We start from the raw sequence: 41,501 nt of genomic DNA on the forward strand, positions 1-41,501 counted from the left end.
AATCCTCCCCCGCCCAGGCCGCCCTTGCCTCGGACATCTCCCATCGACTGGTCACCGACGGCGGCGCGGCCCTGCTGATCGACTATGGCCGCGCCGAGCCGGAAGCCGGCGACACGCTGCAGGCGGTCCAGAACCACCAGAAGGTCGATCCGCTGAAGACGGCGGGCCTGGCCGACCTGACCGTCTGGGCCGACTTCCCGTCGGTGGTCGCCGCCGCGCGGGAAGCCGGCGCCAAGGCCGGACCAATCCTGACGCAGGGCCAGTTCCTGCTGGCCCTCGGCATCCTCGATCGCGCCGAGGCCCTGGCCGCCCGCCAGCCCGACAAGACCGACCAGATCGGAAGACAGCTTGATCGGCTGCTCGGCGAGGCGCAGATGGGGACGCTGTTCAAGGTCGCGTGCCTTTCCGCGCCCGACCTTTCGCCCCCCCTCTTCGAGGACGCGACATGACCCACGACCTGCCCACCGTCCAGTCGCCGCTGCTGGCCAGCCTGCCCGGCGTCAAGCACGCCTTCTTCACGCGCCAGGGCGGGGTCTCGAAAGGGATCTACGCCAGCCTGAACGTCGGGCGCGGCAGCCAGGACGAGCCGGCCGACGTCGAGGAGAATCGGGCCCGCATCGCCCGCTGGTTCGGCGGCGATCCGGGCGACCTGAACGTCTGCTACCAGATCCACTCGACCATCGCGATCACCGCCGACGGCTCTTGGGGCGACGCCCGGCCGCAGGGCGATGCGGTGGTCAGCAAGACGCCCGGCGTGATCTGCGGGGCCATGGCCGCCGACTGCGCGCCGGTGCTGCTGGTCGATCCCGACGCCCGGGTGGTGGCCGCCGCCCACGCCGGCTGGCGGGGGGCGCTGGACGGGGTTGTCCAGGCGGCCGTCGACCGCATGGTCGAGCTGGGCGCGAACCCGGCCAACATGACCGGCGTCGTCGGCCCCTGCATCGGGCCCAAGTCCTACGAGGTGGGGCTGGACTTCCTTCACAGGTTCGAGGCCGACTGCCCCGGCTCGGGCCAGTTCTTCAAGCCGGGCGTTTCGGACGACAAGCGCTTCTTCGACCTGCCGGCCTTCGTGCTGGACCGCCTGGCGACGGCCGGCGTCGAGCGCCGCGAATGGGTCGGCCGCGACACCCGGGCGGAGGAAGAGTGGTTCTTCTCCAACCGCCGCGCCTTCCTGAACAACGAGGGCGACTACGGCCGCCTGCTGTCGGCGATCATGCTGGAGGCGTGAGGCGCCTGGACCACGCCAGCGACCGTCCGCACACGGAATCGAAAAAGTCTGCCCGTTAACACTTGTTTCCAGAGCTTCGCCTGCCCCGTCGCTCGCCTGCGAGCGACGAAGCTATTGTAAAATTTGAGCGTGGCAGGCGCCGAAACCGGGTTCCACTTTCGGCTGCCACGCTCTAGAAGGCGCCGCATCGGCCGCCCCCCACCCCGAGATATCCCCATGAAGCTGCTGTCCGGCAACTCCAACCGCCCGCTGTCCCAGGCGATCGCGGAATATCTCGACATGCCGCTGACCCGCGCCCAGGTGCGCCGGTTCGCCGACCTCGAGGTGTTCGTCACCATCGACGAGAATGTGCGGGGCGAGGACGTCTTCGTCATCCAGTCGACCAGCTATCCGGCCAACGACAACCTGATGGAGCTGTTGATCTGCATCGACGCCCTGAAGCGCGCGTCGGGCAAGCGGATCACGGCCGTGCTGCCCTACTTCGGCTATGCCCGCCAGGACCGGAAGACCGGCGGCCGCACGCCGATCTCGGCCAAGCTGGTGGCCAACCTGATCACCCGCTCGGGCGCCGACCGGGTCCTGACCATGGACCTGCACGCCGGCCAGATCCAAGGCTTCTTCGACATCCCGACCGACAACCTGCTGCCCTCGCGCCTGCTGGCCGATGACGTCCGCAAGCACTACGCCATGGGCGATGACCTGATGGTCGTCTCGCCGGACGTCGGCGGCGTGGTGCGCGCCCGCGCCCTGGCCAAGCGCCTCGACGACGCCGATCTGGCCATCGTCGACAAGCGCCGCTCGGGTCCGGGCCAGTCGGAAGTCATGAACATCATCGGCGACGTCAAGGACCGCCGCTGCATCCTGTTCGACGACATCGCCGACTCGGCCGGCACCCTGTGCAACGCCGCCCAGGCCCTGATGAACCACGGCGCCAAGTCGGTCAGCGCCTACATCACCCACGGCGTGCTGTCGGGCGCGGCCGTGGACCGCGTCGCCAACTCGGTGCTGACGGAACTGGTGGTCACGGACTCGATCGAGGCCTCGGATCCGGCCAAGGCCTGCCCCAAGATCCGCTACGTCTCGTGCGCCCCGCTGATCGGCGAAGCCATCCGTCGCATCGCCAACGAAGAGTCTGTGTCGAAGCTGTTCGACTAGCGTCCGCGCCGTCGGCCCATAAAACTGCGTCATCCCGGAAGCCTCAAGGAGGCTATCCGGACCCAGGGGCTGCCCGCGCCCGCGTTCCCTCGCCGCCTGGGTCGCGGCTCTCCGCTGCGCTTCGGCCGGGATGACACGTTTTGGATCGGAGCGAGCGCCCTCGCGCGATCGTGGTTAACCGCCACACCCTTAATTCCTGGAAAACCAAGGCCACGCTTGTAAAAGCTTGGTTAACGGACCGACTGTCACAATGCCGCCGGCTCGGGCCGCCATGATTGCGCCCAAGCCTGCTCGCCTAGGAGCCCTTAGCCTGAAATCGGAATCGATTTCAGCGTTTAAAAGGCTCCAAACCAGATACTTAGAGCGTGAGGTCAGCCGAAACCGGTTCCCACTTTCGGCCTCACGCTCTAGCCTTGATGGGGAAGTTCTCGAATGCGTTCCTTTTCGCGTACGCGCGTCGTCGCCGCGACGACAGTGGTGGCGCTGACCGCGATCGTCGCCGCCTGCAGCTCCCCGCCCCCGCCGCCGCCGCCGCCCGTCGTCCAGGCCCCGCCGCCGACGCCGCCGATCACCCTGTCGGCCCAGGTCATCGAGCGCGCCAGCGCCTTCCGCGGCTACATGGCGCGCGCCGCCGCCGTCTCGCCGACCTTCCAGAACGGCGACCAGATCCAGGCCTCGCTCAAGGTAGGCGCGGCCTATGAGCCCAAGTCGTTCATGAACGGCGCCGTGGCCTACGCCGCCGTGCTGGCGCTGCAGGACCCCACCTTCGTCGCCTCGGTGCGCGAGGTCGCGGCCCATCCCGCCCAGCGCCAGGAGATGATCGCCAACATCTTCTCCAACCCGTCCTACGCGGCCGTGTTCAAGGGCGCCGACAGCGCCGCGGGCCTGATCATCGACCAGATCGGCGGCGACGGCCTGAAGGTCTACGCCGCCGGCAAGGCGGTGAAGCAGGCCGCCTACGACGTGCAGCGCTCCTCGTGGTCGAAGAGCGCCGTGACGGACCGCGACGGTCGCCTGGCCTCGGCCAAGACCCTGTCGACCACGCCGGCCCTGGCCGAGAGCGCCGACGTCGCGGTGCTGCAGCAGGCCTCGCTGGGCGGCCAAACCCTGGGGCTGACGCCGCGCGCCGCCCCCGCGCCCTACCAGCCGGTGGTGATCCGCGGCCTGGCCGTGGCGGCGCTGGCCGCGCTCGGCGCCGCCGGCGACAACAACCTGGCCTCGATCGACGCGCTCAGCGCCGACTGGGCCACGGGCAACTGCCTGAACATGGCCAAGCTGAACCTCTATCAATGCCTGGCGGTCTCGAAGCCGCACTACGAGGATATCTTCTGCCTGGGCCAGCACATCCTGATGGACACCGGGGCCTGCATCGCCAAGGGCGCCGGCGCGGACCTGCCGCCCGAACCGCCCCGCGTCCTGCCGGTCAAGGAGTCGATCGCGGTGAAGGGCGCGGGCAGCAACTCGCGCAAGGCCAAGGGCGGCGCCAAGAAGCCGGCCAGCAAGAAGAGCTGATTTTCCGCTCAATCGAACCCTAGGGGCCGGGCGTTGCGTCGCCCGGCCCTTTTGTGTATGTAGCGCGACCCCAAAACGACCGGGCGAGCGTGGCGATATGGCCATAGGCGCTGGGTCACAGACGAGAACATCCGGTTCTCGAGAAAGACAGCCTCATGGCCGAGATCATTCTGAACGTTGAAGTCCGCGACGGCGCCGGCACCGGCAACGCGCGCGCCACCCGCCGCGCTGGCAAGGTCCCCGGCGTCCTGTACGGCGGCGGCAAGGCTCCGGTGAACATCGCCGTGAAGGCCAACGAATTCCGCAAGTCGCTATACACCGGCAAGCTGCTCGGCCACCTGGTCACGCTGCAGCATGGCGACGAGAAGCAATCGGTCATCGCCAAGGCCGTCCAGTTCCACCCGGTCACCGACGAGCCGGTCCACTTCGACCTGTACCGCGTCGACGAACACCAGCTGATCAAGATCGAAGTGCCGGTTCACTTCAAGAACCAGGACACCTCGGTCGGCCTGAAGAAGGGCGGCACGCTGGAAATCATCCGTCACACCGTCGAACTGGCCTGCCCGGCCGACCAGATCCCCGAAGAGCTGGTCATCGACCTGGCTTCGCACGACCTGGGCGACGTCATCCGCATCTCGGAAGTCAAGCTGCCGGCCGGCGTGAAGCCCGCCATGGACCGCGACTTCGTGATCGCCAACCTGAAGGCCTCGTCGGCCGCCCAGTCGGACGCCGGCGACACCACCGTCGAAGGCTAATCCGCTCGGTCTTCCGATCGAACTGTTTTAGAGACGGGCGGGCCTTCGGGTCCGCCCGTTTTCGTTTGAGCTTCCCGAGAACTCCGCCATGCTGATCCTCGCCGGCCTGGGCAATCCCGAGGCCAAGTACGAGAAGAACCGCCACAACGTCGGCTTCATGGCCGTCGACGCCCTGGCGCGGAAGTGGGGGACCGCCCCGTGGCGCGCGCGCTTCCAGGGCCTGGCCTGCGAAGGGCAGGTCGGCACGCCCGACGGCCCGGTGAAGCTGCTGCTGCTCAAGCCCAAGACCTATTACAACGAGAGCGGCCGCGCCGTCGGCGAGGCCATGAAGTTCTTCAAGCTCAAGCCCGCCGACGTGATCGTCTTCCACGACGAGATCGACATGGCCCCGGGCCGCTTCCGGATGAAGGCCGGCGGCGGCGCGGCGGGCAACAACGGCATCCGCTCGGTGACCAGCCAGGTCGGCGACGCCTTCCGCCGCGGCCGCATCGGCGTGGGCCACCCCGGCCACAAGGACGCGGTCATGCACTACGTGCTGGGCGACTTCCACAAGGTCGAGCACCAGTGGCTGGACCCGATGCTGGACGCCATCGCCGACGCCCTGCCCTTCGCCGCCGTCGGCGACGACGAGCGCTACCAGGCCGAGGTCATGCGCCTGGCCCCCGCGCCCAAGGCCGATCCCCGCAAGAAATCCGACGATTGACGCGGTCGGCGCGGCGGGAGAAGACGCCAGGATGTTCTCCCTGCCCCTGCCGCTGCTCGGCCTGTCGCTTCTGATCGCCATCGCCCTGTGCGTCCACGTCGTCCGCACCGGCCAGCAGATGTACTGGCTGTGGATCATCCTGGCGTTCCAGCCGATCGGCGGTCTCGTCTATTTCGTGGCCATCATCGCGCCGGCCTGGTTCGGCGGCCGCACGGCCCAGAAGATGGGTCAGGCCGCCCGGCAGGCCCTGGACCCGCAGCGCGAGTACCGCGAGGCCGCCAAGGCCGCGGACGACGCGCCCACCGTCGCCAACCGCGTGCGCCTGGCCGTGGCCGCGACCGAGCTTGGCAAGCACGCCGAGGCCGAACGCCTGTACGCCGACAGCCTGGCGGGCCTCTACGCCGACGACCCGCAGCTGCTGCTGGGCCGCGCCAACGCCCTGATCGAGCTCGACCGGCCGGCCGAGGCCCTCCCGCTGCTTGAGAAGCTGGGCGAGACGCCCAACGCCGGCCGCACGCCCCACACCATGCTGGCCCTGGGCCGCGTCTATCAGGCGCTGGGTCGGAACGAGCAGGCCGACACCGCCCTGCGCTGGGCGGCCGACCACTATCCGGGATTCGAGGGCGTCGCCCGCTACACCGTTTTCCTGGCGCGCCAGGGCCGCCAGGACGAGGCCCGCGCGCAGCTGGCCGAGATCGACAAGCGCCTGGCCAAGACCCACAGCCACTTCCGCAAGGAAGCCAAGCGCTGGCGGGATTTCGCGGCGGCGGCGGTGGGCGGCTGACAGGCCACGCCTCGGCGTCGGTCGCCCGACCGCCCTTCCAGCCAAGCTCGACCGCTCTTGGTTGCATTGACATCCTGTGCGATCGCCCAAAAGGTGTGCGAAGCGCATGGTGGTTTTCGCTGAAAAGAGGTCGATCGCTTTGTCGCACGAGGTCGTCAGGCGGGATCACGCCTTCTCCGAACGCGAAGAGGCGATGCTGAAGGCGCACGCGTTCAAGGAGACCGGGGCCGGCGAGCCCCCGCTCGTCCTGCTGCATGGCTTTGGCACGGACCAGACGATCTGGAACCGCATGGCGCCGCAGCTTTCGGCCAGGCGGCGGGTGGTGCTGTACGACCACATGGGCTCGGGCGCGTCGGACTTCGCGCACTACGATCCCGAGCGCTATCGGGGGCTGGAGGGCTATGCCGACGATCTCGTCGAGATCCTCGACGCGCTGGACCTGCGCGACGCCAGCGTGGTGGGCCATTCCGTCTCGGGCATGATCTCCCTGCTGGCCAGCCTCCGCACCGACCGAATCGGCAGGCTGATCATGATCGGCGCCTCGGCCCGCTACCTCAACGACGGCGGCTATGAGGGCGGCTTCGATCCGAAGGACGTCGAGGACTTCCTGGGCCTGATGGAGCTGGACTTCCAGGGCTGGGCCCGGGCCCTGGCGCCACGGGTGATGGACCAGCCGGACAATCCCGCCCTGACCCAGGAGCTGGTCTTCAGCTTTAGCCGCGAGAACGCCGAGCTGACGCGGCGCTTCGCAGAAGCGACCTTCATGTCCGACCACCGCGCCCAGCTGGCCGAGTGCAAGATCCCGACCGCCGTGCTGCAGGCCAAGGCCGACGTGGTGGTGCCGCTTCCGGCCGCCCGTTTCCTGGCCGACCACATCCCCCGCGCCAGCTTCGAGATCATGGACGTCCGCGGCCACTATCCCCAGCTCAGCGCCCCGGCCGTCGTGATCGACGCCATAGAGCGTTTCCTGGCGGAGACGCCCTCTTGAACAACGGCGACGGCGGGGCGCTGGGGGAGACGGCTCCGGTCGGTCTGTTCGAGGCCGACGGCGACATGATCATCCGGGCGACGAACGCCCGAATGGCCAGGATGGCCGGCCTGCCTCGCGAGGATCTCGTCGGTCGTCCCTTGCGGACCCTGCTGACGCGCTCGTCACAGTTCATCTACGCGCTGAAGGTCGAGCACGCCCTGCTGACGGACGGCGCGGCCGAGGAGATCTTCCTCGAGCTCGACCATCCGGACGGCCGGCCGCGCGCGGTGCTGCTGACCGTCGCGCCCGACGAGGCTGACCCGGATCGGCGCCACGGCGCGCTGTTCTCGGCCCCCGAGCGGCGCGCCTACGAGCTGGAGCTGATCGCCGCCCGCCAGGCCGTGGTCGAGAAGATCAAGCAGGAGAACGCCGCCCGCGAAGCCTTGAGCCAGGCGAATGAAAAGCTCGAACAGCTGGTCGCCGACCGCACCGCCGCCCTGGAGCAACGGGACCTCCTGCTGCGCGAGGTCTATCACCGGGTGAAGAACAACCTGCAGGTGGTCGACGGCCTGCTGCTGATGCGCGCGCGGCAACTGGGCGATCCGACCGCCAAGGCCGCCATGGAAGAGCTGCGCAAGCGGATCTTCGCCCTGGGCCTGGTGCACCATCAGCTGATGGGCTCCAAGGACCTCAAGACCTTCGACGCCGGGGCGTTCCTGAAGGAGCTTGTCGCCCACCTGAGGCTGGACGCCCCCGAGAACGTCACTCTTGTGCTGGACGTCGCGCCGCTCGCTGTCGACCTGGATTTCGCCGTGCCGCTGGGACTGCTGATCACGGAGCTGGCGACCAACGCCCTGAAGCACGCCTTCCCCTCGGGATCGGGCGAGATCGACGTGACCCTTGGCGCGGCGGAGGCCGGAGAAGTGGTGCTGCGCGTGGCCGACAACGGCGTCGGAATGCCCTCGGATCTCCCGAAGCAGAGGCGATCGGGACTGTCGATCGTCGACGGCCTCGTGCGACAACTGGGCGGACGCATCGAGGCGATTCAGACTAAGGGCGTCTGCTGGGAAGCCCATCTTCCCTCGCCGAGGACCGGATGATGCTGCACCCCAATCGTGTCCTGATCGTCGACGACGAGTTCATCATCACCGAAACCCTGCGCATCTATGTCGAGGACATGGGGCTGGAGGTCTGCGGCACGGCGGCGACCGCCGACAGCGCGCTTGCGATGGCCCACGCGCACCAGCCCTATATCGTGCTGATGGACGTGCGCCTGCAGGGCGAGCGCGACGGCATCCAGGCCTCCGAGGACATCAGCGAGCAGGTCGGCTCGAAGGTGATCTTCATCACCGGCTCGCGCGAGCCGGCGACGCTGGAGCGTATCGAGAGCCACCACCCCGCCGCCGTGCTGTTCAAGCCCGTCTCGGAGGGGCAGCTGGGCTCGGTCGTCCAGCGGGTGCTGAAGGACGCCCCGCCGGCGCTGGCCTAGAAGCGCCCGCGCTGGAAGTCGTCGAACGCCTGGACGATCTCCTCGCGCGAGTTCATCACGAACGGGCCGTGCCAGAAGACCGGCTCGCTGATCGGACGACCGGCCAGCAGCAGGACGCGGGCGTCGGTGACGGCCTCGACGCGGACCGTGTCGCCGCGGCCGAGGAAGACGCCCGACAGCGCGTCCACCGTATCGTGGGCGACGCGGACCTTGCCTTCATAGACCGCCAGCATGGCGTTGCGGTCATCGCCGACCGGCTCTTCGAACACCGTCCCCGCCGGCAGCACGACGTCGAAATAGAGCGCGTCCACCGCGCCGCCACCGATGGGACCGGCCACGCCGCTGTCGGTCGCGCCGGAGATCACCTTGACCGTGACGCCGCCGTTGCGGGCCTCGACTGGGATGCTGTCGGCCTCGAACTCCTGATAACCCGGCGCGCTCATCTTCAGCTTGGCGGGCAGGTTCACCCACAGCTGGAAGCCGCGCATCCGCCCTTCGGACTGCTCGGGCATCTCGGAGTGGACGATGCCCTTGCCGGCCCGCATCCACTGGATCCCGCCCGGCCCGATCACGCCCTCGCGGCCGGTGTTGTCCTTGTGGCGCATCCGGCCTTCCAGCATGTAGGTCACGGTCTCGAAGCCGCGATGTGGATGGTCGGGGAAGCCGCCCATGTAGTCCGACGCCTGGTCGTTGTCGAAGCAGTCCAGCATCAGGAACGGGTCGAACATCTGGGCCTCGGGCGTGCCCAGCATCCGGGTCAGGCGGACGCCGTCGCCATCCGAGGCGGGCAGGCCCTTGACGATCTTCAGGACGGGACGAACGTTCATGACGGGCTCCTTGTTCGGCGATTGATATCAGATCTTGTTGCGGTTCGCGCAAGCCCCCTCCGCGGTTCGCCTTTCGCGGCCATCCGTGCTAAGCGCGCGCCAACGAAATTCACGAGAGTTCCATGGCCCTGAAAGTCGCCATCGTCGGCCTGCCCAACGTCGGCAAGTCCACCCTGTTCAACGCCCTGACCCAGACGGCGTCGGCCCAGGCCGCCAACTATCCGTTCTGCACGATCGAGCCCAACACCGGCGACGTCGCCGTGCCCGAGCCGCGCCTGGAAGCCCTGGCCAAGATCGCCGGCTCCAAGGAGATCATCCCGGCCCGGATCACCTTCGTCGACATCGCCGGCCTGGTGCGCGGCGCGTCGAAGGGCGAAGGCCTGGGCAACCAGTTCCTGGCCAATATCCGCGACTGCGACGCCGTGGCCTTCGTGGCCCGCTGCTTCGAGGACGACGACATCACCCACGTCGAAGGCCGCATCGATCCGCTCAGCGATCTCGAGATCATCGAGATGGAGCTGATGCTGGCCGACCTCGAGAGCCTGGAAAAGCGCCTGCCCGCCATCGAGAAGAAGGCCAAGTCGGGCGGCGACAAGGACGCGGCCAACACCCTGCGCCTGATCAACCTGGCTTTGGCCCAGCTGCGCGAAGGCCGTCCGGCCCGCGCCGCCAAGGTGGACAAGGAGGACGAGAAGGCTTGGCATATGCTGCAGCTGCTGACCTCGCTGCCGGCCCTCTATGTCTGCAACGTCGAGGAAGGCAGCGCCGACAAGGGCAACAAGTACAGCGATCTGGTGGCCGAGCGCGCCGCGCGCGACAACGCCAAGGCCGTGGTCATCTCGGCCCAGATCGAGAGCGAGATCGCCCTGCTGGACGCCGAGGAGCGCGCCGAGTTCCTGGAAACCCTGGGCCTGGAAGAGCCCGGCCTGAACCGCCTGATCCGCGAGGCCTACAACCTCCTGGGCCTGCAGACCTATTTCACGGTCGGCCCGAAGGAAGCGCGCGCCTGGACGATCCATGTCGGCGACACCGGCCCGCAGGCGGCCGGCGTCATCCACACCGACTTCGAGAAGGGCTACATCCGCGCCGAGACCATCGCCTTCGACGACTTCATCAAGCTGGGCGGCGAGGCCGGCGCCAAGGAAGCCGGCAAGATGCGGGCGGAAGGCAAGGACTACGTCGTCAAGGACGGCGACGTGATGCACTTCCGCTTCAACGTCTAGGCGTTCACAACACAGCGGCCGGGGCGGAAACGCCCCGGCCGTTCTCCTTGGGGAATAAGCGTATGGCCGAGATGATCACCCTGACCGCCGTCCACGACGGCTTTACCTTCAACGCCCTGCACGCTCAGTCCGAAGGTCCTCGCAAGGGCGGCGTGATCGTGATCCAGGAGATCTTCGGCCTCGACCAGTACGTCCACGCCGACGTCGCCCGCTGGGCGGCGCGGGGCTTCGAGGTGCTGGCCCCGTCGATGTTCGACCGCGGCGAGAAGGGCTTCACCGCCCTGCACGACGAGGCGGGCTTCGCGCGCGGCAAGGAACTGGCGATGGCCAACGGTCCCGACAACGCCCTGGGCGATATCCAGGCCTGCATCCACTTCCTGAAGGATCGCGGCCCGGTCTTCCTGGTCGGCTACTGCTATGGCGGGACCATGGCCTGGCTGGCCGCCGCCCGCGCCCAAGGGCTCGCGGCCGTCGCCAGCTACTACGGCGGCGGGGTCCTGGGCATGGCCAAGTTCGAGCTCAAGGCGCCGGTGATCGTGCACCTGGGCGCCACCGACCCGCACATCCCCGCCGAGGAGGTGAAGGCGGCGATCTGGACGGCCCATCCCGAGGTCCCGGTCCATGTCTACGAGGCCAGCGGCCACGGCTTCAACAACGACGGCCGCCCCGACAGCGACCTCGCCGACGCCGAACTGGCCCGCCAGCGCACCGTCGCGTTCTTCGCCGAGCACGGCGCGGCGTGATGGGACAGCGGATCGCCCTGGCCACCCGCGATGGCGCGCCGTTCGCCGCCTGGCATGAACCGGCGCGGGAGGCGCGGCGCGGCGGCGTCGTCATGCTGCACGCCATCTGGGGCGTTACGCCGCATCTTCGCGAGCTCTCCGGCCGCCTGGCCGAGCAGGGCTATGAGGTGATCGTCCCCAGCCTGATGGACGCGGCCGACGCCGACTTCCCCACCGTGGACACCGAGCCGGCGATCCTGGACGCGCGCATGGAGATGGGCCGGCTGACCGGCTGGGGCGTCACGACCCTGCCCCGGGTCCAGGCGACGATCGAGGCCCTGGACGGACCGGTGTTCGGCATGGGCTTCTGCTATGGCGGCACGACGGCCTGGCTGGCCGCCTGCCGCTGCGAGGGGCTGACGGCGGTGGCGGCGTTCTATGGCGGCGACATCGTGGCCTATCGCGACGAGACGCCCAAGGTCCCGACCATCCTGCATTTCGGCAAGACCGACCCGATGATCCCGCTGGCCGACGTCGAGGCGATCCGCGAGGCGCATCCCGACCTGCCGATCTATCTCTACGAAGCGGGGCACGCCTTCGTCGCCCCCAGCGGTCATCATCCCGACAGCGCTCATCTGGCGCTGCTGCGCACCTTCCAGCTGTTCCAGCGCTCGGGCGGCGGCAAGGGCGAGGCTTAAGGCGGCGAGAGCATCGCTTGGTCGCCAAGGCTGCGCTAGGCTCGGGTCATGCGCCCCCGCCTCGCTCTCCTGGCTCTGCTGCCGCCGCTGTCTCTCGCCTCCTTGTCATATGCGGGCGAAACGACCTGCTGGTTCGAGAACGGCGCGGTCGTGGCCCCGGCGGTGATCGGCGACATGGCCGGCGACTACGTGATCGACCTCTCGGCGCCGCGCACCCTGCTGCACGAGACCCGCGCCCAGATGGCGGGGCTGACGGAGCCTGAGTTCACCGCCCGGGTGGCGGTCGCGGGCGCCGCCGCTTCCGACGTCTCGGTCAAGATCGTCAACCTGGACGCCCGCGGGGCCGGCTTCGTCACACCGATCGTCGGGGTGATCGGCATGGATGTCCTGGCCGGCCACAGCGTCGAGATCGACTTCGCCCGCTGCCGGCTGCGCATCGACAGGCCCTGGCGCGCCAGGCGACAGGTGGTTTTCCCCGTCTCGGTGATCGAGGGCTTGCCGACGGTGACGGCGGGCGTCAGCGACGGCCCCAGGGCCTTCTACGGCGCCTTCGCCATCGATACCGCGTCGAAGGCCATGACCCGCCTGTCGACGCGTGACGCCAGCGCCACGGGCAAGCTCGACCCGAACGCCCGGCAGAAAGCCCCCGCTCGACTCCGCGCCCTGTCGATAGGCGGCGTGCTGGCCGAGAACGTGCCCGCGAGCCTGGCCGAGGGCTTGCCGGAGGGCGTCAGCGGAACCTTGGGCACGGGCCTCTGGGCCCGCCATCGCCTGCGGCTCGACGCCGAGGGCCGGACCCTGTCGGTGGCCCCCTGATCCCGGCAAAGGAAAAGGCCCGGTGTCGCCACCGGGCCTTCGCTGTCTTCTAGGCTTCCGCGTCGCGCTTAGTGCGACTCGTTGCGCCACACCGTCTTGTAGCTGGCGTACAGCAGGCCGCTCAGCAGGACGAGGTAGATCAGCACGGCGAAGCCGGTCTGCTTGCGCTCTTCCAGCTTGGGCTCGGCGGCCCACATCAGGAAGGCCGAGACGTCCTTGGCCTGCTGGTCGAGGGTCGACTTGGTGCCGTCGTCGAACGAGACCAGGCCGTCCTTCAGCGGCGGGGCCATGGCGATGAAGCCGCCCGGCGGGACGTGTTCGTGGCTGCCGTGCCAGGCCGAGGTCAGGTCGCCCGGAAAGTAGGGGTTGTAGTGGCCGCCGGTCGGGACCGCCAGGCCCTTGGGCGGAGTCACGTAGCCGGTCACGATCGAATAGATGTGCGCCGGGCCCTCTTCGCGAGCCTTGGCCAGCAGCGACATGTCCGGCGGCAGGGCGCCGCCGTTCGAGGCGCGGGCCGCGGCTTCGTTGGCGAAGGGCGACGGGAAGTGGTCGGCGCTGGTGGCCGGACGCTTGATGGCGTCACCGGTCTCACCGTCGATGTCGGCGACCTCGTAGTCCTTGGCGATCGCCTTGACCCACGGGTTGTCGTTCGAGTTCGGGTACTTCTCGTTATAGAAGGGCCCGCCCTTGTCGCCGAGGTTGCGGAACGCCACCAGCTTCAGCGAGTGGCAGGCCGAGCAGACCTCGCGATAGACCTTGAAGCCGCGTTGCAGCTGGGCCTGGTCGAACTTGCCGAACGGGCCTTCGAACGACCAGTGGACCTCTTTGGCGGGCAGGGCGCCGCCGTTGGCGAGGGCCGGGCCGGCGGCGCCGGCCAGCATCAGACCCGCCGCCGCCGCGATAACCGAGAGTTTGCGGAGCATCGGGATCAACCCTTGTGAGCGTCGGCCGAGAGGGCCGGCGAAGCGATCGAGTCCGGCACGGGCAGGGTCTTTTCGACCAGACCCAGGACCGGCAGCACGACCAGGAAGAAAGCGAAGTAGTAGAGGGCGGCGACGCGCGAGAGCCACACGAAGCTGTTCAGGTCGGAACCGCCCAGCTGGAACGTGGTCAGGTGCGGGATCACCGGATCGTCAGGCAGCTTGGCGCCGCAGAAGCCGAGGATGATGCAGGCCACCAGGAAGAACACGAAGTAGATCTTCGCGGTCGGGCGGTAACGCATCGAGCGCACCTTCGAAGTGTCCAGCCACGGCAGGGCGAACAGGCAGGCGATGGCGCCGAACATGGCCAGCACGCCCATCAGCTTGTCCGGCACGGCGCGCAGGATCGCGTAGAACGGCAGGAAGTACCATTCCGGAACGATGTGCGCCGGCGTCACCAGCGGGTTGGCTTCGATGTAGTTGTCGGCATGGCCCAGGGCGTTGGGCATGTAGAAGACGAAGAAGGCGAAGAGGATCAGGAAGACGCTCATCGCGAAACCGTCCTTCACCGTCGCGTACGGCGTGAAGGGCACGGTGTCGGCCTTCGACTTCGGCTCGACGCCGGTCGGGTTGTTCTGGCCCACCACGTGCAGCGCCCAGATGTGCAGGATCACGACGCCCGCGATCATGAAGGGCAGCAGGTAGTGCAGCGAGAAGAAGCGGTTCAGGGTCGGGTTGTCGACCGCGAAGCCGCCCCACAGCCAGGTGGTGATGCTCTCGCCGACCAGCGGCAGGGCGCCGAACAGGTTGGTGATCACGACGGCGCCGTGGAACGACATCTGACCCCAGGGCAGCACGTAGCCCATGAAGGCGGTCGCCATCATCAAGAGGTAGATCACGCAGCCCAGCAGCCACAGCACTTCGCGGGGCGCCTTGTAGGAGCCGTAGTACAGGCCGCGCAGCATGTGGATGTAGACGGCGATGAAGAACATCGACGCGCCGTTGGCGTGCATGTAGCGGATCAGCCAGCCGTAGTTCACGTCGCGCATGATGTGCTCGACGCTGGCGAAGGCGCCGGCGGCGCTCGGCGTGTAGTGCATCACCAGGATGATGCCGGTGATCAGCTGGGAAGCCAGGCACAGCGACAGGATGCCGCCGAAGGTCCACCAGTAGTTCAGGTTCCGCGGCGTGGGGTAGTCGACGAACGAGTCATAGCCCAGGCGCACGATCGGCAGACGGGCGTCGAGCCAGCGCTCGATACCGGTCTTCGGTTCATAGGTCGAATGTCCGCTCATGTCGCTTAACCGATCTTGACCTTGGTGTCGGACAGGAAGGCGTATTCCGGAACCACCAGGTTCAGGGGCGCGGGGCCCTTACGGATACGACCCGAGGTGTCGTAGACCGAGCCGTGGCACGGGCAGAACCAGCCGCCGTATTCGCCACCGCCGAAAGTCGGCACGCAGCCCAGGTGGGTGCAGTTGCCGCCGACGATCAGCCATTGGGACTTGCCCGGCTTGACGCGCGAGGCGTCGGTGGCGGGATCCTTCATCGGGGCGCTGTCGTCGGCGACCGCCTTGGCGATCTCGGCCTGGGTGCGATTGCGCACGAACAGAGGCTTGCCGCGCCACTTGATGACGACCTGCTGGCCCTCGGCGACCTTGGTCAGGTCGAACTCGGTCGAGGCCAGGGCCCGCGTGTCGGCGGACGGGTTCATCTGGTCGATGAACGGCCAGACCAGGGTCGCGGCGCCGCCGGCGGCGGCCGCGATCGCGGCGATGTGAATGAAGTCGCGCCGGGAGGGATCGCTCCCGTGTTCCGGCTCTGTCGTTGCGCCCACGGCGGTGTCGGCCACCTAGTCACCCCTTTTTTCCTCCCACCGCGGCGCGGCAGGCTTGGAGAAGCGTCATACGACGCCATATCTTACTCGACCCGCAAGCGGATCTTCGCCACAAGACTGCGGTCTTTTTGTCGTATCGGACGCGCGGACCTTGTCCGCAAGTCCCTTTCGATCGCGGCAAAGCCCCTGCTAGCCCTGTGGTTGGTTCGCTTATTATGCGTATCGCACTTTTTCAACCAGGCATTCCCCAAAACGTCGGCGCGGCCATCCGCCTCTCCGCCTGCTTCGGCGTCGGCCTCGACGTGATCGAGCCTTGCAGTTTTCCCTTGGATGACAAGAGCTTGAAGCGCGCCGCCCTGGATTACGGCCCCCTCGCCCACCTCAAGCGGCACGACAGCTGGGAGACATTCCTTAAGGCGCCGGAGCGCGTTGACGGTCGGCTACTGCTGTTCACCACCCGGGGGGCGACGCCCTTTCACAGATTTGAGTTTCAGTCCGGCGACACGCTGCTGTTCGGCAACGAGAGTCGCGGCGCGCCGGACGAGGTCCACGCCGCCGCCCAAGGCCGGATCGTCATTCCGATCCGGCCCGAGACCCGCTCGATGAACCTGGCGACCACCGCCGCCATGGCCTTGGGCGAGGCGCTGCGGCAGACGGGCGGCTTCCCGGAGCCCGCCTGAAGCCGCCCCCTGGCGCGACAGCCCGACTCTCTGAAAAATCAACCCATGATCGATTCTGAGCGCGCCGGTGTTGACGTAGCCTACCTGCGGTCGAAGCTGGACTGGATCCAGCTGGCGCCGTTCCAGATCACGGACGCGCTCGACCCGATCCAGGTCCAGTGCCTGATGCAGGCCGCGCGCGATTTCCGCTTCAAGCGCTATCGCCGCATGGCCATGATCGCCGACGTCGCGCGCCAGGGGTTCGGGACCGACACGGACTTCGGCGTCACCCTGTCCAACATCGGCCTGGCCAGCGCCATGCTGGGCGAGGTCTCCGCCGCCCTGGACGCGTTGAAGGAGGCCCGCGACCGGTGGCCGGTCATCCCCGCGCACCACTTCAATTGCGGCGTCATGGTCCTGCGGTTCAGCGACGATCTCAATGTCGCCGAGAGCTGCTTCGTAGGCGGACTGCTCAGCGACCCCAAGCACGGCCCGTCGTGGCTGGCCCTCGCCATTCTCCGGCTGGAGCGCGGCGACGACGAAGGCTGCATCGACGCGTGCCGCGAAGCCATCCTGCACGGCGCGTCGTCCGAGGGCGTCGCCGAACTCTGCCTGGCCGCCGCCCTGGAACGGCTGGGCCGCCCGGTCGAGTGGCCGGACTTCACCGCCGAGGCGGACCTGGCCTCGCCGGAAGCTTTCGAGATCGCCGCGGCGAACGCCGGCCCGACCGTGCTGAGCGTGGCGCTGGGCGACGGCGAGGCCAACGCCGCCCTGCGCCTGGCCGCCTCGCTGGACGCGGTCGCGCCGGACTGGAACGTCCACCTGCACCTGTGCAACGTCACGCCGCCGGTCGCCGACGCCGCCCAGGCCTGGGCGGCCGCGCACCCGGCGAGAAGCGTTTCGCTCGAGACCCTGCTGACCGACCGGATCGGCGGCCTGGACCAGCGCTTCGGCGTGATCCGCCTGCGGACGCTGGGCGCCTTCGCCCAAGCCAGCCCGGGGGACGTGGTGATGGCCCACCCCCGCACGGTGTTCCAGGCCGATCCCGGCCGGTTCCTGCCGACGCCCGAGCAAGGCGTGGCGCTCGTGGGCCGCGAAGGCCTGCTGTGGAACCAGATCGGCCAGGACCTGATCGCCGTGCGCCGCGGCGACGCGGCCGAGGCCTTCCTGGCCGACATCCGGCGCGCGGCCCTGCCCTCGCCCTGGCCGCACGCGCCGATGATCGCCGGCGTCGCCCTCTGGCGCGCCTGGGCCGCGTGTCCGCAGGCGCGGCTGCTGGACGCGGACGACCTGGCGCTGGCGCCGCTTCCGCCCGCGCCGCCGATCCCAGAAGCGCCGCCGCGCACGATGTTCAACGAAACCGCCACCTCGCGATTCGGCCCGATGCTGCTCAACAGCAACGACCTCTACATTTCCGCCGGGATCCGCGAGACCGGCGCCTGGGCCAGCGAGGAGACCGACCTGCTGTCGCGGCTGGTGGCGTCCGGCCAGACGGTCCTGGACGTCGGCGCCAACATGGGCTCGCACACCCTGGCCTTCTGCAACTTCGTCGGCCCCGGCGGCTGGGTGCACGCCTTTGAGCCGCAGCGGATCATGTACCAAGCCATGGTCGCCTCGGTGGCGATGAACAGCTGGACCAACGCCCATTGCCACATGAAGCTGGTCGGGGCCCAGGCGGGCAGCATGCGGCTGCCCAGCGTCAGCTACGAGGAGCCCAGCAACTTCGGCATGGTCAGCCTGGCGCCGGGCCGCGCACGCGCCGAGAGCCTGACCTATCTCGACGACCAGGAGGGCGAGGAGGTCGAGATGATCACCCTCGACAGCCTGAAGCTGCGCGCCTGCCACCTGATCAAGATCGACGTCGAGGGGATGGAGATCGACGTGCTGCGCGGCGCGACCGAGACCATCAAGGTCCACCGGCCGCTGATCTACATGGAGTCCCAGCACGACGCCGATGGGCGCGCCGCCCTGGCGCTGCTGAAGTCGCTGGGCTACGCCGCCTGGTGGCACGGCGATTTCGGCTCGCCCAACGTCCTGGCCTCGCCGCTCGAGCGGCCGCTGTCGATTATGGGGCTTCGGGTGGCGTAAGGCCTACTCGCCGAAATCCACGTCCCGGCGCGCGGCGACGATGGTGACGATGAAGCCGGCCAGCACGTCCAGCAGCACCATCAGCGCCAGCAGGAAGAAAGCCGAGGTCGCGAAGGCCGGCAGCAGCAGGAACTCGACCAGGCAGACGATGAACAACACCATCGACAGCGAGTGATTGACGATCGCCAGGCGCTTGCTGTTGGTCGACTTGAGCAGCTCGACGAACAGCACGACCAGCGACGCCGCCAGCAAGAGGTCGGTCAGGCTGACGGTCCAGCCCGCGCCCGACGTCATGCGGATGGTGAACAGGGGCTCGGCCAGGCGCAGGCTGGCGTCGGCGGCCTTGAAGCCGCCTGGCAGGATCAGGACGATCAGATTGTAGACCAGGACCGGCAAGGCCAGCAGCGGAACCGCGGCGAACATCGAACTTCCCCTTGCGACGACGCCCCCGTCATCGGGGTTAAGCCCTAACGGGATTTCCGAACGAGGTGAAGCCGGCGCGACCTTTGGACTCAGGCTTCGTCGACGGCCTGGGGAAGGCGCGCGCGCGACTGCAGCCACATCACGCCCAGCAGGTCCGACAGCGAGGCCTTCAGGCGCCCGAGGTTCGTGTACTTCGACACGCCGGTCTCGCGATGGCGGTGATTGACCGGCTGGAACGCGATCTCATAGCCCTCGCGCAGCATCAGGGCCGGGATGTAGCGGTGGATGTGATCGAAGTACGGCAGTCGCAGGAACGCCTCGCGGCGGAAGGCCTTCAGGCCGCAGCCGGTGTCGTTGGCGGTGTCCTTCAGCAGGCGCTTGCGCACGCCGTTGCCGAACTTCGAGGCGAAGCGCTTGGCGCTGCTGTCCTGGCGCTTGACCCGCTCGCCGCCGACCAGGGCCAGGGTCTCGGGCCCCGCCGCCAGGATCTTGGCCAGGCGCGGCGCGTCGGCCGGATCGTTCTGGCCGTCGCCGTCCAGGGTGATGACGATCGGCCCGCGCGCGGCCAGCACGCCGCTGCGCACCGCGCGGCTCTGGCCGGAGTTCTTGCGGTGGCCCAGCACGCGCAGCTGCGGGATCTCGGCCTTCAGCGCGATCAGCCGCGCCTTGGTGTCGTCGCGGCTGGCGTCGTCGACGAAGATCATCTCGTAGTTCTCGCCGGCGAAAGCCTCGGCGATCTCGCGCGCCAGCTTGGGCGCGGCCTCGCCTTCATCGAAGACGGGAACAACGACGGAAAATTCGGGCGTCGGCGCGACGGTGGCGTTCATCGCCTCCTCATACAGCAAAAGTCGTTTCGCGAAAGATCGTGCTAAACGACACGCCATGACGCTTGAATCTCGCCTGGATGACTGGAGCCGGGGATGGCGCGGCCCCTTGTTCGCCGCCCTGGTCGCCTTGATCGCCGGCCTGCCCGGCCTTCTGGCCATGCCGCCGCTGGATCGCGACGAGTCGCGGTTCGCCCAAGCCACCTCGCAGATGCTGGAGACGGGCGACTACGTCGTCATCAAGTTCCAGGACCAGCCGCGCTTCAAGAAGCCGGTGGGGATCCACTGGCTGCAGGCGGTCGCGGTCAAGACCTTCTCCGACGCCGAGGACCGCCAGATCTGGGCCTATCGGATCCCGTCCCTGCTGGGCGCGATGCTGGCGGCGGCGGCCTGCGCCTGGGGCGCGGCGGCGCTCACCGATCCGCGCACCGGCCTGATCGCCGGCTCGATCCTGGGCGCGACCTTCCTGCTGTCGTCCGAAGCCTTCATCGCCAAGACCGACGCGGCCCTTTGCGGGACCACGACCCTGGCCATGGGCGCCCTGGCGCGGATCTACGCGGCCCAGCTGAGAGGCGAGCGCGCGGGCAAGCTGACCAAGTTCGCCTTCTGGCTCGGCCTGTCGGTCGCCGCCCTGATCAAGGGGCCGGTCGGCCTGCTGACGGTGTTCCTCGCCCTGGCCGGCCTGGCGATCTGGGATCGCAAGGTCCGCTGGATGAAGGACCTGGGCTGGACCTGGGGCGCGATCCTGTTCGCCGCCGTCGTCCTGCCCTGGGCGATGATGATCACGGTGGCCACCGACGGCGCCTTCTGGGGCACGGCGATCGGCGGCGACCTGGCGCCGAAGATGGCGGGCGGGCAGGAAGGCCACGCCGGACCGTTCGGCTATCACGCCCTGCTCTCGCCGCTGCTGTCCTTCCCGGCCACGATCCTGCTGCCGGCCGGTCTCGCCGCCGCCTGGATCCAGCGCAAGGACCCCGGCGTCCGCTTCGCCGTCTGCTGGCTGGTTCCGACCTGGCTGATGTTCGAGCTCCTGCCGACCAAGCTGGTCCACTACGCCCTGCCCGCCTATGGCGCCCTGGCCATGCTGATGGCCGCGGCCGTGCGCGAGCCGCTGGGGCGGGTCGTCCGCTGGCTGGGCGGGGGCCTTTCGGTGCTGATGGGCGCGGCGCTGGCCGCCGTCGCCATCTACGGCCAGAAGCAGTTCGGCACGGTCCATGACCTGGGCTGGACGATCGCCGCGAGCGTCTTCGCCCTGGCCGCCGGCGTCGGCGGGGCGATCCTCATCGCGCGCCGCCACGCCGTGCGCGGGCTGTTCGTCGCCGGCGCCCTGGGGATCAGCGCCCACATCGCCCTGACCGCCGGCCTGATCCCGCGCCTGGAGCCCCTGTTCCTGTCGCGCGACCTCGCCCAGGCCCTGGACCAGGCTCGCCTGTCGCCCCGCTCGGGCGCGCCTGGCCCGGTGGCGGTGACCGGCTACGCCGAGCCCAGCCTGATCTTCCAGCTGGGTACGACCACCCAGCTGACGGACGGCGAAGGCGCCGCCGACGCCATCGCCGAGGGCCGCCCCGCGATCGTCGAGGGCCGCGAGGAAAAGCCGTTCCGCGCCGCCATGGCGCAGCTGGGTCTCGCCCCGCGCCCGGTCACGCGCATCGAGGGCCTGAACTACTCGGACGGCGATCGCGAGCGGCTCACCGTCTACCGCGGCGAGCCCCTGGCGGCCGACGCCGTCGAGCCCAACGCCCCCGCCACGGAGCCGCAGCCATGAGCCGCTTCATCGAAATCGTCGAGGTCGGGCCGCGCGACGGCCTGCAGAACGAGAAGGTCTCGCTGTCGGTCGCCGAGAAGCTGGACCTGATCGGCAAGCTGGAGGCCGCCGGCGCGCGCCGGACCGAGGTCGTCTCGTTCGTCAATCCCGCGCGCGTGCCGCAGATGGCCGGGGCCGAGGACATCATGGCCGCCCTCCCGGCCGACCCTGCCCGCTCGCGCATCGGCCTCGTGCTGAACCTGCGCGGCTGGGAGCGCTGCATCTCGACCGGCTGCGACGAGGCCAATGTCGTGGTCTGCGCCTCGGACGGCTTCGGCGTCCGCAACCAGGGCGCCACCGTGTCCCAGCAGTTGGACACCCTGGCCGCCATCGCCGAGCGGCAGGCGATCGACGGCGGACCGCCGATCACGGCGACGATCTCGGTCGCCTTCGGCTGCCCGTTCGACGGCGAGGTCAGCCAGGACCAGGTGGTGGCCATCGCCCGCGAGGCCGCCGCCCTCGGCGTCCCCGAGATCGCCATCGCCGACACCATCGGGGTCGCCGATCCCTGGATGGTCCGCAAGCGCATCGAGGCCGTCCGCGCCGCCGCGCCGGACGCGCGCCTGCGCATGCATTTCCACGACACCCGCAACACGGGCCTGGCCAACGCCTTCGCCAGCGTCGAGGCCGGCGTCGACGTTCTGGACGCCTCGGTCGGGGGCCTCGGCGGCTGTCCGTTCGCACCCGCCGCGACGGGCAATATCGGGACCGAGGACCTCGTCTACATGCTGGAACGGGCGGGCTTCGAGACCGGTTATGACCTGGCGGCCCTGATCGCCATCGGCCGCGAGATCAGCGACCGCCTGGGCAAGGCCCCCGCCTCGTCCCTGGCCCGCGCCGGAGGCTTCCCCGCCTGATGCTGCGCCTCGCCGCCCTTCTCCCGATCCTGGCCCTCGCCGCCTGCGCGGCCGCGCCTGCTCCCGCCGCGCGCTGCGACGTGACCATCAAGTTCGGCAGCTACGGCATGGGCATTGATCGGCCGCTGGCGGACAAGGTGGCGGCGGCGGTGAAGGCCGACCGCGACATCGCGCGCTCCGAACGCAAGTCTTGGGGCCGCGAGGGGGAGTACGACCTCTGCATTACGGCAAAGCCAGGCCGGGACGCGAAGGCCCTGTACGAGCGCTACCGGGCGATGCTGCCGGCGCGAAATCTCCAGGCGCCGACGTCGATCGAGGGCCCGGAGGGACTGAGGTTCGAAACGATCGGGCCGATGTGAAGCAGCCGTTCCTAACTACAGATCTGGGTGGTGAGCCGCGCCCAAGAATCCCTCTCTCTGGAGAGAGGGGTTTGGCGCAGGGTCCGCAACGGGTCGATCCCAGTCCCGGGCCTTACTCCAGAAACCCGACCTTCCCGGCGACACGTCAGTGCGACGAAGCCAATGCCGGGACCCAGATCGAACCCACAGGCGCGCGGCCACTTTAGTCCGAAGCGATGTCTCGCCCCCAATCGCTCCGGATGAATCTGGGCCCCGGCGTTCGCCGGGGAGGTCGGTTGAGTAGGGGGTGTCGAACTACACCGGCGAACCGGCCCACCGCCTAGATCGGCCGGCCGGTCATCTTCCACAGCAGCGGCCGGAACACGCTCATCAGCATGATGGCCGGGGCCAGCAGGACGGCGGCGGCGAACAGCTGCAGGCTGTCGGCGCGCTTGATGAAGTAGCGGGTCAGGCCCACGCCCTTGTGGAACTCCACCTTCACGGGGTGTTCGAGGCTGGTGTGGCCCAGATGGACGACCTGGGCCTTGGGCTGGAACAGCACCTGGCCGCCGGCGCGGCGGGCGCGCCAGCACAGGTCGATATCCTCGACGTGCAGGAAATAGGCTTCGTCGAAGCCGTTCAGCGCCTCGAAGTCGCGCCGGCGCATGGCGAAACAGGCGCCGGAGATGGTCGGCATCGGCACGGGCGCGCGCGGCAGCGGCTCGTGCTCACGATGGATCTCGAACGCCGCCAGCTTGCGGTAGCGGCGGGTCAGCTGGCCGAAGCTCAGCACGGTCGAGATCGGCGTGACCTCGCCGCGTCGGCCGCCGCGCTGCTCGGTGCCGTCGACGTTCAGCACCCGCGCGCCGACGATCGTCGGGGTGGGCTGGTTCTTGAAGGCGGTGACCAGGGCGCCGACGCATCCGGGCTGCAGGTTGGCGTCGGGATTGAGGAAGACGATGTGCTCGCCGGCCGAGGTCTGGGCGCCCAGGTTGGCGCCCCGCGCGAAGCCGATATTGCCGTGGCCCTGCTTGAGGATCACGCGCGGCTCGGTCAAGGCCAGGGAGCGCAGCAGGTCCTGCTCGCGCGCGCACGAGCCGTTGTCGACGATGACGAACTCGTCGACCAGCGGCTCGGCCAGCACATGCTTGATGCTCTCGGCCAGAGCGTCTCCCGTCCGGTACACGACCATGACCACCGACACGTTCGGTCGGGCCGGACGAGCGCCGGCGGTCAGGGTCGAGACGGACGGGAGGATGCTGTTCATCAGGCGATCGCCGCCTCCAAAGCCGACTTGGCGGCGCGGGCGCGGACGACGTCGGGCGGAGTCGCGTCGAGGCTGAGCACGCGGAGGGCTTCCTCGAACGCCAGGACGCTCTGCCCCTCGCCGCCCAGGCGACGCAGGGCCAGCTGCCTCGTCTCCGCTTCCTTACGTCCGACCACCGCGATCACTGGCACCTTGGCGAGGCTATGCTCGCGAATCTTATAGTTGATCTTCTCATTTCGCAGGTCCAGTTCCGCGCGCATACCTAGTTTCGTCAACGCCTCGACCACCTCGCGAGCATAGTCGTCGGCGTCCGAGGTGATCGTGGCGACGACGACCTGGGTCGGCGCCAGCCACACAGGCAGGGCGCCCGCGAAGTTCTCCAGCAGAATGCCGATGAATCGTTCGAACGACCCCAGAATCGCACGGTGAAGCATCACGGGACGCTTCTTCGAACCGTCCTCGGTAACGTACTCGGCGTCCAAACGTTCCGGCAAAACGAAATCAAGTTGCAGCGTGCCGCATTGCCAGACGCGGCCGATGGCGTCCTTCAGCGAGAACTCCAGCTTGGGGCCGTAGAAGGCGCCCTCGCCCGGCTGCAGGGTCAGGGTCTCGCCCGCCGCCTCGGCCGCGGCCGCCAGGGCCGCCTCGGCCTTGTCCCAGACCTCGTCCGTGCCGGCCCGCAGGTCCGGACGCGTCGAGAACTTGGTGTCCGCGAGCGTCATGCCCAGGTCGTTATAGACGCTGCGCAACAGCTCGATGAACCGGGCGCTCTCCTCGGTGACCTGCTCTTCGCGGCAGAAGATGTGGGCGTCGTCCTGGGTGAAGGCCCGCACCCGCATGATGCCGTGCATCGCGCCCGAGGGCTCGTAGCGGTGGCAGGCGCCGAACTCGGCCATGCGCAGCGGCAGCTCGCGATAGCTCTTCTGGCCGACGTTGAAGATCTGGATATGGCCGGGGCAGTTCATCGGCTTGACGGCCAGGACCTCGCCCTCGGCGCTCTCGCACATGAACATGGCGTGGCCGAACTTCTCGGCGTGGCCCGACTTCTCCCACAGGCTTCGGTCGAGGATCTGCGGGGTCTTCACTTCCTTATAGCCGGCCGCGTCCAGGCGACGGCGCATGTAGTCCTCGAGCACGCGATAGAGCGCCCAGCCCTTCGGGTGCCAGAACACCATGCCCTTGCCCTCTTCCTGGATGTGGAAGAGGTCCATGGTCTTGCCAAGCTTGCGGTGATCGCGCTTCTCGGCTTCCTCGATGCGCTTCAGATAGGCGTCGAGATCGGCTTCCGAGGCCCAGGCCGTGCCGTAGATGCGCTGCAGCTGGGCGTTGTTCTGGTCGCCGCGCCAGTAGGCGCCGGCCAGCTTGGTCAGCTTGAAGGCCTTGCCGACATGCTTGGTCGACGGCAGGTGCGGGCCGCGGCACAGGTCCTTCCAGGCGCCCTGGCGATAGACCGTGATGGTGTCCGTCGGCGGCAGGTCGCGGATGATCTGGGCCTTGTACTGCTCGCCGATCCCGTCGAAGTGGGCGATGGCTTCCTCGCGGTCCCAGACCTCGCGCGTGATCTTCTCGTCGCGGTCGACGATCTCCTTCATGCGCTTTTCGATCTTTTCCAGATCGTCCAGGCTGAACGGCTCGTCGCGGGCGAAGTCGTAGTAGAAGCCGTCCTCGACGTTCGGGCCGATCGTCACCTGGGTGCCGGGGAACAGCTCCTGCACCGCCTCGGCCAGCACGTGGGCGGTGTCGTGGCGGATGGTGTCGAGCGCTTCGGGCGCGTCACGCGTCAGGATCTCGAACTTGCGCTCGCCGGCCAGCAGGTCGGGGGTCAGCGGCCGGTCCAGGTCCAGCAGCTGGCCGTCCAGCTTGATCAGCAGCGCCTTCTTTTCCAGCGACTTGGAGATGGCCGCGGCGACGTCGCGGCCCGTGGAGCCGTCCGGATACTGTCGCGAGGAGCCGTCGGGGAAAACCAGATCGATCATTCTTCACATTTCCACTTGCGTGGCTGGTGTCGCGGCGGCGGCGGGTCATAGCCCGATCCGCCAAACGGATTGCAGCGGCAAATCCGTCGCAACCCCAGCCAGGAGCCCTTCAGCGGGCCATGTTCCTTGAGGGCGGCGGCCGTGTACTCCGAACAGCTCGGCGTAAAGCGGCACTGACGCCCGATGAGAGGCGAGAGCGTCAACTTGTAGGCCCGTAGGCTCAAATCGACGGTGCGGTCGTAGAGGGTCATGCCGGCGCGCGTACTGCTTCTGAGCGGTTACACACCCCCGGAAGGGGTGCAATCAAGCCGCGCCGGCGGTGCTAGTTCGCGTTTCGGCGGCGCCTGTGGCCTGACGGACAGCCTCGACCGTCGCCTCGAACGCCAGCAGCGTCGAGGCGTGACGAGCGGGATAGTCCTTGACCGGCTCCAGCACGGCGAGCTCCGAAAACCGGCCCGCGGGAGGCGAACCGTTCGCCTTCAGCATAGCCGCAAGCGAGTCTCGCGCCAACTCGATGTCCGAAAGTTCCGCGCCGATCACGTTCTGGCCCAGGATCGCGGCGGCCGCCTGGCCGAGGGCGCAGGCGCTGACGTCCTGGGCGAAGTCGACGACCTTGCCGTCCTCGACGACCACGTCGACCGTGATCTTGCTGCCGCACAGCTTGGCCACCTTCTCGCTGCTGGCGTCGGGCGCGGGCAGGCGTCCGGCGCGCGGCATGTTGGCCACGAGCCCCAGGATCTTGGCGCTGTAGAGGTCGTCGATCATCGCGCGCCTTAGATGGGAGCCCCGCCGCGCGCGGACCAGAGGGCCTCGGCGCGATCGCGCACCGCCTCGCCCATGGTCGCGAAGGCGGCCTTCAGCTTGCGGCGTTCCTCGCGGCTGACCCAGCGCACCAGCATGCCCATGAACAGCTCGCCGTTCGAGAAGGTCGAGTTGGCCGGGCCCATGTTCTCGATCTCGAGATAGCGGATCGCCGTGACCAGGCCGCCGACGCGGGTCGAGCGCCAGTGCAACTGCTCGTAGGGCACCCAGTCCTGGACGATCGGCTGGATGACGCGCGGGGCTTCGCCAGGCAGATGCTGCTCCAGCACCAGGGCGGTCCCGATCTTCATCTGCCCTTCGGCGCGGCGGTAGAGCGGGTTCCAGTGGGTCCAGGTCTCGAACTCGGAGACGACCTCCCAGACGATCTCGGCGGGGGCCTGGACCCCGATGCGGTGTTCGACGGCGCGTTTCATGCGGGCTACTTAATCCCTGACCAGGCCGCCATCCACCACCAGGTTCTGGCCGGTGACGGCGCGGCTCCACGGGGAGGCGAAGAACAGGACCGCGTCGGCGAACTCGGCCGGCGTGGTGACGCGGCGCAGCGGGGTGCTCTGGGCGATCAGGTCGAAGATCGCCTCGGGCGTGGCGGCGCTGGCGTCGGTGACGCGCAGCAGGCCGCCCGAGACCATGTTGACGGTCACGCCGCTGGGGCCGAGATCGCCGGCGGCCGTGCGGGTCAGCGACAGCAGGGCGGCCTTGGCGGCGGTGTAGTCGTGATAGGGCACCACCGGGTTCTGGAAGAGATTGGTGCCGACATTGACGATCCGCCCCCAGCCCGCCGCCTCCATCGCTGGCGCGGCGGCCTGGATCAGGTTCAGCGAACCACGCAGGGCGACATCCAACTGGCCCAGGAAGTCGTCCCAGCCGATGGTCTGGATTTTCTCGCGAGCGTCGCCGTTGAAGCTGAAATCGCCCAGGGCGTTGTTGACCACTGTGGTGACGTGGTGGCCGAAGGCCTCGGCCGCGTCGTTGACCAGCCGCCGAGCCTCAAGCGGATCGGAGACGTCGGCCTGGATGGCCACCGCACGCTGGCCGAGCGCCTCGACCAGCGCCTTGGCCTGGGCTTCGCTGCGGCGGTAGTTGACCACCACCTGCGCGCCATTTTCCACGAAGGCCCGCGCGATGGCCGCGCCCAGCCCCCGGCCCGCGCCGGAGACCAGGACGACCTGCTTTTCGAAGGTCATCAGCGTCAGTCCTTCATCCGCCAGGTCGCGCCCGACGGACCGTCCATGACCACCACGCCCAGGGCGTCCAGCTCGGCGCGGATCGCGTCGGCGGCGGGCCAGTCCTTGGCGGTCCGGGCGGCCACGCGCTTGGCCAGCAGGTCCTCGACCTTGGCCTTCAGCTCGTCGGAGGCGTCGCCCTCGAACCAGCTGTCCGGATCGGCCTGCAGGAAGCCCAGCAGGGCGCCGGCCTCCAGGAGGCGGGCCTTGTTGGCGGCGATGGCGACGGTGTCGCCGGCGGTCACGGCCTTCTCGATCAGGCTCGACACCTCGAAGAAGGCCGAGGTCGCCAGCGGGGTGTTCAGGTCGTCCATCAGGGCGGCCATCACCTCGGCCGGCGCTTCCATGGCCTGATCCGGCGCCACGTCCTTGGCGCGACGCAGGGCGCCGTACAGGCGGTCAAGCGACTTCTTGGACTGCTCCAGGAGCTCCGGCGTCCAGTCCAGCGGCTGGCGGTAGTGGGCCGACAGCAGCGCCCAGCGGATCACCTCGCCCGGAACCGTCTTCAGCAGTTCGTGCGGGATGATCACATTGCCCAGGCTCTTGGACATCTTCTCCCCGCCCATGTCGAGGAATCCGTTGTGCATCCAGTAGTTGGCGAGCACCGCCGTCTTGTGGGCGCAGCGGCTCTGGGCCACCTCGTTCTCATGGTGCGGGAAGGTCAGGTCGATGCCGCCGGCGTGGATGTCGATGGTCTTGCCCAGGGCCTTGTCGATCATGGCCGAGCACTCAATGTGCCAGCCCGGACGGCCCGCGCCCCAGGGGCTTTCCCACTCGGGCTCGTTCTCCTTGGAGGGCTTCCAGAGCACGAAGTCGGCGGGATGGCGCTTGTAGGGGGCGACCTCGACGCGGACGCCGGCGATCATCTCGTCGAGGGGGCGACCGGAGAGCTGGCCGTAGTCGGCGAAGCTCTGGGTGTCGAACAGCACGTGACCCTCGGCGGCGTAGGCGCTGCCGTTCTCGACCAGCTGGCCGATCATCTCGAGGATGGCGTCGATGTGCTCGGTGGCCTTGGGCTCGAGGTTGGGCCGCAGCGCGCCCAGCGCGTCGGCGTCCTGGTGATAGGCCGCCAGATAGCGATCGGTGATCACCGAGATCGGCACGCCCTCGTCGGCGGCCTTCTTGTTGATCTTGTCGTCAACGTCCGTGACGTTGCGCGCATAGACCACCGCGTCCTCGCCGTAGAGATGGCGCAGCACCCGGTACAGCACGTCGAACACCACCACCGGCCGGAAATTGCCGATATGGGCGTGGTTGTAGACCGTGGGCCCACAGACATACATCGTCACCCGCTGGGGATCGGCGGGAACGAAGTCGCGCTTCTCGCGCGCCAGGGTGTCGTGGATCTTCAGGGTCATTGGGTCGCAGTGCTATGACGTAGGGAGAGGTTGCTCCAAGACGGAGCCGGCTCCATATATCCTTCGGATACGGATTGGGCCACGCCCAACGATACGTCCGCGGCGACGCTTCGACCGTAGCTGTGAAACGGGTGGCACGCGTCATTCCAGGACGACCGGCGTCCTGGCGCAACTCAGCCCGTGGAAAGAAACCCCTGACATGGACGCCCTAGCCCGCGAGCGAACCCTGATCGGCAGCGATGACGGTCTTGATCTTGAAGCCGCCGAGCGCCCCTCCCGCGAGGAAGCCATGGCCGCCGTCCGGACCCTCCTGGCCTGGGCCGGCGACAATCCCGAGCGCGAAGGCCTGATCGACACGCCCAAGCGCGTGGTCGACGCCTTCGAGGAGTGGTTCGCCGGCTATCAGGGCGATCCGGCCAAGGAGCTGTCGCGCACCTTCGAGGACGTCCAAGGCTATGACGACATGGTCATGCTGCGCGGCATCGACGTGCAGAGCCACTGCGAGCACCACATGGCGCCGTTCCTGGGCAAGGCCTGGGTCGCCTACATGCCGACCGGCAAGGTCGTGGGCCTGTCGAAGCTGGCGCGCCTGGTCGAGATCTTCGCCAAGCGTCTCCAGACCCAGGAGACCATGACCATGCAGATCGCCGACGCGATCGAGGACCACCTCTCGGCCGCCGGCGTCGCCGTGCTGATCGACGCCGAGCACCAGTGCATGAGCACGCGCGGCGTCCACCACCACGACGTCTCGACGATCACCACCCAGTTCCGCGGCGTCTTCAAGACCGACAAGGTCCTGCAGCAGCGGTTCATGGATCTGGTGACGAGGAAGTAGGTTCAAAAATCTGCTCCCCCTCTGGGGGAGCTGTCGCAGAGCGACCGGAGGGGGAAGTGCTAGCAGCACTTGCCGCTTCCCTCTCCGTCGGCTTCGCCGACACCTCTCCCACGGGGAGAGGATTTCTCCTCAAGCCGCGACCCGGATCCCCTCTCGGAGCCGTCCCACGCCGGCCTCCGTCGGGCGATGCACCAGCGTCACCAAAACAAAGCTGATCAGCATCAGCAGGTACCAGGCGCCCATCTTCTCGATCGGCACCATGCGCCAGCCCGCCGCCTGGCTGGGATAGATCCAGGCCCCGGCGAAGGTGCCGAGGTTCTCGGCGAACCAGATGAACAGCGAGACCAGCAGCGCGCCCAGCAGCATGGGCATGCGCCGCGGCGTCTCGTCGGGCGTGAACAGGAACCACGTCCGGCCGAAAAGCAGTCCGGACAGGGCGAACAGCCCGAGGCGGATGTCGGCCACATAGTGATGGGTGAAGAAGTTGGCGTAGATCAGCGCCGCCAGCGCATAGGTCGTCCACAGCGGCGGGTAGCGCACGAAGGTGACATCGAACAGCCGCCAGATCCGCGCGATGTAGCTGCCGACGCAGGCGTACATGAAGCCGGTGAACAGCGGCACGGCGCCGATCCGCAAGACGCTGGGCTCTGGATAGATCCACGAGCCGTGGGCGGTCTTGAACAGCTCCATGACCGTGCCCACGACGTGAAAGATGAAGATGACCATCGCCTCGTCCCAGCGCTCCAGCCTCAGCGCCAGCAGCAGGGCCTGGATGGCGACCGAGGCGATGACCAGGAAGTCGTAGCGGGCCAGCGGCGCGGCCTCGGGCCAGAAAAGCTTGGTGCCGACCAGCAGGGCCAGCATCAGGCCGCCGAACAGGCAAGCCCAGGCTTGCTTCAGGCCAAACAGCAGGAACTCATAGGCGTAGCCATGCCAGCGCGACCGGCCAGCCCACGGGCGGGCCCAGACGTCCAGCGCCGCCACAGCGCCCTTGATGCGATCCTTCAGGTTCATTCGATCCCCACAAGCGCCGGGACGCTAGCGCGCCCTCCCCGCCTGCGCCATATGTCGGGCCATGACGTCCAGCCCTCTCTTCCCGCACGCCGCAGACAAGCACGCCTTGGAGCGCGGAACCGATCTCGCGCCCCGCTTCAACGGCGACGGCCTGGTCGTGGCGGTGGCCCAGCACGCCGACACCGGCGAAATCCTGATGCTGGCCTGGATGAACGACGAGGCCTTGAAGCTGACCGTCGACACCAGCATCGCCCACTACTTCAGCCGGTCGCGCAACGAACTCTGGAAGAAGGGCGAGACCAGCGGCCAGCTGCAGGACGTCGTCGAGTTGCGGGTCGACTGCGACCAGGACGCGGTGCTGCTGAAAGTGCGGCCGCGCGGCGACGGCGGGGCCTGCCACGTCGGCTTCCGCTCCTGCTTCTATCGCGTGCTGGAGGACGGCAAGCTGGTCGAGCGCGAAAAGCCCCTGCATGACCACGACTGAGGCCCTCGTCGCCTTTTCCCTGGCCGCCGGCCTGCTGACGCTGACGCCAGGCCTCGACACGGCGCTGGTGATCCGGACGGCGGCCGCCGAGGGACCGCGCCGGGCCGCGGGCGCCGCGATCGGCATCGGCCTGGGCTGCCTGATCTGGGGCGCGGCGGCCTCGTTCGGCGTCGGCGCCCTGCTGACCGCCTCGGAGATAGCCTTCACGATCCTGAAGTGGGCCGGCGCCCTGTTCCTGGCCTGGACCGGGATCAGGATGATCCTGAAACCCCGCGACCAGTTCGAGCCCGGCGAGATGCGGGCGGTGGACGCGGGTCCGATCGCCGCCTTGCGCCGAGGCCTGCTGACCAACCTGCTCAATCCCAAGGTCGGGGTGTTCTACGTCTCGTTCCTGCCGCAGTTCATGCCGCCGGGGGTCGATCCGGCGCGGTTTGGCCTGCTGCTGACCACGATCCACGTGGCCGAGGGCCTACTGTGGTTCGCCGCCCTGATCGCCGCGACCGTACCGATCGCCGGGCTGCTGCGGGTTCCCGTCGTGGTGCGGTGGCTGGACCGGGTGACCGGCTGCGTGTTCGTGGCGTTCGGGCTGCGGCTGGCGCTGGAGCGGCGGTGAGCAAGAGGGGCGTTCAGGCCTCCCTCAACGCCTCCACCCCGCCGTCCGCCGCCGGGGTGACCACGAAGCGCTTGAGCACACTGGTCTCGTATCTCGGGTCCAGGATCGTCGACACGGCCACCAGCTCGCCCGTCGCCTTGCCGTGCTCCAGGGTCAGCAGCACGAAGCCCTTGGCGCTGCCGTGGGTGTAGCGGACTTCCTTGTTGCGCTGGATGAAGGCCTCGCCGATCGGCGCGCCAGGCAGGATGTCGCCGTAGCCGGGCGAGGTGATCGAGGTCGCGCCGAACTCGGCCGCCACGCGCTTGTCGCCCTTGTCGTTCCAAAGCTCGTTGGCCCAGAACATGTGGCTGTCGCCAGCCAGCACGATCGGGCGCGCCTTGGCGGCGGTGAAGATGTCGTAGACCCGCTGGCGGTCGGCCGGATAGCCGTCCCAGGCGTCCAGGTTCGACGGAATGTCATAGGCCGACATCGCCACCGCCTGCATCACCGGCGTCTTGGCGTAGTCCGGCAGCTGGGCGAACAGGGCCGCGAACTTTTCGTCGCCCATGGTGGTCTTCAGATTCGGCGGGCTGACCCGCGCCATGACGACCTGGTTGCCCAGCACCTGCCACGCCACGCCGGCCTTGACCGAGGCCTGGACCTGGCTGGCCAGCCAGCGCTCCTGGTCGGCGCCCATCATCCGGCGCGACGGGTCCTTCCACCTGGCCACGAAGGCGGCGACGTCGGGCTTGCCGTCCACGACCGGCATGTCGGTCCCGTAGTCGAGCTGGTGCGTCCGCGCGGTCAGGCGGGTCTCGGTCATCATGAGAGTCGCCACGTCGCCGAACTGGAAGCCGCGCCAGGCGGCCTCGGGCAGGGTCCCCGGCGCGGCCTCGCGGATCGGCATCCACTCGTAATAGGCCTTCAGCGCCGCAGCCTTGCGGGTCGCCCAATCCCCCTCGGTCTTGGGCTGGTGGTTCTCGGCCCCGCCGACCCAGCTGTCGTTGGCGGTCTCGTGGTCGTCCCAGACCACGATCCACGGCGCGCGGGCGTGGGCGGCCTGAAGCATAGGATCCGTCTTGTACTGGGCGTGGCGCTGGCGGTAGTCGGCCAGGCTGACGATCTCGTGCGGCGGCAGCGGGCTGCGCCCCTTGGCCGTCGGCGAGTTCATGCCGTAGTCGCCCGGCGCGGCGCCATACTCGTAGATGTAGTCGCCCAGGTGCAGGACGGCGTCGACGCGTTCAAGCCTGGCGATGGCGTCATAGGCGGTGAAGTAGCCGTTCGGGTAGAGGCTGCAGGAGGTCACCGCCAGGACGACGTCCTTGGTCGCCCCCGCCGGCAGGGTGCGCGTGCGCCCGACCACGGCCTCGCCCACCGCCTGCCCCGCGCGGCTAGCGCGGAAGCGGTAGTAGTACTCGGTTCCCGGCTTCAGGCCCGTGACGTCGACTTTCACCGTGTGGTCGCGGCTTGCGTCCGTGGTGGCGTGGCCCTGGCGGACGATGGTCTTGAAGTCGGGATCGGTCGCCACGTCCCAGCGCACGCCGACGGGCAGCTTGGCGCCGGGCGCGGTCACGCGGGTCCACAGGATCACGCGGTCCTGCAACGGATCGCCCGAGGCGACGCCGTGCTCGAAGCGCACCGGCCCCTCATGCAGGCCCTTGACCGTGGCGGCCGCGGCCTCGCCGGCGGCGGCGCCCGACAGGCCCAGAAGGCCGAGCACCTTGCGGCGATCGATGGTCATGCGCGCTCTCCCCGAAAACATCTCTCTTCCCGACCTAAGCGAAGCGGAGAGCCGCAACATCCGCAAGCTCGGCGTTCATGGTCGTCCCGGCGCGGCGCGCAGCCAAGGCGAGCGCCCGCAGGCTGGCGGGCAACACAGTGGTGGTGCGGAAGCCGCGCATCGACTATCCCCCGATACGAAAATTCAATGTCGCCCGTAGGCACGACCCGTGTCGCGAGCGCGACGACAGTGTGAAGGAGCGATGAAACCCCGGTGACGCACGCGGAAGACAGGCTGGACGATGACGGGCTCGACGAGGCGACCGCCGACGAGCACGGCGAGGTCCTGACGGTCGTTCTGTCGCCGGAGCTTTCGGGCCAACGGCTGGACAAGGCGCTTTCGCCGCTGTTTCCCGATCTTTCGCGCGCCCGCCTGCAGGCGCTGATCGCCGAGGGGCGCCTGTCGATCGACGGCCAGGCGATTTCCGATACGTCGCGCAAAGCCAAGGCCGGGACCTACGCCCTGCTCGTCCCGCCGCCCATCCCGGCCGATCCGGAGCCGGAGGCCATTCCGCTGGTCGTGCTCTATGAGGACGCGCACCTGATCGTGGTCGACAAGCCGGCCGGCATGGCCGCGCACCCCGCGCCCGGCAGCCTGACCGGCACGCTCGTCAACGCCCTGCTGCACCACTGCGGCGACAGCCTGTCCGGCGTCGGCGGGGTCGCGCGCCCCGGCATCGTCCATCGCCTGGACAAGGACACCTCCGGCGTCATGGTCGCGGCCAAGAGCGACGCGGCGCACAAGGGACTGTCGGCCCTGTTCGCCACCCATGACATCGATCGGCTCTATATCGCCCTCACGCGGGGCGCGCCGTCGCCGCCGTCCGCCACGATCGTCACCCAGCTGGGCCGCTCGCCCGGCGACCGCAAGAAGATGGCGGTGTTGCGCTCGGGCGGACGCGAGGCGATCACCCACTACCGCGTGGACGCCGCGTTCGGCCCGCAGGACAGGCCGCTGGCCGCCCGCGTGGCCTGCCGGCTCGAGACCGGCCGCACCCACCAGATCCGGGTCCACATGGCCAGCAAGGGCAGCCCCTGCCTTGGCGATCCGGTCTATGGCGCGGGCCAGCCGGCCAGCGCCGTCCGCGAGGCGATCCAGGCCGCGGACCTGAAGCGCCAGGCGCTGCACGCGGCGGTGCTGGGCTTCGTCCACCCCATCACCGGCGAGGCGCTGCGCTTCGAGACGCCGCTTCCCGACGACATGGCGGCGCTTCAGCAGCGGCTGGAAGCGCTCTGAGCCCCGAGGCGGGCCTGAAGGCTCAGCTTGCGTCCCGGCAATAAAGTCGCCCTAATTGCGCTGGTTTGGCGCTCTAGTGTGTTAGGGTGTCACCCCGGAGTTTCCCCATGCGGCGTCTTATCGCGATCATCGCCGTCAGCCTTTCCGCCGCTGGCTCGGCCCTCGCAGCGCCCGGCGAAGACGAGGCGATCGCCACCGCCCAGGCCAAGCCCACGCCCGCCGCCTTGAAGGCCGCCGCCCAGGCCGCGCCGCCCGCCACCACCGCGCCGGCCGCCAAGCCCCTGACGACCCAGGAACAGATCGCCGCCTTCCTCGCCGAAACGCCCGCACATGCGGACGACGCCCCGCGCGGCTTCCTGCCCGCCGATCGCGACGAGGACGGCAAGCGCAAGGTCCACGGCTCGATGGGCGTGTCCGTCGGCAGCGGCGGCTATCGCAGCGCCTACGCCTCGGCCCTATTCCCCGTCGGCGAGAACGGCACGGTCGGCGTCGCCGTCTCCAAGACCGACTTCGGCAAGCGCGGCGGCTTCTACGCCGATCCGTCCGTTGGCGGCTTCGGCGCCTATGGCTATGGCCCGTACGGCTATTCGCCCTATGGCTACGGCCGCCTGCGGGGCGGATCGCAGCAGTCGGTCGCCCTGTCGCTGATGACCGGCGACGCGCGCCGGGCCGACGACACGCCGGAGGGCTGCGCCCCGGGCTTCCGCGCCGGCGGCCGCTATGTCGAGCCCCTCTGGGTCCAGGCGATGCGGGACGGAACCCACCCCTGCGACGCATCGTCACGCTGAAACCCGATCCGGGTTCGCCCACCGCGAAAACCCTGTCGAGCGCTGTCCGGAAAGCCTCTCTCCCCGCCCCGTCCCGGGTTTTCGGGCGCCGCCGTTCGCCGATGTTTAACGGCTTAACGGTCAAGGTGGCGGCCTCGGGGCTAGGGCTTACGGAATGCAGCCGGAAATCATCGCTTATCGCCATCCCGCGACCGGGACGGTGACCTATCTGATCATCGACCCCGCGACGTTCCTTTGCGCCATCGTCGACCCGGTGCTGGATTTCGACCCGCAGACCCAGGCCGTCGGAACCGACTTCATTGAAAAGATCATCGCCGACATCCGGGCGCGCGACCTGGGTCCGACCTGGATCCTGGAGACCGGGCTCCACGCCGGCCATCTCTCGGCCGCGGGACGCCTGAAGTACGAGACCGGGGCCTCGGTCTGCATCGGCGCCGGCGTGGTCCAGAGCCTGAAGCGCCTGGCGCCGGCCCTGGGCGAAGACATGGTGGACCTGGAAGGCTGGGATTTCGACAAGCTGGCCAAGCACGGCGAGGCGCTGCCGATGGGCGGCCTTAAGATCCATGCCCTGGCCCTGGCCAGCCGCCTGCCCGGCGCCGTGGCCTACCGGCTGGGCGATGCGATCTTCACCGGCGACGTCCTGCTGGCGCCGGGCGAGGGTTCGGGCCGCTGCGACATTCCCGGCGCCGACGCCGGCAAGGCGTTCGACGACGCCCGCAAGATCCTCAGCCTGCCGCCGCAGACCCGGGTGCTGCCGGGCGTCTGCGCGGCGACGCCCTGCGAGTCGACGGTCGCCGAGCAGAAGGCCTCGAACATTCACCTGAACGACAAGGTCGACCGGCTGGACTTCATCGCCCGGCGCACCGCCGCCGACGCGTTGCTGCCCGATCCGGCGATCGCCGGCGCGGCCCTTCGCATCGCGGTCCGGGCCGGCAAGGAGCCGCCGGATCTCGGCGACGGCGCCCGCTTCCCGCCCGTCGACCTCGCCAAGCTCTGGAACTAGGTTTTCTTTAGAAATTGACCTAGGCTCGCGGCGACTCGTCCCCATCGCCGCGGAGCCCGTTTCATGAGCCAGGATTTCAGCGCCGCCCTCACCGACGCCCAGTCCGGCGCCCTTCCCGATGTCCTGGGCCTGCAATGGCTCGAGGCCGCCCCCGGCCGCGTGAAGGGCCGCTTCGACGTCAAGAAGCGCCACATGGCGCCAAACGGGTTCCTGCACGCCGCCAGCGTGATCGCCTTGGCCGACTCGGCCTGCGGCTACGGCTGCATGGTCTCGCTGCCGGAAGGCGGCGCCAGCTTCACGACCATCGAGCTGAAGTCCAACTTCCTGGGCACGGCCCGCGAGGGCGGCGTGGCCGTCGACGCCCAGCTCGTCCATGGCGGCCGGACCACCCAGGTCTGGGACGCCGTCGTGACCCACGAGACCACCGGCAAGACCATCGCCCTTTTCCGCTGCACGCAGATGATTTTGCGTCCCCAGGCCTGAGCGCGAAGAAAGCGCAACAGAGGGCTTGCGTCCCGGCGACGACGCCGCTAGGTATCGCGCCCTCGACCTCGGGCGGTTCAAAAAACCGCTCAGAACGGCGGCCTGGAGAGGTGGCAGAGTGGTCGAATGTACCGCACTCGAAATGCGGCGTGCCTGGAAGGGCACCGTGGGTTCGAATCCCACCCTCTCCGCCAGCCATCCTGTCCTAATCATCGCGAGTTAGCCGACGCGCCCGCTGGCGCGCGTCCGGGCGGGTCGCCTCTTGACCTGACACAGGCGGCCGCCCCGCAGCCCAGGCCGTGAGCGCGGGTCCCATCGCCTGAGACGAGGTCCAGGACGCCAATGTCGTGCTCGTGTGGGCCATGGCCTGCGTCAGGCCCGAGCGCGCACCGCGCGCGGTCTTCGCCACACCGCCAAGCAAAAGCCCCGCGCCTTGCGGGCGCGGGGCTTTCGAAGCTTCTGAGCGGCAACCGCCCTTAGGCGATCTTTTCGACTTGATTGTACTCGAGCTCGACCGGCGTGGCGCGGCCGAAGATCGAGACGGTGACGCGCAGGCGCGCCTTTTCCTCGTCAACGTACTCGACCGAGCCGTTGAAGCTGGCGAACGGGCCGTCGGTGACGCGAACGTTCTCTCCCACCTCGTACAGGACCACGGCCTTCGGGGCGGCGACGCCTTCCTCGATCGTGCCGATGATGCGCTGGACTTCCTTTTCGGAGACCGGCATCGGCTTGGAGCCGCTGCCCAGGAAGCCCGTGACCTTCGGGGTGTTCTTGATCAGGTGGTAGGCTTCGTCCGACAGGTTCATCTTCACCAGGACGTAGCCCGGGAAGAACTTGCGCTCGGCGTTGACCTTACGGCCGCGGCGGATCTCGACGACGTCTTCGGTCGGGACCAGGATCTCGGAGAAGTTCTCCTCCAGGCCCTGGTTCTTGGCCTGCTCGCGGATGCTCTCGGCCACCTTCTTCTCGAAGTTCGAGTAGGCGTGGACGATGTACCACTTGTGGTTCGGGTTGGACGCGGTTTCGGTGCTCATCGTCTCTATCTTATCTCGCGGTGGCCAGCTTCAGAAGCTGGTTCACGGCCAAGCCCAGGCCGCCGTCGACCGCCAGGAAGAACAGCGACGCCATCACCACCATGATGAAGACCATCACCGAGGTGATCCAGGTCTCCTTGCGGGTGGTCCAGGTGATCTTGCGGGCTTCGGCGCGGACTTCGCGGAAGAACTGGACCGGGCTGGTGCGCTTCTTGGGGGCGGCGGGAGCGGCGGCGGCGCTGGCGGCGCCGGCGGGCGACATCGCCGCGGCCGTCTTTGCGGCGCGGTTCTTCATCGCGGTCGGGTTGGATCCCGGTTTCCTGGCCATGCTTTTGAAGCTCACGACTTTCTTAAACGAGCGGGCCTGCGAGCGACCCGTCGGATACATATAGTGGCAGGAGTGGAGGGACTCGAACCCCCGGCCCTCGGTTTTGGAGACCGATGCTCTACCAGCTGAGCTACACTCCTGCGGACCGACCGCCCTTGCGGGCCGACGGACATCCAGAGACAGACAGCGCGCCAGAGGGCTTTCGAAGCCTCGGCGCGCCATGTTCTGTCGCCAGAGCCGCGCCATTTAGCAGGGTCGCATCCGGGGGGCAAGCGGCCTGCGCGGGATTGCGGATTTTGACGCTCTTCCTCGCTATGAGGGAGAGGAAGGGACCATGCGGATCGAAGCGCCGCGCCAGGCGTTCGGCCTTCATGCCCACGATCGACAGCCAACCGCCCTCGCCCGCCGACCGTCCCTCGAATCGGGAGGTCGAGCAGGAGAACCAGCGGACCGACTCGCCCGAAGGCCAGCCGCCCCGTCCCGCGACCGAACCGCCAGGCGCGGCCGGCAGCAGTCAGTCTCCGAAAACGGAGACCGACCCGGGAACCGGCGAAAGCTAGACGCTAAGCCTCAAATCCCGTGTCATCCCGAAAGCCGCGCAGAGGCCGCCCCGGATCCAGAGGTGACGAAGCGCCGTGCGCGCCGCCCCGGGATCCCGGCCCTTCGCTACGCGACGGCCGGGATGACACAGGGATTGGGCTTTACCCCGCCTTCTCGGTCTTGCCCTTGGCGTCCTTGTCGGTCGCGGTCGAGGCCGTCGATGGCGCGGTCGCGCCGCACTGGATGCCGAGATAGGACCACTTCACGTCGGTCAGCTGGCGTCCGCACTGGGTGTTCTTGCCGCGGTCGGTCCCGCGCAGCGACACCGCCACGCCCTTGGACAGATCCGGCGCCGGGCTGGCGGAGCTGATGTCGTAATATCCGCCGCCACGCCCCTTCACCACGAGGCAGTTGGTCTTCTCGACCGGGCGGACGCAGCCGGAAGCCGTCACTGGCGTGCCTTCCACGACCACCTGGTTGGCCTGCGCGACCTTTGTCTTCGCGCCGCCGTCACTGCAACCAGCCAAACCAAACGCTACTAGACCGGCCGCCGCGGCGGCCCCTACGAACCATACCCGCATACGTTCCTCCGTATCGTTGGCTCCGCGAACGAAGCAACGGGAAGTCTGCGCCTCGTTTCAGAGAGCGGCAATCACATTTTTGACGCATTCGGAAAGACGGTCTGGCGTTTTCGACAAAGTCGAGAAAACTCGCCTTTCAGTTATCTGCGCCATTCTTCTTGCTGCGATGCAGCACAAAGATGCGACCCGATCTCATTCTTATCTCGAATACCGGCGTGACGACTGAGGACAAACAGGCATTCCAGAGCTTGACACCCAGGGAGACGACGGTCCCCAACGCGGAGATTTTCGGGCGCCGACATTAGACAACCGTCATTGACAGGACGACGGCCTTGCTCCCATGAGACAGCCGCCGCCATCCGCTATCTGGCGGTTTCCGCTCTCTTTTCCGCGCTTTTCGCGCGCCATCCGAAGAGTTCCGATGACGGCCGCCGCTCCCGCCGCTGCTCCTGTGAAGGACGCCCCCTATTTCGTCGAGACGGTGCTTTGGGTGAAGCACTGGACCGACCGGCTGTTCAGCTTCGCCATCACGCGTCCGGCCAGCTTCCGCTTCCGCTCGGGCGAGTTCGTGATGATCGGCCTGCCGCCACGCGAGGAGCTGGGCGAGAAGAAGCCGATCCTGCGCGCCTATTCGATCGGCTCGCCGTCGTTCGCCGAGGAGCTGGAGTTCTTCTCGATCAAGGTCCCGGACGGTCCGCTGACCTCGCGCCTGCAGCAGATCCAGGAAGGCGACGAGATCCTGTTGGGCAAAAAGCCGACCGGCACGCTCGTTCTGGACGCCGTCCGCCCGGGCAAGCGCCTCTTCCTGTTCGGCACGGGCACGGGCCTGGCGCCCTGGCTGTCGGTGGCCCGCGACCCGGACGCCTACAGCCGCTTCGAGCGGGTGATCGTCGCCCACGGCGTGCGCGAGGTGAAGGAGCTGGCCTATCGCGAGCTGTTCACCCACGACATCTTCGACGATCCGCTGGTCGGCGACGAGGCCCGCGCCCAGCTGGTCTACTATCCGACCGTGACCCGCGAGCCGTTCGAGCGCCAGGGCCGCTTCACCGACCTGATCGCCAGCGGCAAGCTGTTCAGCGACCTCGGGATCGAGGGCGGTAAGTTCGATCCCGAGCACGACCGCGCCATGCTGTGCGGCTCGATGGCCATGATCAAGGACACCGCCGCCATGCTCGAGGCCCAGGGCCTGAAGGAAGGCTCCAACGCCGAACCCGGCGACTTCGTCATCGAGCGGGCGTTCGTGGGGTAGCAGATAAATCCCTCTCTCATGGAGAGAGGGAGGGGCCCGCGCCGTAGGCGTGGGAGGGTGAGTGGGTACGCCTTCTCAGAGCCAGACTCCGTCGAGCGAATTCAGCAACTCAACGAGATACGGCCTGGGACTTTCCCGGCCAACGGTGAAACCACTCACCCTCCCACCGCTTCGCGGCGGGCCCCTCCCTCTCTCAAATGTTCAGACCGGGGACATCCGTGACAGGTGTTCGGAGACATCCGTGACGGTTGAGGATGATCAGATTGGCTGGTTGAG

At 68.5% G+C, this 41,501-nt stretch carries 45 protein-coding genes and 2 tRNA genes; 28 read left to right on the forward strand and 19 right to left on the reverse strand.

The features are described from left to right. The 10 genes from DI526_RS13235 to DI526_RS13280 form a co-directional block, all read left to right on the forward strand. Positions 1 to 449, forward strand: a 449-nt coding sequence (locus tag DI526_RS13235; RefSeq protein ID WP_304278642.1) for an SAM-dependent methyltransferase, incomplete at its 5' end; no start/stop codon positions are given. Then, complete coding sequence (pgeF, locus tag DI526_RS13240) at positions 446 to 1,228, forward strand: peptidoglycan editing factor PgeF (protein WP_304278645.1); 783 nt, start codon at positions 446 to 448, stop codon at positions 1,226 to 1,228. The genes DI526_RS13235 and pgeF, both read left to right, overlap by 4 nt. 216 nt (positions 1,229 to 1,444) lie before the next feature. After that, positions 1,445 to 2,383: a ribose-phosphate pyrophosphokinase gene (locus DI526_RS13245; protein ID WP_304278648.1), complete on the forward strand. Its 939-nt coding sequence runs from the start codon at positions 1,445 to 1,447 to the stop codon at positions 2,381 to 2,383. 432 nt (positions 2,384 to 2,815) lie between these two features. After that, complete coding sequence (locus tag DI526_RS13250; RefSeq protein WP_304278650.1) at positions 2,816 to 3,895, forward strand: hypothetical protein; 1,080 nt, start codon at positions 2,816 to 2,818, stop codon at positions 3,893 to 3,895. Positions 3,896 to 4,050: 155 nt separating this feature from the next. Next, positions 4,051 to 4,650 (forward strand): 50S ribosomal protein L25/general stress protein Ctc, encoded by a 600-nt coding sequence (locus tag DI526_RS13255; protein WP_304278653.1) that lies wholly within the window; start codon positions 4,051 to 4,053, stop codon positions 4,648 to 4,650. Between the two features lie 88 nt (positions 4,651 to 4,738). After that, positions 4,739 to 5,353, forward strand: a complete 615-nt coding sequence (gene pth / locus DI526_RS13260; RefSeq protein WP_304278656.1) for an aminoacyl-tRNA hydrolase — start codon at positions 4,739 to 4,741, stop codon at positions 5,351 to 5,353. A 31-nt stretch (positions 5,354 to 5,384) separates the two neighbouring features. Then, a complete protein-coding gene (locus DI526_RS13265; RefSeq protein ID WP_304278659.1) occupies positions 5,385 to 6,137 on the forward strand; it encodes a hypothetical protein in 753 nt (250 codons plus the stop codon). 193 nt (positions 6,138 to 6,330) lie between these two features. Beyond that, on the forward strand, positions 6,331 to 7,125 hold the full coding sequence (locus DI526_RS13270) for an alpha/beta fold hydrolase (protein WP_304278661.1): 795 nt from the start codon (positions 6,331 to 6,333) through the stop codon (positions 7,123 to 7,125). Continuing rightward, positions 7,122 to 8,207, forward strand: a complete 1,086-nt coding sequence (locus tag DI526_RS13275) for a sensor histidine kinase (protein WP_304278663.1) — start codon at positions 7,122 to 7,124, stop codon at positions 8,205 to 8,207. Before DI526_RS13270 ends, DI526_RS13275 begins: the two co-directional genes overlap by 4 nt. Continuing rightward, the gene (locus DI526_RS13280) at positions 8,207 to 8,596 is read left to right on the forward strand and encodes a response regulator (RefSeq protein WP_304278666.1); all 390 of its coding nucleotides are present in this window, start codon (positions 8,207 to 8,209) and stop codon (positions 8,594 to 8,596) included. Before DI526_RS13275 ends, DI526_RS13280 begins: the two co-directional genes overlap by 1 nt. Here the strand turns inward: DI526_RS13280 and DI526_RS13285 are convergent. Beyond that, positions 8,593 to 9,423 carry a pirin family protein gene (locus DI526_RS13285; protein WP_304278668.1) on the reverse strand — a complete coding sequence of 277 codons (831 nt, stop codon included), beginning with the start codon at positions 9,421 to 9,423 and terminating at the stop codon, positions 8,593 to 8,595. The two genes, DI526_RS13280 and DI526_RS13285, sit on opposite strands and share 4 nt — an antisense overlap. A gap of 122 nt (positions 9,424 to 9,545) precedes the next feature. On the opposite strand from DI526_RS13285, the gene ychF reads away from it, so the two are divergent. From ychF to DI526_RS13305, 4 genes are all read left to right on the forward strand, one after another. Next, complete coding sequence (gene ychF, locus DI526_RS13290; protein WP_304278671.1) at positions 9,546 to 10,646, forward strand: redox-regulated ATPase YchF; 1,101 nt, start codon at positions 9,546 to 9,548, stop codon at positions 10,644 to 10,646. 62 nt (positions 10,647 to 10,708) lie between these two features. After that, a complete protein-coding gene (locus DI526_RS13295; protein ID WP_304278674.1) occupies positions 10,709 to 11,389 on the forward strand; it encodes a dienelactone hydrolase family protein in 681 nt (226 codons plus the stop codon). Beyond that, complete coding sequence (locus DI526_RS13300; protein WP_304278676.1) at positions 11,389 to 12,066, forward strand: dienelactone hydrolase family protein; 678 nt, start codon at positions 11,389 to 11,391, stop codon at positions 12,064 to 12,066. Before DI526_RS13295 ends, DI526_RS13300 begins: the two co-directional genes overlap by 1 nt. A 48-nt stretch (positions 12,067 to 12,114) precedes the next feature. Continuing rightward, positions 12,115 to 12,882 (forward strand): hypothetical protein, encoded by a 768-nt coding sequence (locus DI526_RS13305; RefSeq protein ID WP_304278679.1) that lies wholly within the window; start codon positions 12,115 to 12,117, stop codon positions 12,880 to 12,882. Between the two features lie 68 nt (positions 12,883 to 12,950). On the opposite strand, the gene DI526_RS13310 is transcribed toward DI526_RS13305, so the two are convergent. Genes DI526_RS13310 through petA form a run of 3 tightly spaced genes read right to left on the reverse strand, consistent with a single transcriptional unit; the run spans position 12,951 to position 15,654 of the window. Further along, a complete protein-coding gene (locus tag DI526_RS13310) occupies positions 12,951 to 13,805 on the reverse strand; it encodes a cytochrome c1 (RefSeq protein WP_304278682.1) in 855 nt (284 codons plus the stop codon). Between the two features lie 5 nt (positions 13,806 to 13,810). Next, entirely contained in the window at positions 13,811 to 15,097 is a 1,287-nt protein-coding gene (locus DI526_RS13315; protein WP_304278685.1) for a cytochrome b/b6, read from the reverse strand. A 5-nt stretch (positions 15,098 to 15,102) separates the two neighbouring features. Next, entirely contained in the window at positions 15,103 to 15,654 is a 552-nt protein-coding gene (gene petA / locus DI526_RS13320; RefSeq protein WP_304278688.1) for a ubiquinol-cytochrome c reductase iron-sulfur subunit, read from the reverse strand. Between the two features lie 200 nt (positions 15,655 to 15,854). Between petA and DI526_RS13325 the strand changes: the two genes are divergently transcribed. Further along, positions 15,855 to 16,319, forward strand: a complete 465-nt coding sequence (locus DI526_RS13325; protein ID WP_304278756.1) for a tRNA (cytidine(34)-2'-O)-methyltransferase — start codon at positions 15,855 to 15,857, stop codon at positions 16,317 to 16,319. Between the two features lie 45 nt (positions 16,320 to 16,364). Beyond that, positions 16,365 to 18,386: an FkbM family methyltransferase gene (locus DI526_RS13330; protein WP_304278691.1), complete on the forward strand. Its 2,022-nt coding sequence runs from the start codon at positions 16,365 to 16,367 to the stop codon at positions 18,384 to 18,386. A gap of 3 nt (positions 18,387 to 18,389) precedes the next feature. On the opposite strand, the gene DI526_RS13335 is transcribed toward DI526_RS13330, so the two are convergent. Further along, the gene (locus DI526_RS13335) at positions 18,390 to 18,809 is read right to left on the reverse strand and encodes a hypothetical protein (protein ID WP_304278694.1); all 420 of its coding nucleotides are present in this window, start codon (positions 18,807 to 18,809) and stop codon (positions 18,390 to 18,392) included. An 89-nt stretch (positions 18,810 to 18,898) separates the two neighbouring features. After that, on the reverse strand, positions 18,899 to 19,636 hold the full coding sequence (locus DI526_RS13340; protein ID WP_304278696.1) for a glycosyltransferase family 2 protein: 738 nt from the start codon (positions 19,634 to 19,636) through the stop codon (positions 18,899 to 18,901). A gap of 55 nt (positions 19,637 to 19,691) precedes the next feature. Between DI526_RS13340 and DI526_RS13345 the strand changes: the two genes are divergently transcribed. Genes DI526_RS13345 through DI526_RS13355 form a run of 3 tightly spaced genes read left to right on the forward strand, consistent with a single transcriptional unit; the run spans position 19,692 to position 22,653 of the window. Further along, positions 19,692 to 21,398 carry a glycosyltransferase family 39 protein gene (locus tag DI526_RS13345; protein WP_304278699.1) on the forward strand — a complete coding sequence of 569 codons (1,707 nt, stop codon included), beginning with the start codon at positions 19,692 to 19,694 and terminating at the stop codon, positions 21,396 to 21,398. Beyond that, on the forward strand, positions 21,395 to 22,294 hold the full coding sequence (locus DI526_RS13350; RefSeq protein WP_304278702.1) for a hydroxymethylglutaryl-CoA lyase: 900 nt from the start codon (positions 21,395 to 21,397) through the stop codon (positions 22,292 to 22,294). The genes DI526_RS13345 and DI526_RS13350 overlap by 4 nt, the downstream gene beginning before the upstream one ends. 2 nt (positions 22,295 to 22,296) lie before the next feature. After that, on the forward strand, positions 22,297 to 22,653 hold the full coding sequence (locus DI526_RS13355) for a hypothetical protein (RefSeq protein ID WP_304278758.1): 357 nt from the start codon (positions 22,297 to 22,299) through the stop codon (positions 22,651 to 22,653). 319 nt (positions 22,654 to 22,972) lie between these two features. Here the strand turns inward: DI526_RS13355 and DI526_RS13360 are convergent, their stop codons facing one another. From DI526_RS13360 to cysS, 7 genes are read right to left on the reverse strand one after another with little or no spacing between them, the layout of a single operon-like run. Further along, the gene (locus DI526_RS13360) at positions 22,973 to 23,899 is read right to left on the reverse strand and encodes a glycosyltransferase family 2 protein (protein ID WP_304278704.1); all 927 of its coding nucleotides are present in this window, start codon (positions 23,897 to 23,899) and stop codon (positions 22,973 to 22,975) included. Continuing rightward, a complete protein-coding gene (gene thrS / locus DI526_RS13365) occupies positions 23,899 to 25,875 on the reverse strand; it encodes a threonine--tRNA ligase (RefSeq protein ID WP_304278706.1) in 1,977 nt (658 codons plus the stop codon). The genes DI526_RS13360 and thrS overlap by 1 nt, the downstream gene beginning before the upstream one ends. Then, the gene (gene yidD / locus DI526_RS13370; RefSeq protein ID WP_304278709.1) at positions 25,872 to 26,126 is read right to left on the reverse strand and encodes a membrane protein insertion efficiency factor YidD; all 255 of its coding nucleotides are present in this window, start codon (positions 26,124 to 26,126) and stop codon (positions 25,872 to 25,874) included. Before yidD ends, thrS begins: the two co-directional genes overlap by 4 nt. A 52-nt stretch (positions 26,127 to 26,178) precedes the next feature. Then, the gene (locus DI526_RS13375) at positions 26,179 to 26,640 is read right to left on the reverse strand and encodes an iron-sulfur cluster assembly scaffold protein (protein WP_304278713.1); all 462 of its coding nucleotides are present in this window, start codon (positions 26,638 to 26,640) and stop codon (positions 26,179 to 26,181) included. Between the two features lie 8 nt (positions 26,641 to 26,648). Beyond that, positions 26,649 to 27,110 (reverse strand): SRPBCC domain-containing protein, encoded by a 462-nt coding sequence (locus DI526_RS13380; RefSeq protein WP_304278715.1) that lies wholly within the window; start codon positions 27,108 to 27,110, stop codon positions 26,649 to 26,651. A gap of 9 nt (positions 27,111 to 27,119) precedes the next feature. Continuing rightward, positions 27,120 to 27,881 carry a 3-oxoacyl-ACP reductase gene (locus DI526_RS13385; RefSeq protein ID WP_304278717.1) on the reverse strand — a complete coding sequence of 254 codons (762 nt, stop codon included), beginning with the start codon at positions 27,879 to 27,881 and terminating at the stop codon, positions 27,120 to 27,122. A 5-nt stretch (positions 27,882 to 27,886) separates the two neighbouring features. Next, the gene (cysS, locus tag DI526_RS13390; RefSeq protein WP_304278719.1) at positions 27,887 to 29,278 is read right to left on the reverse strand and encodes a cysteine--tRNA ligase; all 1,392 of its coding nucleotides are present in this window, start codon (positions 29,276 to 29,278) and stop codon (positions 27,887 to 27,889) included. A gap of 199 nt (positions 29,279 to 29,477) precedes the next feature. Here cysS and folE point away from each other — a divergent pair, with 199 nt between their 5' ends. Then, positions 29,478 to 30,113 (forward strand): GTP cyclohydrolase I FolE, encoded by a 636-nt coding sequence (gene folE, locus DI526_RS13395; protein ID WP_304278722.1) that lies wholly within the window; start codon positions 29,478 to 29,480, stop codon positions 30,111 to 30,113. Positions 30,114 to 30,242: 129 nt separating this feature from the next. Here folE and DI526_RS13400 read toward each other — a convergent pair whose 3' ends face one another. Continuing rightward, the gene (locus DI526_RS13400; protein WP_304278724.1) at positions 30,243 to 31,127 is read right to left on the reverse strand and encodes a DUF817 domain-containing protein; all 885 of its coding nucleotides are present in this window, start codon (positions 31,125 to 31,127) and stop codon (positions 30,243 to 30,245) included. A gap of 61 nt (positions 31,128 to 31,188) precedes the next feature. Here DI526_RS13400 and hisI point away from each other — a divergent pair, with 61 nt between their 5' ends. Further along, positions 31,189 to 31,611 carry a phosphoribosyl-AMP cyclohydrolase gene (gene hisI, locus DI526_RS13405; protein WP_304278726.1) on the forward strand — a complete coding sequence of 141 codons (423 nt, stop codon included), beginning with the start codon at positions 31,189 to 31,191 and terminating at the stop codon, positions 31,609 to 31,611. Further along, positions 31,598 to 32,224: a LysE family translocator gene (locus tag DI526_RS13410; protein WP_304278728.1), complete on the forward strand. Its 627-nt coding sequence runs from the start codon at positions 31,598 to 31,600 to the stop codon at positions 32,222 to 32,224. Before hisI ends, DI526_RS13410 begins: the two co-directional genes overlap by 14 nt. 13 nt (positions 32,225 to 32,237) lie before the next feature. Here DI526_RS13410 and DI526_RS13415 read toward each other — a convergent pair whose 3' ends face one another. Next, complete coding sequence (locus tag DI526_RS13415; RefSeq protein WP_304278731.1) at positions 32,238 to 33,944, reverse strand: alkaline phosphatase; 1,707 nt, start codon at positions 33,942 to 33,944, stop codon at positions 32,238 to 32,240. A gap of 324 nt (positions 33,945 to 34,268) precedes the next feature. On the opposite strand from DI526_RS13415, the gene DI526_RS13420 reads away from it, so the two are divergent. From DI526_RS13420 to DI526_RS13440, 5 genes are all read left to right on the forward strand, one after another. Continuing rightward, positions 34,269 to 35,219 (forward strand): RluA family pseudouridine synthase, encoded by a 951-nt coding sequence (locus tag DI526_RS13420; protein WP_304278760.1) that lies wholly within the window; start codon positions 34,269 to 34,271, stop codon positions 35,217 to 35,219. A 107-nt stretch (positions 35,220 to 35,326) separates the two neighbouring features. Continuing rightward, entirely contained in the window at positions 35,327 to 36,007 is a 681-nt protein-coding gene (locus DI526_RS13425) for a hypothetical protein (protein WP_304278734.1), read from the forward strand. 154 nt (positions 36,008 to 36,161) lie between these two features. Further along, positions 36,162 to 37,010 (forward strand): MBL fold metallo-hydrolase, encoded by an 849-nt coding sequence (locus DI526_RS13430; protein WP_304278736.1) that lies wholly within the window; start codon positions 36,162 to 36,164, stop codon positions 37,008 to 37,010. A 63-nt stretch (positions 37,011 to 37,073) separates the two neighbouring features. Beyond that, positions 37,074 to 37,493, forward strand: coding sequence for a PaaI family thioesterase (locus DI526_RS13435; RefSeq protein ID WP_304278738.1), 420 nt, complete (start codon positions 37,074 to 37,076; stop codon positions 37,491 to 37,493). Positions 37,494 to 37,597: 104 nt separating this feature from the next. Then, positions 37,598 to 37,687: transfer RNA gene (locus DI526_RS13440), tRNA-Ser, on the forward strand. Between the two features lie 282 nt (positions 37,688 to 37,969). Here DI526_RS13440 and nusG read toward each other — a convergent pair. The 4 genes from nusG to DI526_RS13460 all read right to left on the reverse strand — a co-directional run bounded on the left by nusG (position 37,970) and on the right by DI526_RS13460 (position 39,976). Then, on the reverse strand, positions 37,970 to 38,527 hold the full coding sequence (nusG, locus tag DI526_RS13445) for a transcription termination/antitermination protein NusG (RefSeq protein ID WP_010921038.1): 558 nt from the start codon (positions 38,525 to 38,527) through the stop codon (positions 37,970 to 37,972). A gap of 10 nt (positions 38,528 to 38,537) precedes the next feature. Next, positions 38,538 to 38,855, reverse strand: a complete 318-nt coding sequence (secE, locus tag DI526_RS13450) for a preprotein translocase subunit SecE (protein WP_304278748.1) — start codon at positions 38,853 to 38,855, stop codon at positions 38,538 to 38,540. 64 nt (positions 38,856 to 38,919) lie between these two features. After that, positions 38,920 to 38,995: transfer RNA gene (locus DI526_RS13455), tRNA-Trp, on the reverse strand. 561 nt (positions 38,996 to 39,556) lie between these two features. Further along, complete coding sequence (locus DI526_RS13460) at positions 39,557 to 39,976, reverse strand: hypothetical protein (protein ID WP_304278751.1); 420 nt, start codon at positions 39,974 to 39,976, stop codon at positions 39,557 to 39,559. A gap of 421 nt (positions 39,977 to 40,397) precedes the next feature. Between DI526_RS13460 and DI526_RS13465 the strand changes: the two genes are divergently transcribed. Further along, a complete protein-coding gene (locus DI526_RS13465; protein WP_304278753.1) occupies positions 40,398 to 41,225 on the forward strand; it encodes a ferredoxin--NADP reductase in 828 nt (275 codons plus the stop codon). Positions 41,226 to 41,501 lie beyond the last annotated feature (276 nt).

It is taken from the genome of Caulobacter segnis (assembly GCF_003243465.1).
Taxonomy (GTDB): domain Bacteria; phylum Pseudomonadota; class Alphaproteobacteria; order Caulobacterales; family Caulobacteraceae; genus Caulobacter; species Caulobacter segnis_A.

Coding starts and splice junctions, on each gene's coding strand:
- DI526_RS13335 (WP_304278694.1), bottom strand. CDS start 18,809: ATGTTCGCCGCGGTTCCGCTGCTGGCCTTGCCGGTCCTGGTCTACAAT.
- yidD (WP_304278709.1), bottom strand. CDS start 26,126: ATGACCCTCTACGACCGCACCGTCGATTTGAGCCTACGGGCCTACAAG.
- DI526_RS13465 (WP_304278753.1), top strand. CDS start 40,398: ATGACGGCCGCCGCTCCCGCCGCTGCTCCTGTGAAGGACGCCCCCTAT.
- DI526_RS13385 (WP_304278717.1), bottom strand. CDS start 27,881: ATGACCTTCGAAAAGCAGGTCGTCCTGGTCTCCGGCGCGGGCCGGGGG.
- DI526_RS13435 (WP_304278738.1), top strand. CDS start 37,074: ATGAGCCAGGATTTCAGCGCCGCCCTCACCGACGCCCAGTCCGGCGCC.
- DI526_RS13460 (WP_304278751.1), bottom strand. CDS start 39,976: ATGCGGGTATGGTTCGTAGGGGCCGCCGCGGCGGCCGGTCTAGTAGCG.
- pth (WP_304278656.1), top strand. CDS start 4,739: ATGCTGATCCTCGCCGGCCTGGGCAATCCCGAGGCCAAGTACGAGAAG.
- DI526_RS13410 (WP_304278728.1), top strand. CDS start 31,598: ATGACCACGACTGAGGCCCTCGTCGCCTTTTCCCTGGCCGCCGGCCTG.
- folE (WP_304278722.1), top strand. CDS start 29,478: ATGGACGCCCTAGCCCGCGAGCGAACCCTGATCGGCAGCGATGACGGT.
- DI526_RS13340 (WP_304278696.1), bottom strand. CDS start 19,636: ATGAACGCCACCGTCGCGCCGACGCCCGAATTTTCCGTCGTTGTTCCC.
- pgeF (WP_304278645.1), top strand. CDS start 446: ATGACCCACGACCTGCCCACCGTCCAGTCGCCGCTGCTGGCCAGCCTG.
- DI526_RS13345 (WP_304278699.1), top strand. CDS start 19,692: ATGACGCTTGAATCTCGCCTGGATGACTGGAGCCGGGGATGGCGCGGC.
- DI526_RS13265 (WP_304278659.1), top strand. CDS start 5,385: ATGTTCTCCCTGCCCCTGCCGCTGCTCGGCCTGTCGCTTCTGATCGCC.
- DI526_RS13305 (WP_304278679.1), top strand. CDS start 12,115: ATGCGCCCCCGCCTCGCTCTCCTGGCTCTGCTGCCGCCGCTGTCTCTC.
- hisI (WP_304278726.1), top strand. CDS start 31,189: ATGACGTCCAGCCCTCTCTTCCCGCACGCCGCAGACAAGCACGCCTTG.
- DI526_RS13375 (WP_304278713.1), bottom strand. CDS start 26,640: ATGATCGACGACCTCTACAGCGCCAAGATCCTGGGGCTCGTGGCCAAC.
- DI526_RS13285 (WP_304278668.1), bottom strand. CDS start 9,423: ATGAACGTTCGTCCCGTCCTGAAGATCGTCAAGGGCCTGCCCGCCTCG.
- DI526_RS13400 (WP_304278724.1), bottom strand. CDS start 31,127: ATGAACCTGAAGGATCGCATCAAGGGCGCTGTGGCGGCGCTGGACGTC.
- DI526_RS13380 (WP_304278715.1), bottom strand. CDS start 27,110: ATGAAACGCGCCGTCGAACACCGCATCGGGGTCCAGGCCCCCGCCGAG.
- DI526_RS13325 (WP_304278756.1), top strand. CDS start 15,855: ATGCGTATCGCACTTTTTCAACCAGGCATTCCCCAAAACGTCGGCGCG.
- DI526_RS13415 (WP_304278731.1), bottom strand. CDS start 33,944: ATGACCATCGATCGCCGCAAGGTGCTCGGCCTTCTGGGCCTGTCGGGC.
- ychF (WP_304278671.1), top strand. CDS start 9,546: ATGGCCCTGAAAGTCGCCATCGTCGGCCTGCCCAACGTCGGCAAGTCC.
- thrS (WP_304278706.1), bottom strand. CDS start 25,875: ATGATCGATCTGGTTTTCCCCGACGGCTCCTCGCGACAGTATCCGGAC.
- DI526_RS13245 (WP_304278648.1), top strand. CDS start 1,445: ATGAAGCTGCTGTCCGGCAACTCCAACCGCCCGCTGTCCCAGGCGATC.
- DI526_RS13310 (WP_304278682.1), bottom strand. CDS start 13,805: ATGCTCCGCAAACTCTCGGTTATCGCGGCGGCGGCGGGTCTGATGCTG.
- DI526_RS13300 (WP_304278676.1), top strand. CDS start 11,389: ATGGGACAGCGGATCGCCCTGGCCACCCGCGATGGCGCGCCGTTCGCC.
- DI526_RS13280 (WP_304278666.1), top strand. CDS start 8,207: ATGCTGCACCCCAATCGTGTCCTGATCGTCGACGACGAGTTCATCATC.
- DI526_RS13350 (WP_304278702.1), top strand. CDS start 21,395: ATGAGCCGCTTCATCGAAATCGTCGAGGTCGGGCCGCGCGACGGCCTG.
- DI526_RS13255 (WP_304278653.1), top strand. CDS start 4,051: ATGGCCGAGATCATTCTGAACGTTGAAGTCCGCGACGGCGCCGGCACC.
- DI526_RS13250 (WP_304278650.1), top strand. CDS start 2,816: ATGCGTTCCTTTTCGCGTACGCGCGTCGTCGCCGCGACGACAGTGGTG.
- DI526_RS13430 (WP_304278736.1), top strand. CDS start 36,162: ATGCAGCCGGAAATCATCGCTTATCGCCATCCCGCGACCGGGACGGTG.
- nusG (WP_010921038.1), bottom strand. CDS start 38,527: ATGAGCACCGAAACCGCGTCCAACCCGAACCACAAGTGGTACATCGTC.
- secE (WP_304278748.1), bottom strand. CDS start 38,855: ATGGCCAGGAAACCGGGATCCAACCCGACCGCGATGAAGAACCGCGCC.
- DI526_RS13295 (WP_304278674.1), top strand. CDS start 10,709: ATGGCCGAGATGATCACCCTGACCGCCGTCCACGACGGCTTTACCTTC.
- DI526_RS13330 (WP_304278691.1), top strand. CDS start 16,365: ATGATCGATTCTGAGCGCGCCGGTGTTGACGTAGCCTACCTGCGGTCG.
- DI526_RS13315 (WP_304278685.1), bottom strand. CDS start 15,097: ATGAGCGGACATTCGACCTATGAACCGAAGACCGGTATCGAGCGCTGG.
- cysS (WP_304278719.1), bottom strand. CDS start 29,278: ATGACCCTGAAGATCCACGACACCCTGGCGCGCGAGAAGCGCGACTTC.
- DI526_RS13360 (WP_304278704.1), bottom strand. CDS start 23,899: ATGAACAGCATCCTCCCGTCCGTCTCGACCCTGACCGCCGGCGCTCGT.
- DI526_RS13270 (WP_304278661.1), top strand. CDS start 6,331: ATGCTGAAGGCGCACGCGTTCAAGGAGACCGGGGCCGGCGAGCCCCCG.
- DI526_RS13425 (WP_304278734.1), top strand. CDS start 35,327: ATGCGGCGTCTTATCGCGATCATCGCCGTCAGCCTTTCCGCCGCTGGC.